Below are 48,777 nucleotides of genomic sequence, written 5' to 3'. Positions count from 1 at the left end.
TCAGTTTATAAAAATGCTGATTTTATGGGATTTGTTTTAGGACAAATATTATAGTATATAATTTTTGTCCTGTCTTCTAGCTTTTAACGATTTTTTGTTCAAAACAAATAAAAAAATGGATATTTAGTTCTATTTGGACAAAGACAGTTTTCACTCTATCCTTTAAAATGGCTATATTAAAGTTTATGTGAAATTAATCACAATATTTAGTTACTTTTAAACTGAAGGGTGGTTCATCAAATGATACATGATTTGGCAATTACAAATGGACTGGCGATTCTTGAAAATGGTGGGAAGCATATAGACATCGCCGTTGATAACGGCGTTATTACGCAACTTGGCCGGCAGTTTAATGCACGGAAAGTCATTGATGCCACGGGCTTAATTGTCAGTCCTGGGATGGTAGATGCTCATGTTCACCTTACGGGAATTGGAGGCGGCCTTCGAGATAACTTTGAAGGATACCAAACGGGAACAAGTGCTGGCGCAAAAGGTGGTGTGACAACGTTGATTGAAATGCCTATGAATCAATTACCTGCAACCATTAACGGGAGAACATTGCTTCAAAAGTACAATGCCGGTCAAAATAATCTGAAGGTTGATGTGGCCTCTCTTGGCGGTATCGTACCAGGAAATCTTAATGGTGAAATCCAGGAGATGAATTGTCAAGGCGTTTGTGGTTACTTTATCGCAACCTGTGGGCATCGTTGCATGAAAGCTGATTTTACGAATTCAGATGATCATACGTTACTTGAAGCAATGAAGCAGGTTAAAAAAACGGGCAAGGTTTTAACGATTCATGCTGAAAATGAGGCGATTACTCAAATGCTAGCCGAAAGATCGGAAGCAAGCGGTCAACTATCAATGGCTGATTTTGTTGCAAGCCGACCTGTATTTGCCGAAGTTGAGGAAATTCGTCGGGTGCTCTCCATGGCTAAAGAAACTGGATGTCGAATCAGCATCACCCATGTTTCAAGTATCGAAGGGGTTGACGAAATTACGAAAGCAAAAGCTGATGGGATTGATGTAACGTGCGAAGTATGTGTCCATTACCTATATTTTTCTAAAGAAGAAGCCGACAGAATAGGGCCGCTGTTAAAATGTGCACCGCCAATTCGTGAAAAGAGACAACAAACAGGTCTTTGGCAGCGACTTAGGGATGGCAAAATTGATTATGTTGCATCGGATCATTCAACCTGTCCGCCTCGGCTTAAAGCAGTAAAAAACGTCTTTCAAGCCTGGGGTGCGTTGCCGGACTCCAAAATAACGTTGATATCATGTTTGATGAGGCCGTTCAGAAACGGAAAATGACTTTAAAACAATTTGCGCGTTTGGTTGCCAGTAATCCCGCCGATCGTTTCGGTCTTTCAAAGAAGGGACGTATCAGTGTTGGCAAAGATGCTGATTTTGTTTTAATTAAACCAAATACGTCCTATATTTTAAAAGCAGACCAACTTGAGTATCGAAATAAGATTAGTCCCTATGTTGGTAGATCAATCGGTGCAAAAATCACCCAAACGATTCTTCGCGGACGTACTGTCTATAGTGAACAAGGTGGCGTAACGACGGCGTTTCAAGGACAATTCGTCAAGAAGTTTAATCAAAATCATCATAATTGGACTTTCAAACAATTATGTGACAAACGGGATACCATTTTTGGCCAAAGTAAACAATGATGTCTGCTTTGAAAGCGCATACAATATACTTGTAGCAAAATAAAGGGAGGCTTAATCATGGAACTCGAGAAGACAATGAGTCTGGAGAATACATTTGACCAACGACTTAAAGAATTATCATCAATCGGAAGTGATCCAACAGGCGGGATGACCAGGCTGCTTTATACTGATTCTTGGAAACAAGCACAGGAATATGTAAAGAAGCAAATGGAATCCATGGGGATGACAACTCAATTTGATAAGGTTGGTAATTTATTCGGACGTGTTGAAGGTACTGAATTACCAAATGAAACAATTATGTCTGGTTCTCATATTGATACTGTTGTTAATGGAGGAACATTGGATGGTCAATTTGGTGTGGTTGCGGCTTTAACTGCCAGTCAGCTGTTACTTGAAAAATATGGTAAACCTCGTCGTTCTTTAGAAGTGATTTCAATGGCCGAAGAAGAAGGTAGCCGCTTCCCAACAGTATTCTGGGGAAGTAAAAACTTTGTTGGAATTGCTGATAACGATGAAATTAAAGACATTGAAGATGCTGAAGGGTATAAGTTCGTCGATGAAATGCACCGTCAAGGGTTTGATACTAATGAAAAGCAAATTAAACGTGATGATATTAAAGCATTTGTTGAAGGACATATCGAGCAAGGTAGCATCCTCGAAACTGAGCATGAGCAGATTGGAATTGTTAATAGTATTGCCGGGCAGCGTCGCTATAACATTACATTAAAAGGCGAAGCAAACCATGCTGGAACGACGCCATTAAACTATCGACACGATGCGGTTTATGGAATGTCCAAAATGATCTCCAAAGCACTTGACCGGGCACACGAAATCGGTGATCCGCTTGTTCTGACCTTTGGTAAGGTTGTTCCAAAACCTAATACAGTGAATGTGGTTCCTGGAGAAGTGCTATTTACGATGGATTGTCGTCATACAGACAAGAACTTCTTATCAAAATTCACTAAAGAAGTTGAAGATATGATGCGGCAAATTGCTAAGGAAATGGGTCTGGGTATCGATATCGACCTTTGGATGGATGAAGCACCCGTTCCAATGGATGATCACATTGTTAAGATAATTGAAAAGAAAGCAAAAGAAGGTAAATACAATTATCGAATCATGCACAGCGGTGCGGGACACGATTCACAAATAATTGCACCAAACTTCCCAACAGCAATGATTTTTGTGCCAAGCATTAAAGGGATTAGTCATAATCCTGCTGAGAGTACTAAACTTAAGGATCTTGTAGAAGGCGTTAAATTACTTGCTGACACACTTTATGAATTGGCATACAAATAAAAATAAGCAAATGAAAAGTTAGGAGACTTTAAAATGGGCTACAAAAATAATCGAATGGGTTACCAAAAACAATTATTAGGATCACGTTCTGTCGTTAAAAAGGATAATTTTGCGATTATTCCTCATGACGGATTGGTTAAAAATACGATTCCCGGATTTGAAAATGTCGATGTTTCGATTTTAGGAACACCAAGATTAGGTGCACACTTCGTTGATTATATTGCATCATTCCAAAAGGGCGGCAAACATACCGGTTTCGGCGGTGAAGGTATTGAAACGGTTGCTTATGTTGTCAGCGGCAAACTTAAAGTCAGTGATGGTAAAGAAGACAACATTTTAGAAACCGGCGGCTATGCTTATTTCCCAGCCAGCGTCAAAATGGTTATGGAGAATGCACAAGATGATCCTACCGAAGTATACCTCTACAAGAAACGTTATGAACCATTAGAAGGATATGAAGCACGAAAAATCATTGGTAATACCAAAGATCAGACACCTGAAGAATATGAAGGTATGAAAGATGTTCTATTATGGGACTTTTTACCAAAAGAACTCGGCTTTGATATGAATGTCCACATTTTATCATTTGAACCAGGCGCAAGTCATGCCTACATTGAAACTCATTTCCAGGAACATGGTGCTTACCTGATTAGTGGTCAAGGAATGTATGTTTTGGATAACGACTGGTATCCAGTTGAAAAAGGCGATTACCTGTTTATGGCATCATACGTACCACAAGCTGCTTATGCGGTTGGCCGTGGCGAACCATTGGCTTATGTCTATTCAAAAGATGCAAATCGTGATCCCGAGATTTAATCGATCATTCCAAACGAGGAGGATTAATTATGCAAGAAGTAGGAACCACTCTGGTAGACGCAACTGAATTACAGGATTTAATGAAACAAAAATTGATGAAGGCCGGTTTAAAAGAGGAACACGCAGAAGAGACTGCCCGTCATTTGACATACGCAGACGCTTGCGGCATTCATTCTCACGGGACTGTGCGAATGGCCTATTATGCAGAGCGAGTAGCAAAAGGCGGTGTTAACAGAGACCCACAAATTAGTTTTGAAGAAACAAGTGCGTCAACGGGCATTGTACATTGTGATAATGGAATGGGACAGTATGTTTGTAACATTGCTTTGGACTATGCAATCGGAATGGCTAAGAAATCGGGAGTTGCCGTAGTTGGTGCAGAAAAGACCGGTCATAGCGGTATGCTTTCTTATTATGTTAAAAAGGCTGCAGAAAACAATCTAATTGCTATTGCAATGTGCCAATCTGATCCAATGGTAGTGCCATTTGGTGGTAGTGAGAATTATTTTGGTACTAACCCATTAGCATTCTCGGCACCAAAAGCAGACGGCGAACCTTTAGTGTTTGACATGGCAACAACCGTTCAGGCTTGGGGAAAAGTATTGGATGCCCGATCAAAGCACCGTTCAATTCCTGATACTTGGGCAGTGGATGGTGAAGGAAATCCAACTACAAACCCGAGTGACGTTCGTGGATTACTACCAATTGCCGGTCCTAAGGGATATGGCTTAATGATGATGATTGATGTGTTATCCGGAACTTTAATGGGCTTGCCCTTTGGAAAACATGTGTCATCGATGTACGCTGATCTAACCAAGAAACGAAATTTGGGTCAACTTTATATCTTGATTGATCCTAAGAAGTTTACGCAGCTGGATGCATTCAAAAATCAAATTTCTCAAATGGTTGAGGAATTACATGAAATGCCACCCGCAAAAGGATTTGATCAAGTGTATTTGCCTGGTGAACGTAGTCAGCTTAGATATAAAGAAGCAATGAAAAATGGCATCGAAGTTGCTAGTGATATTTATGATTACTTAAAAAGTGACACAGTTCATTTTGATAAATATAACGGCAAGGATGCTTTCGCAGAATAATAATTGAAAGTGAGTTGGTAACTATATGCTGCACACAATAATTGAAAAAAATAGTTATCAGGATTCCATCGTACTAATGCTGTTGACCAATTATCTGAAAACATTAGATGGTGTTAATAACGTTCAAGTGATGATGGGAACCCCTGCTAACAAAGATATCTTTAGAACTGGTGGCTTAGCTACCGACGAATTGGATGAGGCCAAACCAAGTGATATGGTTATTGTCATTGACACTGAGAGTGACAATTTAATTGATGAAGTTGTGAAAAAAGCCAAGGACTACCTGGATGCCCAGGGTAAGGCAAGCAATGATAATGAAGCCACTGATGAACGGGTAAAAACATGGGATAAAGCACTAGAATTGGGAAAGAATGCATCAGTTGCTTTAATTTCGGTGCCTGGTGTTTACGCAGCAGTAGAAGTCGAAAGGGCATTGGATGCTGGGAAAAATGTCTTTTGTTTTAGCGATAACGTTTCAATGGAAGATGAAGCCAGACTAAAACAGATGGCCCATGAAAAAGGGTTGGTATTAATGGGCCCAGATTGTGGGACTGGTATTGCTAATGGTATTCCTTTAGCCTTTGCTAATCGAGTTCGTAAAGGAAGCATTGGAATGGTTGGGGCTTCTGGTACTGGTATTCAAGAAGTTTCAACTATCATTCATAAACTGGGTGCAGGTGTCACAAATGCAATTGGTACAGGCGGACGTGATTTGAAAGCTGACATTCAGGGGACAACCTTCAAAGATAGTATTGCCCTATTAGATCAAGATCCTGACGTTAAAGTAATTGTTGCGATTTCAAAGCCTCCGGCACCTGAAGTTCGTGATGATGTCCTGTCACTACTTCGTGCAACAAATAAACCAGTTGTCGCAATTTTCTTGGGTGAAAAGCCGACATCCCATGAAGAAGGTTTATATCGTGCCTATACTTTGGAAGAAACTGCACGAATTGCAGTAGACCTTTTAAACGGAAAGACACCTGGTTCATACGATGATGAATTGGCGATTCCTGATATTCAACTGGAGCCCCAACAAAAATATATTAAAGGTTATTATTCCGGTGGTACATTAGCTTATGAAGCTGCCACTTTGATGAATGATGCGCTGAATTTGAACGCTAAGGATGCCGGTGATGGCTTTATTCTTCAAAAGGAAGGCTATGAAGTTATTGATTTAGGCGATGATGTTTATACTCAAGGACGGCCACATCCAATGATTGATGCTACCAAACGGAAAGAAATGATGGTTGAAGCTGGAAATGATCCCGAAACAGCAGCTATTTTAATTGATATTGTTTTAGGCTATGGCGCACATGACAATATGGCTGGTGAATTGGCACCTACGATTAAAAAAGTGATTGCTGATGCGAAAAATCAAGGAAGAAATCTCCCAGTTATTGGAACAATAGTTGGTACCGATCTTGATCCACAAAATTATGCTAAGCAAAAAGAAATTTTGGAAGAGGCTGGTGTGATACTTTGCCAAAGTAATGCACAGGCGGTTAAAACTGCTTTAGCGTTAGTTGGGAAACCAATTTTTAGTGAGCCAAAACCGATTCGTCCTAAGACGTCATCAGTGGCTGTAATGCCGAAAGTTTCAGAAGAGTCACGTCAAATGCTGGTGGCAACAAAATTTATTAATGTCGGCTTGGAAAGCTTTTCCAAAGCAATTAATGAAAATGGCGGCGATGCTGTTCAATTTGATTGGCACCCAGTTGCCGGTGGGGATGTTACCTTACAAAAGGCGCTGAACTACTTGAATAAAGTATCTTTGAAGGTGGTGGTTTAATTATGGTTTATGCAAATATTGAAGAAGCAAATAACGCAGTTGTATCAAAAATCATTGCTGGATCACCATTTTTGCTTGATGTGGTTCCAGCTAAAGAAGTGATTGATGAATTGAACCATGGGAAAGTATTGCTGCACGCGGGTCCTCCAATCACTTATGATAAGATGATCGATCCAGTTCAGGGAGCTTGCATTGGAGCAGCTTTATTCGAAGGCTGGGCAGATAACGAAGATGATGCCCGCGCATTAATGGAAAGTGGCGAGGTTGACTTAATTCCTTGTCATCACGTTGATGCTGTTGGGCCAATGGGCGGTATTACATCGGCTCACATGCCAGTATTTATTGTAGAAAACAGAACTGACGGGAATCGTACTTATTGCACGATGAACGAAGGAATTGGCGCTGTGTTGCGCTTTGGTGCCAATGGCCCGGAGGTTATCAATAGATTACGGTGGATGAGAGATGTTTTAGGACCAACATTGAGTCTGGCACTTCAAATCAGAGAGCCACTAAATGTAAACGTTTTAGTTGCAAAGGCCATTGCGATGGGGGATGAATTTCATCAACGAAATATTGCTGCATCGTTGGTCTTTTTGAAGGAAATGGCACCCAGTATTGTTAAGCTTGATATTGATCCTAAAGACAAAGAGGATGTCATTCAATTTCTTGCCGATACTGATCAGTTCTTCTTAAATATTATGATGGCATCTGCAAAATCGGTAATGGATGGGGCTCGGCAAATTCATGAAGGAACAATTGTCACCGCAATGTGCCGAAATGGGTATGAATTTGGTATTCGAATTGCTGGAATGGGTGACGAATGGTTTACCGGCCCTGTTAATATTCCAAAGGGACTCTATTTTTCAGGATTTTCCGAAGAAGATGCTTCCCCTGATATGGGAGACAGTGCCATTACTGAGACCTTTGGTGTGGGTGGCTTTGCATGATTGCTGCTCCAGCAGTAACACGATTTGTTGGGACTGGTGGTTTCTACGATGCATTAAACATCAGTAATGATATGACCGAAATTACGACAGATTCCAATCCTAATTTTCCAATCCCAACATGGGATTTCCAAGGAATTTCAATTGGAATCGATGCTAGAAAAGTTGTCGAAACTGGTATTTTGCCGGTTATTAATACTGGTATTGCTAATAAAAAGGCAGGCCTTGGTCAAATTGGTGCTGGAACTGTGACGCCACCAATGGCATGCTTTGAGAAAGCAGTCTTGGCCTATGCAAAAAAATTAGGGTTTCAGGAATATGCGTAAAATACAAGTTAAAGCCGAGCGAACGCTTTTTGGTCTCCCCAATGGGCAATGGTACGTTCATAGCATTTTTAAACACACTTTTAACATGACGGATCGTAAACATATTTCCTTAATCTTGATCGCAACAGATCAAAAAAAATTACTTCCTGGTGGCGTTTACCTTCCGGAAAAAGATTTTTACGACTTGTTGGCTCAAATTAAAGATACTAAAGAGATCACTTATTTAGATCAATCTATTTTTATCGAAACGACTTTTGAAAGATGGCAACTTGTTTTGAGTAAGGCCTACGATATCAGATTATTGAAATCAGGTATCACCGATCGACGAGTCGCATTGTTCCTGGATGCCTGTCAAAAGTTGGATAAATTGACCGGCTTGGACATTCAATTCCATGATTTATTATCCAAAAACCACTCACCGCTAAAAGATCAAATTTTTCAATTAATGAACCCAAGTACTGCTCAAGAGGCAGTTCGATACTTTATTGGAAGAGGCAGGGGATTAACACCCTCCGGAGATGATTTTCTAATTGGTTGGTTGCTGATCAACTGGTTAACGAGTCAAGAAGATTATTTAAATGATCTTATTCGGCCAAAAATTATTGATGATAATTTTACAACAGATATTAGCCGACACTATTTGAATCATGCGATCCATAAGCGCTTTAGTAGTGCACTTTTGGATATTTGCGGGTTATTTGGATGGGCAAGGAGCTGATAAGGATATCGATAACTTTTTACAGAATGCAATTGATTATGGCAATACTTCCGGAATTGATACTATTTCCGGTGTGGTGTCAGCGTTGATTTTTAATCACGTAACGGATCAAGCAGAAGTATAATAGTAAATTTTCTTGGATATAGAACATGAATACTTTTGGAAGGGAGGGTATCAAATGGCTAAAAGAGTTGTTGTGGCAATGGGTGGTAGTGCCATTTTGAAACGTAATCAAAAGCCAGAATTTGATGTTCAAATGGAGAATGTTAAACGGAATGCTGAAGAGATCGCTAAAATCGAAGCGATGGATTATGAAGTTGTTTTGACCCATGGTAATGTCCCACAAGTTGGCAATATTTTAAGGCAGAACGAGATCGCCAAAGATGTTGTCCCAGCTTCTCCATTAGATGCTTGCAATGGAGAGTCACAAGGATATATTGGCTACATGCTTGAGCAAAGCTTGAAAAATGTATTAAAGAAGAATCGCTCTTCGGCTAATGTTGTGACATTACTCACTGAGGTTGAAGTTGATTTGGAAGATCCGGCTTTTGAAAATCCCAGTAAGCCGATTGGTATCTTCTATTCCGAAGAACAGGCGAAATATTTACGAGCAAAAAAGAATTGGCTGATGGTAGAAAATAAAGAGCACGGATATAGGAGAGTTGTGCCATCCCCTAATCCGTCAATGATTCACGGGGTGGATTCAGTTATCCATCTCTTAGAGCAAAATAATATTGTTATTGCTGCTGGTGGCGGTGGTATCCCTGTCTATCAGACTGAAGATGGATTTTTAGCTGGTGTAGAAGCCGTTATTGATAAGGACCTAACGGGGAGAAAGCTGGCGGAACAGGTTGGCGCCGATATCTTTATGATTTTAACCGATGAAAGTACAGTTTCAGTAAAGGACAACAGAAATCGTGAAAAATCATTGCGGGATGTTTCCGTCGATGAAGCTCAAGCGTATCTTCAATCTGGTCAAATTACCAGTGAACGGATGAAATCGAAAGTTGCTGCAGGAATTGAATTTGCCAAAATTGGCGGGACATCAATTATTTGTGCATTAGATGAAGCCGGATTGGCACTTGAAGGCAAAGTCGGTACGCATATCAATTGCACATAAGAAGCACAGTAGTAAAAACAACAAATAGATTTACTGGAGGTAGATAATATGGGTCATCGGTTAGATGGAAAAGTAGCAATTGTAACAGGTGGGACATTAGGCATTGGCTTAGCGATTGCTGATAAATATGTTGAAGAAGGCGCAAAAGTAGTGATTACTGGCCGACATGCAGATGTTGGTGAAGAAGCTGCAAAATCAATTGGGGGTCCGGACGTTATTCGTTTTATGAAACATGATGCATCTGACGAGGACGGTTGGGTCGAAGTATGGGATAAAACCGAGGAAGCATTTGGACCTGTAACAACAGTTGTTAATAATGCTGGAATTGCAGTTAGCAAGAGTGTTGAAAATACGACAACTGAAGAATGGCGTAAGGTGCTTGCTGTCAATTTGGATGGGGTTTTCTTTGGTACCCGTCTTGGTATTCAACGTATGAAGAATAAAAATCTGGGCGCTTCGATTATTAACATGTCTTCAATTGAAGGCTTTGTAGGCGATCCTACTCTGGGTGCCTATAATGCATCCAAAGGAGCCGTTCGGATTATGTCAAAGTCAGCAGCTGTTGACTGTGCCTTAAAGGATTATGGTGTGCGTGTGAATACCGTTCATCCTGGCTATATCAAGACGCCTTTGGTTGATAATTTGGAAGGTGCAGAAGAAGCAATGTCACAACGAACAAAGACCCCAATGGGACACATTGGTGAGCCTAATGATATTGCGTGGATTTGCGTTTATCTTGCTTCTGATGAATCTAAGTTTGCAACAGGATCGGAATTTGTAGTTGATGGTGGGTATACTGCTCAATAAAAAATAATGGCCGCGACAATTAATTTTGTTAGCGACCATTATTTTTTATTGGACTATCTGTTCATCTTCGAATTCTGACAGTTCCAGCGCAAGTCTTAAATTTAAGCTATTTTGGGGATTCTTAACCGACAATCCTAATATCTTTTCGCATTGCTTAATTCGATATTTGATTGTATTACGGTGTAAATACAATGCATTAGCTGTTTTGGTGATTTCGCAATTGTAATCCAGATAGACTTTCAACGTTTTCTTTAAATCTTTGACGCTAGCCTCTTCTGGATAAGCAAGGTCCTTTAAAATTTTTTCACAGAAGTAATGAATGCTTTCTTCATTGGTATCTTCAAATAGTCCGACAAGTCCTTTTGGATGGTAATGATTGACAATATCAGGATCATATAGCTGCTTGGCTTCATCTAGCGTTGATTTTGCTTCAATAAAGGAGCTAGAGATGTTTTCAATTGATTTGTAAGGGTTACCAAATGCAAACGTCAGATTGATACCCAGTTCATCTTTCAAACTTTGGGAGATATCTTGAAGGATGTCTTTGATATTGGGCTCATCGGATTGAAACAGAATGGCGGTTTCGTTACTATTTTTAACTTTAAAAATGGCAACATCTTTTATTTTGATTGGTAATTGTTCTTGAAGCCATAGTTTGGCAATTTCGGCTTCTTCTTTGCGATAAATTATTTGTGCTTTTGATCGTTTATTTGGCATGCAATATGCTAAAGCAACTTGATAATAGTTACTCTTAATAAGTCCGTAATTTCTACCTAGGTCAATCCAATTACGATTATCATTTGATTGATCGGTTTTGGATTTTACTAGCTGTTCTAAGAAGTCACTTTTTAAAATATCAAAAAATTCTTGGACCTTATGATTTTTATAAAGCATAAATGTTAGTACTAACACTGCCTGTTCAATAGCAAATTCAGAAATTGGGTAGGGGATTTGCTCAGGTTTTAAAATGATTAGATGAAAGGGGAAATAACTGCCAACTTTAACCGGATACCCAATCATCTGTACTTTTTCACCTTTTAAATTATTGATTAGGAAAGCTGTCTTTTCTTTGTTGATTTTATTAAAATCATTTTCGCTTAATTGTTCCGCGTAAAATGAAGCTGGATGGTCAGAGCCAGAAAAATAATTCGAGTGACTGATAACTTTATGCCACGGGCTTAAAAGAATAGCAGGTGCGTTAATAATGTTTCCTAATTCTGCAATAAATCGACTAATGGTTACGTCGTTCATAAGTAAATTTGAAAATCGTTTTTGGATATCCAAAGCATATGATAGTTGTTCAGTCTTTGAATCCCATACATAGCTTAACATCTGATATAGCAAACGGCCGAGTGGTTGGGTACTCGGAATTTTAATAATTGGCAGATTAACCTCAGAAGCATATTTAATGATTTCCGGATCGATCTCATCAATAAACCGACCAACTTTAATGCCGAGGGCAGCGACATCTTTAGTCAGAAGCGATCTAATAAATGGCTTAAGCATTTCTTGTTTGCCATCAAAAGCCATTGCTGTTGTGAGGATGATCGCATATTTGGGAATATAATCGGCAATATCCGGAGTCTCGGTTATTTCGACACTTTCTACTTGTCTGTTAAGGTCTTTGTGGGTTGAAACTATTTCGAGATCTGAAAACCTTGGTAATTCCAATAATTCTTTTAGCATAGTCAAATTATTCACCCTCCTGATATTGTTAGCGCTTACACATCTTTAATTAAAACATATTTGGCCACTTTAAACAATCACTAACCAAATATAGTTCAAAGCGTGTAATGATATTTTAAGTGTAATACTTATAATTAATATTGTAAGCGCTTTCCAAACAACTTATTAACATGGAGGTCATCGAAAATGAATAATGGAAAAGAACACCCTGGCGGGTTGGAGTATTGGAAAAAAATAGTTATTTTGCTTTGTGTTGGATGGGTAACGATTTGGATTTATAGGTCTGCTTTAGCACCGGTATATCCACAAATTAGGCAATCACTTGGTGGAAGTGTTTCAGACACCGCACTGGGCTCAATCTCAAGCTTTTACTTTTTAGGGTATGTTGTAATGCAAATTCCCGCAGGTTTTTTGGTAGATAAAATTGGTAAAAAGATGGTTTTGATCCCGGGATTCGTGATGTTTGCAATTGCTGCATTTATTGTTGCTCGAGCTGGTTCCATTCAAATGATTTATTTTGGTAGTTTGCTTGCTGGCCTCGGATGTGGTTCATTTTATGGTTCAGCATATAGTTTAACTGCCCAAAACATTCCAGCTAATAAAAAGAGTTTTTCGACAGCAATTGTTAATAGTGGTTCCGCGGTGGGATCCGGATTCGGAATGATTCTTTCAAGTTTCTTAGTTGCTCAACAGGGATTACCATGGCAAATCATGATGTATATTTCGGTTATTATGATTGCATTTATTGTTGTTGCCTTTTATGCCATTATTCGAAGTAATAAAGATGATATTGCTTCTCAAGAAGCCTATATTGAAAATAAATCAGATTATAAAAAAAATATCAGCAATGAGAAAGTTTCATTTAGGACATTGTTAGCGCCTAAAATGCTTTTTACTTACATTTTATATTTTGCGACTTGCTACGCTTATTACATGATTGTGACGTGGCTGCCAAATTTTCTTGCAACTGAACGGGGGTTTAAAGGAACAGCAATTGGTTTTTCATCATCACTAGTGGCTTTTGCTCTATCCCAGGTGCATTGTTTTTTAGTAAGTTGGCAGATAAGTTTATGGATCATAAAATTCAGTTTATTGTTATTTTGGAAATTTCAGCCGCAGCAATGTTATTAATGACAGTTCAAGCTACAAACGCAACCTTCCTGTTAACATCTTTAATTTTGTATGGCTTTTTAGGGAAGCTGGCTGTTGAGCCAATTATTATTTCGTGGTTAGGAGAAAATGCGCCTCAGGTTGGAATTGGAACTACCCTTGGCGTGTTTAATTTCTTTGGAATGATGTCCTCGATCGTTGCTCCAGCTTTAACAGGGAATATATCAGACATTACTGGATCAAAGATTTTAGGCTTCTATATCGCCATTGTGCTCTTGGTTATTGGAACGTTGCTTTTCTTGGCAGCAAATATTCATAAAAAAACACCAGAAGTAAGCTCAGACTTAACCTAATAATATATAAAATTGGAGGAGATTATATGTCAAAAATTGTCGTCGCCCTTGGCGGAAATGCGATCCTTTCCAAGGATGCATCTGCACAGGCTCAAATGAAAGCAGTTAAGGAAACAGCAAAGGAACTGGTTAATTTTATCAAGAATGGGGACCAGCTGATTATTACCCATGGAAATGGACCACAAGTAGGAAACCTACTACTTCAGCAAAGTGCTGCAGACAGTGATGAGAATCCAGCGATGCCACTTGATACCTGTGGTGCAATGACCCAGGGAAGTATTGGCTATTGGTTTCAAAATGCTATGAAAGCGGAATTGCTGGACAGTGGCATTGATAAAGACGTGATGGCAATTGTGACCCAAACAATTGTGGATGAAGATGACCCGGCTTTTCAAAATCCATCCAAACCAATTGGACCATTTTATAAAGAAACAGAGGTTGAAAATTTAAAGGCCCTTCACCCGGATTGGCAAATCATTGAAGATGCGGGTCGAGGCTATCGACGAGTGGTACCTTCACCTAAACCGTTGGAAATAAATGAGTATCGAGCTATTAAAAAAGTTGTTGACGCCGGTATCATTCCAATCGTTTCTGGTGGCGGCGGTATCCCAGTTGTTCGAAAAGCAAATCGGTTGGTTGGCACTGAAGCCGTTATTGATAAAGATTTTAGTGCTTCCAAAATTGCACAATTAGTTGATGCTGACAAGCTGATTATTTTAACATCTGCTGGAGGTGTTTATTATAACTATGGTAAGCCCAACCAACTTGAGTTAAAAGAAGTTGGGGTTGATGAAATCCAGAAGCATATTGATGCAAACGAATTTGCCAAGGGTAGCATGATGCCCAAAGTTAAGGCAGCAGTCAGCTTTGTTCGAAATACTGGTAATCCGGCTGTAATTGGCGATTTGGAAGATGTTAAGGAAATCATTAGAGGTGAAAAAGGAACCACAATTGTAAGTGAAGGGGTTACAGCGACTGTAAAATAATAACATCGCCTTCTAAAAATAACGCAAAGCATTAGAATAAATCTTACTTTCTCTTGAAAAATCCATTTAACATGGTATGATTGAACATAAATTAAATCGATTTGTTTTGTTATGAAGAGAAGAGTAGCGATAACCATTCCTAATCAGAGAGCCGGGCTGATGGAAACCGGTAGGCATGGTGATTGCGAAGATGAGCTCTGAACAATGACGCGTGTTCACGCACCAGTCACGGCAGGATCCGTTACCATCCCAGACATAATTTGTGTCGTTGAGGCAATTCATGTAAGTGAGTTGTAAATCAGGGTGGTAACGCGAAGCTTTCGTCCCTTGGCTGTTTTTGGCAGCTTGGGGATGAAAGCTTTTTTCTTTTCTTCATAACATCACAATCATTAAAGGGGAGGAGCATTAAGCAGGAGCGTTGTAGTTTGTCGTGATTAAGATTGATTTTTAAGCAGTTGCAATTATTCAGTATCAATGCAATATCAAAAATAGAGGGGCGTTTATAACATGAAAAAAAGTACAAAATGGATCATTGGCATTGTTGTTATTCTTGTAATCATTGTGGCAGGTTATTTTAGTTTTGGAAATAAGAAATCGGCCAGCAGCCAGACGGTGACGGTCGGCATTATGTCCGGTACCAGCAAAGATGACAAAATTTGGAATGAGGTTGCCAAAATTGCCAAGGATAAGTACAAACTTGACGTAAAGTACAAAAAGTTTACTGATTATACCCAACCTAATAAAGCAGTTGCTAATGGTGATGTTGATATCGATGCCTTTCAACATTATGACTTTTTGGCTGACTGGAATAAGAGCAACAAGGGAAGCATCGTCCCAATCGGTAAGACATTTATCACCCCAATTCGGGTTTACTCCAAGAAAGTTAAGAGTATCAATGATTTAAAGACTGGCGCGACGATTGCTGTTCCAAATGATGCGACCAACGAATCGCGGGCACTGTTTGTTTTGAAAAATGCCGGGTTAATTACCTTTAAGCCGGGAACCAAACAAGCTACTTTGAGTTCAATTGCCAAAAATCCAAAGAAAATTAAGATTAAGGAATTGGATGCCAGCCAAACGGCCCGGGCACTTTCAGACGTTGACGCTGCTGTTATCAACACCAACTTTGCCCAAACGGCCGGTTTAAACTACAAGTCAGCTATTTATGTTGAACCGATTAACAAAGATTCCAAGAAATGGATCAATATTGTTGCTGCTCAAAAGAAAGACAAGAACAAGAAAGCTTATCAAGAATATGTAAAAGCCTTCCAGACCAAGAAGATCAAGAACCTGATCAATAAAGAATACGGTCAGGCTGAAATTGCTGCCTGGGATCTAAAGATTAAATAATTCGAAATTTGAAGAACAAAGGGGTGTTTTGATGGCTGACAGTGTCATTGACTTAGAAAATATTAGCGTCCTTTTTGAACAGGAGGGCCAAACGATCAAAGCGGTTAATGACGTGACCATCCACGTCAATAAAGGCGATATTTACGGCGTCGTTGGTTATTCAGGCGCCGGCAAATCGACACTGGTCCGCGTCATTAACCTGTTGCAAAAGCCGACAAGTGGCAAAGTTGTTGTCAATGGGGAAACTTTATTTGAAAAAAATGGGCAGCAAAGTGCCACGGAGATTGATACAAAGCAACTAAGAGCCAAGCGCCGCGGTATTGGCATGATTTTTCAACATTTTAATTTGTTGGAAGAGCGAACGGTTAGCCAAAATATAGAATTTGCTCTAAAGCACAGTGGCCAAAAAGAAAAAGCCATTCAGGCCAGAGCACAAAAGTTGCTTGAGTTGGTTGGTTTGGGAGATCGTGGCAAAGCTTTTCCGGCCCAACTTTCCGGTGGTCAACAGCAACGGGTGGCGATTGCCCGGGCATTGGCCAACGATCCGGAAATCCTAATTTCCGATGAAGCTACTTCTGCCCTGGATCCCAAGAATACCATTCAGATTTTGGATCTGTTGAAACGGGTCAATCAGGAACTTGGTTTAACCGTGGTCTTAATTACTCACGAAATGGACGCTGTTAAGCGGATTGCTAATAAGGTTGCGGTGATGAGTGACGGTCAGATTGTTGAGCGTGGCAGTATCGTTGATGTCTTCACCAATCCAAAGTATCCATTAACTAAAGAACTAATTGGAACTGCCGGTGAATCTGAAAAGGCCCGGCGAATTTTAGCCACCCATCCGGTTCAAGCCGCGGCTGATCAGTGGGAGCTACTTCATTTAACCTATACCGGGCCATCAGTAATTGATCCGGTGGTCACCGAACTTTACCAAAAATTTGACGTTGAGGTCAGCATTATTTTTGGTAACGTTGACGAATTGCAGGGCATTCCGGTCGGCACACTGTTTGTGACGATGACCGGCGCGCCGGAAAAGCGCCAACAGGCCATTTCATACCTGCATGAGGAAAAAATCGGTGTTTCAAAAATTGAAAAGGAGGCGGCTGAATAATGGCATGGTTTGCAAAGTATTTTCCAAACGTGATCACTCTCGGCTGGGGTGGCGAGGATGGCTGGCTGACAGCGATCGGCCAGACCATTTACATGACTTTTTGGTCCGCCTTGTTTGGCGGGATTCTCGGCTTAATCTTTGGTGTTGGGCTGGTGTTGTTTGATAAGGGCGGCATCAAGGAAAATCGGCTGTGGTTCAACATTTTTGATAAAGTGGTTTCGTTTTTCCGGGCGATTCCCTTCATTATTTTGTTGGCCTTTATTGCACCGGTGACGCAAAAAATTGTCGGAACACAAATTGGAACAACGGCGGCTTTGGTACCATTGTCGCTGGGAATGTTTCCATTCTATGCCCGTCAAATTCAAGTTGCCCTGGAAAGTGTCGATCACGGCAAAATTGAAGCTGCCCAGTCAGTCGGGGCCACCTTCTCAGACCTAATTTTTTCTGTTTATTTACAGGAAGCTCGTTCAGAGATCGCTCGGGTGACAACCGTAACCTTAATCAGTCTGATTGGTTTAACTGCCATGGCTGGCGCGATTGGTGCCGGTGGCCTTGGAAATACGGCAATTGCTTATGGGTATAATCGCTTTGATAATGATGTCACGCTGGTTGCTACTTTCCTGGTGTTGATTTTTGTGCTGATTGTGCAATTGGTCGGCGACTTTTTGGCCAAACGGCTGAGTCATAAGAGCGCGTAGTTAAAACAATTACCGGCTAATGTTGGTAATATTTCGAGGTGGCTTTAACAAGTCTGGTCTGTTTTCGCAAAGATAATGATGTTGGAAAGGTCCGTTGAATTAGTATGCAAAAAGATGAACAGTTACAGATTCTTAAAGATTTGATTCAAATTCAAACGCCCAACGGCAATGAGTTGGCAGTATCCGAGTATATCGGAAAATTATTTGATCGCTATCATATCGATTACCGGATCGATCGATTTGGCAACAACCGGGCAAATCTGATTGCCGAAATCGGTGCGGGGGAAACTGATCGCATTTTGGCGTTCGAGGGTCATCAGGACACGGTAGCTGTGTCGGATCCCGATAAATGGACGCATGATCCCTTTCAACCAGTGATTACCAATGACGGTAAATTGTATGGCCGTGGTTCAGCTGATATGAAGAGTGGGTTGGCCGCCGAAGTTATTTCACTGATCGAATTGGCAACGGCGAAGGTGCCGATTAGTGGTAAAGTTCGTTTAATTGCCACCGCCGGCGAAGAATACGGGACGCCCGGGGCTAATCGACTGGCAGCGGATAACGTTGCTGGTGATGTTGATGCAATGGTGGTCGGGGAACCGACTTCCGGACAGGTCATTTATGCGCATTCCGGTAGTTTGAATTATCAAATCAAGAGTTATGGTAAGGCTGTTCACAGTTCGATTCCGGATAAAGGAATTAATGCGATTGTTGGTTTGACAAAGTATATTGATGCAGAAGCAGGTTTGTTTGATAAAGCCGCTACCGACCCATTCCTGGGAACGGTTAAACACAGTGTTACTTTGATTGAGGGCGGTGAACAGGTCAATATTATTCCCGGGTATGCTGACCTGTATGGAAATGTTCGCCCGACTTTGAGCTTTGACAATGATCATGTGATCCAAGCGATCGAGACAGCTGTGGATAAAATCAATCAGGAGACGGATTATCATTTGGAATTTTCATTGATTCATAATTTTCATCCAGTTGAGACCAACCCCAAGAATCCATTTATCCAGTTGGTAGATCAGGCAGCCCACGATAGTTATTCGGATCGAGAGGTTAAAGCGGATATTATCAATGGGGCAACCGATGCTAGCGTCTTCATTAAAAACAATCCTAAAATGGCCGTGGTTGTTTTGGGGCCGGATGCTTGGAAAATGGCACATCAAGTTAATGAATATACCACACTGACCAGCTTTTATGAGACAATTCAAGCTTATCAAAAGATTGCCGAGCGATATTTTAAATAGTTGCGCTTGAATATTTTCGAATTTATGCTGCACAGGTTCGAATCCTGCTTGGGGCACTTAAGCGAATCATGCATAAAGATGATAGAAAGTTTTATCGATTAACGTAAAACATTAACGGTAAAGCTTTTTATTACAGCTTCATTTAAAAAGTTATCGACGGTTTATGCGCTGCATGATAAAATTGAACAGTATCTTAGTAATGCAAACTGATTAAAAACGGCAAATTATGAATTTTGGAATGCCGGTATGTCAAGGATCCTTTAGTGTATTCCCCACGCATGTGGGGGTGATCCCATCGTCTACAGGTGATTCCAAGCTGGTTAAGGGTATTCCCCACGCATGTGGGGGTGATCCTACGGCCCATGTCACTCTTAACTTTGTCACCATGTATTCCCCACGCATGTGGGGGTGATCCTAGATTTCAATCGATTCTTATCAATGACGTCATGTATTCCCCACGCATGTGGGGGTGATCCCACCAAAGTGTTAACCTATGGCAAAGGATCGTTGTATTCCCTACGCATGTGGGGGTGATCCTACCAGCTACACGAAGACAACCGTGGCTGGCGAGTATTCCCCACGCATGTGGGGGTGATCCTACATAGGAAAGCAGTGATCGCTGTGCTAAATAGTATTCCCCACGCATGTAGGGACGATTTTTGAAACAATGATTATAAAAAACAAGGACCTATGAAAGGGGAGTGTCTTCCATTTCTGGTCCTTGTTTTTATTAAGCAGACAATATTTTTTAGAAAGCGGGCAATTTGTAAATGGTTGTTACGGTTGTCATATTTTAAAAGCTTTATTAAATTTATTAAGGTTAAACAATTGTAGTGAGGGAGACTTGACCTCACTATATCAACGGATAAGCATTTGCCTTAATCATTTTAACGATATATACTATAACTATAAAATAATTAAGATAATATGTTATTTATTGAAAGGAACGTTGCCTATGATTGACCCTAACGATGAAAAAATCCTCAATCTGATTCAGTCTGATGGTCGTTTATCTGTCAAACGGATTGCTCAAGCGTTATCCTTGAGTGGTCCAGCGGTGTCTCAACGACTAACTAACCTAAAGAATAAAGGCATTATCCGAGGTTATCGTGCTGAAATTGACCTGAATAAATTGGACCTCAGTGTTCGTGCTTTTGTTCAAGTAGACGTCAGTCCCAATCAAAAGAATCAATTTTATTCTTTTATCAAGCACATCCCAAATATTTTGGAGTGCAATGTTGTCACGGGTGCGTATGCGATGTTGCTGAAAGTTGCCTATCAGGTCCCTGAAGAATTGGATGATTTGGTGAATAAGTTGCAACGGTTTGGCAAGACCAACACGATGATGGTCTTTTCAACACCAGTTCGACCACGGGGCTTCTTCTTTGAGATTCAGTAGTTTACGAACAGCTGCTTGAACAAGTAATCTATATGGGGGGAATCATACAATGGCTGAAACACAAGCATATGTAGATAAGTATCAATTTACCCCCGCAGAAAATAAACGTTTTGCCAGGTCAAACTTTACAAAGTTGGTGTATACGAATGCACGCTTTGAGGGGGTTAACACTACGCTGCCTCAAACGCAAACGATTATGGACGGCATGAGTGTTGCAGGAGTACCCATCGCAGACATTTTAACCATCGTTAACTTGAAGCGTGGTTGGCAGTATGTGACGGTCCAAAAAGAACCGCTAACGCTGGCAATGGAAAAACAAATTAATAAAATTGTGGCGGCAGAAGACGCTTTAGTACCTGGCGAATTACGTCAAGGAAAGGGTGGCGTTGATTTGGGCAGTGAAGAATTTTTTGAACCGCCGTTAATTGATGAAGCACATGAGCAGGAATTTTTACAAAAAACGTTAGCTAACCCGCAAATGACGACAACTAATAAAGCATTGACAGTAATGTATCATAATATGCGCCAGCAGATTTTTTGGGACGGGAATAAGAGAACTTCGGTTTTGAGTGCCAATAAAATTATGATTGATGGCGGTGCTGGTTTGATTAATGTCCCATTAGATAGGTGGGATAAATGGAACAAGTTGATTGCCGAGTATTATCGGACCAATGACATGGAAAAAATTAAAGGTTGGACCTATCAAAATGGTATTCAAGGGTTAGCAGTTCGGGTAAATAAAAAATCCAAGTAATAATGGACTGAGGGTCTGTCTCAAAATATGGTATTTGAGGTTAAATGTCATGTTCTAAGGCAGACTCTTGTTAGTATTTTATTGCCGACACATGTATTTAATAATATAAATCTGGAATTATCTCCAAAAAATGGACTAAAACCAAATCGATAAAGGGAATTGATTGATCCAAATGAAATGTATTCAAAAAGGTCTACTGTTAATGATTGGTTTGGCAGGAATTCTAATTCTAGCGGTGATTAGTACCAATCATTTTGGTAATCGACAGCCGCAGCATGCCACGGTAACGAAACCTGTTTCGAAAAAGAACCGGTTAGTGCCACTCACGCTGACTGATTTTAACCGGCATCCCAAATTAGCCTATGGTGGGATTATTTACTATGCGGTAAAGCACGGCAAAATCCAACGTTGGCAAGAGGTGTCCGACTTTAACCTTGGGTGGCAGATTGAGGTTCACCGGACACAGATGGGAAAGCGTTATTTCGTTTGGCCGGATAATCACATCAAAAATGCCGAGAAACGCTTGGAACCCAACTGGTTTGCTTTTAAATCGAGGAATCGGGTGGTCTACCACAGCTTTGTGGTCCATTCATTTCGCAAAAATTTAACGCAGACAACCACGCGGTCCCACATCGTAAAGCAAATCAATGCTGACGGGGCAGAAACTAAAGTTCGTGAAATGGTTGAGCGAATGGCAGTGATTACTGATAATTGAAATCTACAGGCTGATGATGTATAAAAATAACTGGATCAAAAATTAATAACGAGGCGGTATTGCAATGAAAAAGACACTTCACATTTCAAACGAACGGCCGGGCTTATGGCAGGACACCAACGTTACATACGCACAGGTTCCCGGCTGGCTTGGGCACACGACTTTGGATTTACAACTGACAGTCCTGCGCCAGTTCGAAGATCAATCACGGCCGTTACCGGTAATCTTCTGGTTTGGTGGTGGCGGCTGGATGACGGTTGACCACAATGTTCACTTACCGAACCTGGTTGATTTTGTTCGAGCCGGTTTCGTGGTGGTCAGCGTTCAGTATCGAAACAGTAATCAAGCAGTTTGGCCGGCTCAGCTTGAAGACGCCAAAGCGGCCATTCGATACATCAAGGCCAGAGCCGATGATTACCAAATCGATCCGAAAAGTGTAGTCGTGATGGGGGAATCTGCCGGTGGTCATTTGGCCAGCATGGTAGCAGTTACCAACGGCCAAAAACAATTCGATGTTGGTGATCATTTGGATCAATCCAGCGCTGTTCAAGCAGCGATTCCCTGGTATGGGGTCGTTAACCCACTTTCAGCCAAGCAGAACAGCGAAACTTCGGATTTTGATTTCGTTTATCGTAATTTATTGGGTGGTGAACCCGAGGATCATCCGGAGTTGGTTTCTCAAGCGGATCCCCATACCTTTATCAGCGATGCAACGGTGCCGTTCCTATTGCTTCACGGAACGGCGGACGAAGTAGTACCGGTTGCCGACAGCCGATCCCTATATGACGATTTAATCAGGCATGGTGTCGATGCTGATCTCTATGAGTTGACTGGCGCCCATCACATGGATGAAGCGTTTATGCAGCCGGAAATTGTTAAGATTATTGTGGCATTTCTGAACAAGCATTTAAATAATTAAAAAGTGTTTCGGAACAATTGATAGCGTTTGGAAAATACAAATATTAGTAGCAGCAGGTCTTTAATTGGGATGCGTAAAGCTTATGTCAATTGAAGGCCTATTTTGGGTTGCTTTATGACTATAACTAACATTAAAATTTGATTTATTATGCTTATATAATTATATTAATTAGTCGTTTTGTTAGTAAATAGCTTATTGCGGATTAAAACGGCTAGTCGATATTTTATGTAAATCGGATTTGAGAATCAGCTGGATTCTTGATACGATAAGAATATTATTAAACTATTTTAAGTTGATAGAGGGAGGTGCTTTAATGTGCGATACGATCCAAAGCGCATGAGTAAAAAGCAAAGAAAGGCTCAGGATTTGGCCGATCAGCATCACGATCGGGTCCTGGCGGCTTTTAAGAAAAAACAGGAGAAGTTGGCTAAGGAGACAGTTAAGCTTAACGAACAGGCTGATAATGCCAAAAGCAAGCCCAAGCAACCCAGAGCTGTTTCCAAACTGGATAAACAAACTAAGAAAATTAAAAAAGATAATCATCGTTTAAAAACAAAGCTTAAGCAGCGCCAAGATGAATATCGCAAACAGGTTGCCAAATTGCGGCGGTATAAGAAGAAGGTGGATGAAGCAAATGCCGAAAGTGCTGCACTGCAAGCAAAACTTACCGAAGTTCAAGGCCAACTAGCGGCTGCCAGGCAATATACCCGGGAACTTTCCGAAGAACGGGATTATCTGGAACGGGATAATCAGGCCCAGAGTAAGCGAATTAAATCACTGACCAATATGAACCGGCGAACCAATCAACGTTATCAAGAATTATTTCATAGTACTGAAGGACAGGAACTTTTTTCTTTAAGGCGTGAGAACCTTTCCCTGACCAGATCTCGGGAAGATTTAAAAAAAGAAATCAAGCCATTGCAGCAAAAACTGCTTGCGGCAAAGAAACCGCCTAAAGCAACAGAAGTAATTGGTCAGCTGTCGATTAACCAGTTGATTGATGAACTTTTTAGTCGGCTGGCGGAATCTAATACCATGAAGTTTTTACCAATCCTGCCTTTGTATAATCGGGTGAATTACTTGCTGCAGCAAAATATGCGACAAACAGAAAAACATCGTGCCAATCGGGCTGCGCTACATAATCTTCAACAACTTTACGGCTATGTTAAAAATATTGACGACCAATTGGCGTTTGTTTCATTGGACGGGTCGGTTTTTCCGAACCCGCAAGTCAAAAATAACCAATTTCCACTGGTTGAAGATGACGTGTACCGGGGCAATTATTTAATGGCAACCGATCAGTTTATGATCGACAAACATTATCCGGCACTTTCGGCTGATTATGCTACCCAGTTAACTCGTCAGCGAAAAGCCCAGCGGCCCCAGTCTGTGTCCAAGGATGCCTTTCTTAATCAATTCATTTTGGCCCATCCTGACGCTAAACAGATTTTAGGCAGCAAAGATATTAAGATCGTCACTTGGTTTAAGCAAATCAGCTATAAACGGCTGTTTCAACCCTTTGACACCGTACTGGAGATTCTGGATCCCAGTGAGCGCAGTGGTGATTACATTTACAACCGAATTGAAAACGTTGATACCGACCTGGCATTTATCCTGATTGAAGGGTCTCACCACGTTAACAGCCGGATTTATAAGGACCGGCCGGCTGCGCATCCGGAAAAGATCCGCATTTTAGACAATGCCTCACCCAAAGAGTTGCTGCAAATGACATATGATCACTTTAAATCATTGGCAACTCGGCAGCATTCCCATTAAATAAAACGAGACCATCAAAGGCGGATTAACTGCTTTGATGGTCTTTTACCATTTAACATGTTTCAATTTATTGACCCTTCAATACTGAATTCCAAAATAATCGGTTTCTAACGGTTGACTTTGAACTGTCTGGACGATTACTGGTTCTCTTAAAGATCCGATTCAACAAACTCTTAAATGCTTTCATTAGGCGATTCCTCCTTAACAAATGGGATTTAATGGTAACGGTCATGATTAACGGTTATCATTTCTTTCCTTCTGTCTATAGTATAAGCCAACAACCATTCGATGAGTCTATAATTTGCTCAACTTTTTTTAACATAAATAACTTATATAAATGGTTACGCTTACACCCTTGATACCTCCACCCAAATGAATTTAAGTGATTCTTGAATGACTTTTAAGAAAAGGCCAATGAAGTCAATACCAAGATGATTACAACGATAACCAGCAGCCAGCACACACGATCTTTATACCAAGCCTTTATATGCCGACGTTTCTTTTCAGGAATGTTCTTATCCATTTAATCACCTCATTATAATGACGATAGGCTACTTGGCGCCACTTGCAGCTGCTGCCATTGCCTGGACCCGATCCAACTTAGCCAGCAGTTCTTTATCACTCAGCTTACCAACTACTCGTTTAACCGGTTTTTCTCGCGCCTGAATCAGCTGAGAAATTAACTGAGACTGCCAACAGAACTGTACATATAGCCAAAGTCACTGTGGATTGTCTCTTCCAGAATATAATTGACCAAAATTTCCTCTAAATGCTTTCGGGATTTTCGGTTTAGTTTACTCATATTTTCGCACCCCCTAAAAATATTATTACACAGATCCAAGTAAAAAGCACAACTTATTTGAAAATAAACAATGATTGGTGGTAGATTCATTAATTGGTATCCCAATTTAAAAACTTAAAAGCCATTTGTTTTTGAAAATGCGCTAGACTAATTGTATAAACGACTATTAAAAAGGAGTGATTGAATGCAGCGCTATCAGCAATTGGAATTACTTTCAGACTGGCTTGTAACCGATGATATTCGTCGACTTTTTTTAAAAATGTAAGGGCTGCCGGCAAACAACCGGCCGAATTGTCCAAGCAGGAAACGGCGCAATTTATTTTTGGCTTGCGGAATCGGTATACCTTGGCCGAAATTTTAAAAGCCTTGGCGTTTCCAAAGGCAACCTATATGTATTGGCAGAAGCGAGCTTTCAAAGCTGATCGGGACAGTCAATTGGAAAAGCAAATTTTGATGATCCATCAAACATATCCTGATTATGGTTATCGACGGGTAACCGCGGTACTTCGCCAACAGCGGATTTTAGTTAATAAGAAGCGGGTGCAGCGCTTAATGCGAATCATGCGGCTGCATGTTCAAGGCGCTGACAAAGAGATTCCGGCACCGCCCAGTACATATCATTCTTACGAAGGTACGGTAGGCCTGATCTGTCGGAATCGGATTCGGCGGCGGTTTGCAACTAACATCTGCCATCAAAAAATCACAACGGATACAACGGAATTAAAATACTTTATCGGCCGTCCCGGTCAGGCGGTCACAGTTCGGTCTTTATACTTAACGGTGTTTTTGGATATGTATAACAGCGAAATCATTGTTTATCGGATATCCGAAATTCCCAGTCAGCAGCTTGTGCTTTCGGGGTTGCATCAAGCCATTCAACTTACGGCGGACTGCCGTTTTCGCAGAACGTTTCATTCGGATCGCGGCTGGGTTTATCAGATGCCGGCTTATCATCGGATACTAAAGAAAAATCGTATTTTCCAAAGTATGTCCAGAAAGGGGACTTGTTTGGATAATGCGATTATGGAAAACTTCTTTAGTATTTTAAAGCGGGAAATGTACTATGGCAAAATTTATCGAAGCGCTACTGCTTTAAAGCAGGCTGTTGACCAGTATTTGGATTACTATAATCATCGCCGGATTAAGGAAAAACTGAATTGGCAGAGTCCGGTCGACTATCGGCTTAAGGCAAGCGGTAAGCATTAGCCTATAGAGCTATGAAATTGGGCCATGGTTTTACGTCACAATTTTAATAACTTTATTTTTGATGTTAGGATTGTTTCTATTTTAAAAGCGTGCTAAAGTAAAGTTATTAAATTGTACACAACCATTGTATTAAATAAACTTGCGGTAAATCCCTGCTAGGATTATTATTTTGTTTAATTACTTGAATTTGAAAAGACAATGAATAGATATCTAAAAATATATTTCGCTTGGATTATTATTGTGGTACGATGTGAATATATTAAGCTCATTAAAACTGTTTAGTTGCCATCTTCGTTAGGAGGAGATGCTTTTTGATAAATTTATTAGTTGCGCCAAGTAGTACATCAAGTCGTAAGGCGCGCCAATGGTTAACCGAGCACGATCTTACATTTAGGGAACGTGATATTTACCGTCGGCCGCTTCGGCCTGGTGAAATTAAACAAATTCTTCGCCTAAGTGAAAATGGCTGTGAAGATATTGTGGCTACCCGATCCAATGCCTATAAGCAAAATAAAGATCGTTTGGATTCACTACCGCTGTCCCAATTTATTGAGGTACTTGCCAAACATCCTGAAATGCTGAAGCGGCCAATCATTTTTAACGATGAGAAATTGTTGGTTGGTTTTAATGATGAAGAAATCCGAAACTTTTTGCCGAGGTCATTACGGAAACATAATTTGGAAATTCTGTTAAAGAAGGTCGCTAATTAGCGGCAATTTAATAGTTTTTGTGGCTCCTTTTGGTTTGGCATTTCACTGATTTTATCGGCAAATGCGCGATTAATACAGTTTTTTTACATTGGCTTTACGGATAATTTACGCTGACTTGATAATATCAAGCTGTACCAAAAAATGGTTAGGGGAGAGTTATCAAAGATGAAAAAATCTATTTTGTCCGTGATGATTGCACTCACGTTAAGTTCGACCGGGGTCGCAATTGCGTCACCAATTGCTGGGCAGGCGTCACCTGCAGCGATTGCGGCCACAACAAAGTCCGACTATGGTGCCGGTTCACAAATTAAACTTAGCGGTGCGGTTAACGTCCGGGACCTTGGTGGTTATCGGACCCAATCAGGCTTGAAAATCAAGCCGAACTTATTAATTCGTTCAGCTAAGTTAAATACATTAACCAGGCATGATCAGCAGATTTTGGTAAACCAACATCATTTGGGAATCGATGTCGATTTGCGGACACCCGCTGAAATGAAGTCGGCACCCGATGTGAAGATTAGTGGTGTTAAATACATTGCCGACTCGGTTGTTTCCAACAAAGAAAGTCAAGCCAACAATAAGATCTTTGTCAAGAATGGTGAACAAGCCATGATTGACTACTACAATTACTTTGTAGATTCAGCGCAGGGTCGGGCAGCTTATAAAAAGCTTTTAACGCGTTGCTGACAGCACCAAAGAATAAAGCAGTCTTATGGCACTGCAGCGCGGGCAAAGATCGGGCAGGCTTTGGAACTGCTTTGGTTCTAACTGCTTTGGGCGTTGATAAAAAGACTATTTATAAAGATTTCCTGCTCTCAAATAAATATCGTAAGCAGACTAATGACGCGGCTTTGGCAGCTTTAAAGAAAAAAGGCGCCAGCAAGACCGAGTTGAAGAATAATTATTATGGCCTGATTGTTGAAAAGCAGTATTTGGATCAGGCTTATAATGATGCTTCAAAGCATTATGGGTCGATGTCGGGATTCTTGCATAAAGGACTCGGATTGACCAGCTCAGATATTAACAGGCTCAGGACTAAGTATTTGGAAAAGTGAGCAATTGACGATATTGTTGAACAGAAGATTGAATTAAAAATACATCCTTCAGAAGCTCTTTGGTGGTTAATACGTTAACCGCCGAGGAGCTTTTTTAAGTCGTAAATTATAGAATGTTGGATAGCGTTACCATTTGTGTTGAAAAAGGGATTGATTTAGTAAAAGAAAGCGCTTACTATTATGGATATAAAAATGAATTTATTATTAATAATTTGTCGGCACAAATCAGTCATGCCATGGTTAATATTTTTATTTATTGGAAAATATTTTAGAAAATAAATTTATCAGATCAATATTGATATTTCTTTATACCAAATTTAACTAAAAAAGAGGAGATTAAAATGGATCCAAAACAAATTAACAATTTACCAGATGATCACGAAAAGCTAACTACGGAAGATTTGCTCAAATATCGTTACGAAACTAAGGGGGAATTAATTAACGCGCAAATGGACGGTCAGTCAATTATCAACCCCAAGGATGATCCGACAAGAATTCCCGATAGTGGCGAGTATACCGGCATTGTTAAAATCGCTGATCAGGAGCGGATTACGCCGGTTACGGTTAAAAATTCGAGTAAAACGAAAGCCAGCGCTGTGATTTATTTGAATTTACATGGATTTACCAAATTACCACATTATAGTCCGATTCCTGTTTCAATTAAATGGATTAAACGGCGATAAGGCTTCATCATCGCTAAATTGGAAAGTGATGAGAACGATAGTGATTGTGATTTGCAATTCACCATTTTTGAGGCGGTATTTTTGTAGGTACTCACAAAATTGCGATGATTTGCCTGATAAGTGAAACAAATATGTTAGGATTGATTTTGGCAGGTATCCATCAGTAATCATGAGAACACCTTCTTAAATTTGGATTACTGGTTAATTCTGGATATACTTAATTCGCGTATGCCTTGAAAGTGGATTCCTGCTTTGAAGGGGGCTGAGACAAAGGTAATTTTGTCCGGTCCTGTTTTGTTTAATCACGATTATTATGAACTGAAAGCATGCGCCAAAAGGTGATTTTTTGCACGTTCTTTCTGTGATTGATGATATCAAATAAAAAGCATCGCAATTCACTTGGTAACAAGTAAACTGCGATGCTTTTTAGAATTTATAGACAGTTGCTAAACGCTAATTTGAATTACTTAAGCGGGGTGAATGAAACATAATCCAGTTCTGCAGAATGAGCGACAGCCTGCAGCTTTATGGTATTGGTCCCTTTCTTTAAATTAACGGTGCCGTACTGGATAACTTTTCGGGTGCCGTTAACGTTTGGAACGGCAGTCATCCAACCGGTTGTATTTGGAAAGGCAATGGTCCCATTTGCATGATGATTAATTGTAACGGCGTTTGTGGCAACTTCGCCGCCGTTGGCATAGCCAATATTAACCATATAACGACCGGCTTTAGGCGCGTTAAACGTCATGGTATCAGCACTGCCTTCACTTGTTTGATGATTCTTTGATCCGACAAACAGATTGTTGGAAGCGTAACTGCCCAGTATTGTACTGTAAGAACCAGTCAAATTCCCATTCTCTGCTTCAACTCTGATTGGTTGATCGGCAGGCGTTTTTGCATAGGAAAGTGATGATTTGGCTGATGTTGTATCAGCTGGTGTGATTGACAGGCGATAACCTGATGAAGCTTGGAGATGCTTGACCGGGACAGTCAGCTGGCCGTTTTTAACTCGTAACGTCCCCGAAGCAATGGTTGTTGGGGATGCTTGGGTGTCAACGCCATACCAAGGCGTTTCCTCAAGTTTAACCTGAGCTGTACCGTTATATTGGCTTGGGTCCAATTGATTAACATTAATAGTAACCTGACCATCGGTGCCACCAAACAGAACCGAAGTTTGGGCTTTGTTCGCAGTCGTATTGGCAACACTGGCTAACAGTCCATTACTTTGGAAAGTACTGGTTTGATCCATTTGACCAGTCATATCGCCATACCATTTATAAAGCCAGTAACCGCCATTTGGTTTTTGACCATCGGTAAGCAGGTTGTCCATTCGACCATAGTTAAACCAAAAAGCCAGACAAGCAGAATCGACGGCCGGAACGTTTTCAAAGTTTTGAATATAATGGAGCATTTGACCGGGAACTGCCAGTTCTTGTTGGTCGCCATATTCATTAATACTGATTGGGCGTGGTTTGATTCCTAAGCGCTGTTCCATATTTTCAAAGGCTTTGGCTTGTTCTGGGAAAGTTGCCGCACCCCATTGATGCCAACTGATGATATCGGGTAATGTATTCGAATCCCGTGCCATTGTTAGGAAGTTTTCCATGTAAGTAGGCTGCCAGCTGTTTAAGCTTGGGCCGATAATTTTAGCATTCGGCATAATTGAATGGACTTCTTTGTAAGTGTCCCGCCATGTTTGATAGAAGTCACCCCAACCACTATCATGGCCGTTACCGTTAACGCCCTGCCAGGTACCATTTGGTTCGTTCCAAAGCTCAAAGGCATAAACTGTATCAGCATTGCCGGAATCTTTAACCTGAGTTACCATGGTCTTTACTCGGTTGAGCCAATCTTTTTCGTTACTATAGTTGTATGGCCATTTTGGGTAAATATCCGGTAGGCGAACAATTACCTTTGCGCCAATTTGTTTGGCTGTTGGGGCAACTTTTAGAAAGTCACCACCGGGTCCGGGCTCGCCATTTGGAATTTGACCGCCAAACGGTGGTGCTTGGGTGAAGACTCGTGGTTTTAATGGTGCCAATAACGAAGCGTTTGGTGTGTTTTGATCATACATCCCGTATAATCCACCAGAAGCCACGTGTTGGGCGCTGCTTCGAATTGCAGTGCCCGTATTGACGGTGATTTGTTGGCCGGTGTCCGCATGGCCGGTTTTTCCCGACAAACCGATTGCCAAGGCTGCAAGGGCAGCTGTAGCGAGGACAACGGCTATTCGATGCCTATTCCAATTCATAAAACATCCTTCTTTCCCCTCAGATAAATACATGTGTAATAGCATATAGTTTTATGCATACGCTTACAATATATAGAATAGCGCTTGAAAGCGCTCAAATAAATCCCTATAATCTGTGAAATAGTTACGAAAACCGACAAACCCGGCTGTAATTAGAACGGTTGCTTAAACGATGGAGGCAATTTACTTAAGAAGACTGATAAAAAGTAAGAAAATTATGCTAAACTTAATAACTTTCACCAATTTTTGTTAATTACTCCTATAATAAGAAGTAGAAGGAGGAATAATACAGATGAAATTATCAGACTTGATTCTCCAACTTCAGTTATCTTTTGAGGATTATAACCAGGCGGCCAAAAAACAAAATGCGGATGCATATTATGTGGAGGATTTAAATGGCATGGCAACGGTTTACACTAGCCGAAGCAAGCTATATTTTGAAATCCCCCACGATTTGCCAAGATTAATGGCTCATTTAAAGAAGAGTGCCCAGACAAATGAATGCACTATGGGGACTTTGGCAGACTTGGAAAAACTTGAGAAGCGGTTTGTGGCGGGCCAATCCAATTGATTGGCTTTCACGGAAGTGGATTGAATTTAGTTCGGAGCCTTATTAAAGTGGAGTTGCTGGAGTACCAGTAGTACATTGTTTGTTATCAATAAAAAACGTCCTTAAACAGGTAGTGACTTGACGTGTTTAAGGACATTTATTTTTTTAATTTCGAGCTGGCGCTGTTTGACTGGCTTTTTTGGTTTCAATCGTTGGTAACTTTTTTAAACCAATACCGGTAAAACCGCTCAAAAGCGAGAAGACCGGGCAGAGGAGACTGAAGAAAACAAACGGCAGGTAGGTGATCGTCGGTACGCCCAGTGTGTTGGCAATGAAAACGCCGCCGACACCCCAAGGTACCAAGTAGTTCAAAACAGTGCCGCCGTCTTCGAGGACCCGTCCCAGCGCGGCACTTGCCAAGCCACCCTGATTAAAGGTTTGTTTGAAAGCCCGGCCTGGTAAAATAATGGAAAGAAATTGCTCGCCGACAAAAATATTAACGCCGATGCAGGCTCCCAAGGCAGCCGAAACTAATTTGGCAGAGCTGTTTAATTTGGTTGAAAGTGGTGCCATGACGGCGTTGATTAATCCAAAGTGAACCAGTAGACCACCTAATGATAAGGTTAAGACAATTAAGGCCACTGTTGGCATCATGCTGACAATTCCGCCGCGGGAGAGCAGCAGGTTAACTTCGTGATTGGACGTCTTGGCAACGTAGCCGTTGGTAACAATATTGCTGGCCTTGGTCATGTTTAGGTTAGCGTTATTCATGAACATCATGGCTGCCGAAACAAAAATATTCAGCAGCATGGTTGGAATTGCCGCCATTTTAAAGGCCGCACAAACAAAGACCAACACGATTGGGATTAGGGCAATGATTGAAATATGAAAATCATTATTCAAAGCGGCTACGGTTGTGTTGATTTTAGCCATGTCCGCGTGGTTGTGTCCCATTCCCAAAAGGGCGAAAACAATTGTGGAAATGGTTGCGGCGGGTAGGGTTGACCAAAGAATGGTTTTCATATGGTTAAATAAATCGGTATCGACAACCGCAGCAGCCAGATTGTTAGTTTCGGATAATGGTGAAAGTTTGTCACCAAAAGTGCCGCCGGCGATAATTGCACCGGCAACCAGAGCCGGATTGAAGTTCATGGTTACACCGATACCAAAGAAAGCAATACCGACAGTTGAAACAACGGTAAAGCAACTGCCGACAGCCGCCCCGACTAATGAGCAGACCAGAAAGACCGTTGGCAGAAACCATTGGGCACTGATAGCTTTAAAACCGATAACCATTAAGGTTGGAATCGTACCGGCAGCGATCCAGGTACTGATCATGGCACCGATTAAAATAAAAATTACAATCGGAATAATGCCTTTATCGATACCGTCCTTAATCCCGGCATTAATGTCCTGCCAGTCAAAGCCCCGAACTTTGGCCCAAAAGATAGCCACAGTAATGGCCAGTAAAACCGGTACCTGGGGTGACAGACCGAAACCGATAACACCGCTACCCATAATTGCCAGAATAATTAATAAAACAATTGCTGCTTCACTGATACTTAATTTGTCTTGTGTCATATTGATAACCTCGTTTTGATTTTATAGTATTGCGGATAAGATAAAGTGTGGTTAATCAATATCGTGCCAAGCCCCCGTTAGTTGATCGTTTCATTATCAACATTCCTTTCTCAAAATAAAAGATCGTCCCTATTACATCAACGTGTAATAGGGACGATCAGTTTTACCGTGGTACCACCCAACTTGTGTACACCAAAAGTGTCCACCGCTCACTAGAAGATAATGGATTCTAGTTATTGACCATTGTCGATGATATTACGGTATTTCGAGTACCTTATCCTGATTGGTTCGCAGCAGCCACCAACTTCCTGACACCCAGATAAGGACCTACTTCATGTAATTCGACTTTAAATATTGTAAACAGTATAGGACGGAAGGGGAAAAAAAGCAAGTGTGCGGAACAAAACGGTTAGCACCCGGCGCATAAGGCGTCAAAGCGGGAAATCCCGGGCTTGGATTTTTCGATTTGATCCCTTATGTGGAGCGGTGCTGTTTTGTGTAGCAGTCCTAAGCAAGTGTGCGGAGCTGACCCGGGATAAGCCGACGCATAAGGCGTCGATTTGAGCTGTGATCCTATTCCCCAATTCGCTCCGTTAAAGAGCTTCCTTCACCCACCAAAACTTTAACGACCTCCTGGGCAACTGTTTCCCGAGGGATAAAACGTAGTCGTTTAAAGTAGGTACTTAGCGTCGCTGCTTGGGTAAGTACCTTTAGTAATCGGGTGAGCGGCTTGTGTTTGTCGGTAATCACCCCCGGGTAGATGGCGATTGACTTATTAGGCAGCAGGTTGGCCATGTCCTTTTCAACCTCCAACTTGGCCCTTATGTAGGCGGCCATGAAAAATGGTGCGTAATTAGCGGAAATAAATAAAAACCGGGTATCGGTTGAATGATTTGGTACCAAATTTTGCCGGTGAATCAGGTTGATAAGGGATTCTGCCGGTAGAATGCTGTTTTGCCAGTAACTGGTTTTGGCCAGCGGATTTGGGAACAGAATGCCGACACAGTCAATGACCCAGTCGCTTTTGGCAATGGCGGCCTGCCAGTCACCGGGTTGGGTAACATCGCCTTTGACCCAATGAACGTCAGCCAAGGCATCGTGGTTGATCGGTGCGCCGCTTCGGGAAATACTGAACAATTCAAAATTATCGAATTGGCTTAATTCTAAAAGAATGCCGCTGCCGACAAAACCGGTTCCGCCCACAACAGTAATAATCATTAGTCGTCAATCCAATCTTTTAAGTTTAATTGGGTTTGATTGTTAATAGTGTCAACAAAGCAAACCACGTCCCACTATTCTACACCCCTCATGTTGAAATTTCATCCTTGGCGGAATTTCTGAATGATAAAAATTAAATTCGGTGTTTATTTTAGCCAATTAAGTAGTGTACAATGGTAAATGGTTGGATTCACTTATTAAAAGATATTGACTAAAAAGTTAATAAAGGGGCGTTTCTAAAATGGATCAAAAATTTTGGATGTTATGAAGCATGAAGGCGTCGTAACAATTGTGACAATTAATGCGCAACCGGCACACGTGTAAATACGTGGGCATCGTATGTCAAAGTAACGGATAAAAAGCTATTGATACCTGCGGCCGGGATGCATAGTATCGAACAGGATTTTGCGGCTGATAACCATGTAACCGTTGCGGTCGGCAGTAAAGAAGTTGAAGGTACCCAAGGACCCGGAGCCGGTTTTCACGTTCATGGCACCGGTAAGTTCGTTGATGCCGGCGATGACTTTGACGAGATGAAAGCAAAGTTTCCTTGGCTCAGCAGAGTATTGGAAATTGAAATTGATGATATTGAACAACGAATTTAAGTTAGAAACCGGCCAGGGCGGTGTTTTGCCTTGGCTTTTTTGGTATCAGAATGCAATAAAAGACGCCGGAAACGTCCCCGGGCGTCTTTTAACGTTTGCGGCTGGTTGCCGTGATTATTTATTTGACTGGTGGGCCTGTTTAGCCGCCAAAAAATTTAGAATGCTTTGGCCGTTTAGATAGCCGATTGTTTTCTGGTTTTGCTGAACGGCCAATTGTCGGTTTTGGGCAAGAATGTGATAACAGTTACCCAGTATCTGATCACCGGCAACCAATTCAATTGGCAAATCTTTAAAGGGTGTTGGCTGACCATAGCCCGCTAAAATAAGCCGCCGAATGTAGATGTTTTCAATTTTTCGGGCCTCACTGCCGCTAAACAGGGTTCGAACATACGGGGTAGCAGGGTGGCGGACAATGTTATCCGGGGTATCCAATTGGAGAATTTGGCCGTCTTTAACCACACCGATTCGTTGGCCCATCTTAAGTGCCTCGTTCATATCGTGGGTGATAAACAGAATTGTGTTATTGAATTTTTGATGAATCGCCAGCGTAAGGTCCTGCAGCTGATCACGGGAAACCGGATCAAGGGCGCTGAACGGCTCGTCCATCAAGATAAGTGCCGGCCGGGTTCCAAATGCCCGTAAAATGCCGACCCGTTGCTGTTCACCGCCGGAAAGCTCGTTGGGGTATTTGGTCAGGTAATCCATTGGTAGTTTGGCGGCTGCCATTAATGAGCGGATCGTTTGATTGGTCAGCGTTTTGGACTGGTGTTTAATTTCGGGCAGTAGTGTTAGATTTTGTTTAATTGTCATATTGGGAAAAAGAGAAATCTGTTGGAGGACGTAGCCCATGTTCAACCGGATTTGACGCAGATTTCGGGCGTTTAGCGGTAGTCCGTTGACTGTTATATGCCCGCTGGCAGGAGTCACCAAGCCACTGATACTTCTTAAGATGGTGGTTTTACCACCGCCGGATTCGCCGACAAGCACGACAATTTCGTGAGGGTACACCGATAATGACAGATTATTGATGGCTGTTTGGTGATCATAGGCTACCGAAAGATTTGAAAGTTGAATGATTGGTGAATTTGACATTGGGAAGTCACTTCCTTAACAGATGATGGTGCTGCAGATACGCCTTGGCGACTTTAGCGGCACTCATATTTTTGACATTGACCTGATAGTTCATTTCCCGCATTTGATTGGCAGTTATTTTTCCGGCCAGCCGGTTCAGCTGCTTGGTGATGGTGGGGTGCTGCCGGGCAAATTTGGCTGTCATGAGTGGGGCACCTTGATAAGTTGGAAACAGGTGTTGATCGTCCTTAAGCGCTACCAGATGATATTGCCGAATCTGAGAATCAGTGGCATAACCATCAATGATTTGAACTTGACCTCGTCGGATAGCCTGATAGCGGAGGTCCGGGTCCAGATCGGTATTTCTGAACCGAAGTCCATATTTTTTCACCAGACCCTTGTAGCCATCGTTTCGGCTCATAAATTCCAGGTCGAATCCACTGTGAAGTCGGCCGGATAATTTTTTAAGATCACTGATGGTTTGCAATTGATGTTGCCGGGCAAAGGTACGGGTTGTCACGATGGTGTAGGTATTGTTATAGTTTAGCGGGGCCAAATAGCGCAGATTGTATTTGGCGGCCAGTTCGGTTTTTGCCTGTTGGTAAATTTGGTTAGCCGATTTATTTTGGAGCTGCCGGTGAGAATTGGGAATGAGATCTTCCAGGACGGTTCCGGTAAATTCCGGATAGATGTCAATCTGGCGGCTTTTTAAAGCTGAAAACAAGAAACTAGTCTTACCAAAATTAGGCTTTAGGCTGATTGCGACGTTGCTGTTATCAGCTTTAATCAGATCCTTATACATATTAATGAGAATATCCGGTTCAGACCCCAGTTTACCGGCAATCACAATTTTTTCGGGTTGGGTCGCGGTATAAACTTTAGGCCCGACCGTACCGATCAGCAGCAGTAACAGGATGCCACCGCCGACAGCCAGCATTGATTTTGCTTTTAAGCGGCCAAACCGGGTGATCAGCCAACTAAACCCAACTGCCAACAGGGCCGAACCGACAGCGCCGGTTAAGGTTAGGACACTGTTACTGCGATCAATTCCCAGTAAAATGAAAGTGCCAAGGCCCCCGGCACCAATCAGAGCGGCCAAAGTTGCCGTTCCAATAATCAGGACGGTTGCTGTTTTGATACCGGTTAGGATATTATCCTTTGCCAATGGCAGTTCGATGCGCAATAGGCGTTGGCGCTTGGTTAACCCAAAGACCTCGGCGGCTTCTGTGAGGTTGGGATCGATGGTTGTTAGTGCCGTATATGTATTACTGTAGATTGGTAGGATACCGTACAGTACCAAGCGATAATTGCCGGTTTGCTGCCGATTCCAACGATTGGAATTAAAATTCCCAGAATCGCCAGCGACGGGATAGTCTGCATAATTGAAGTAAAGCCGAGAATCAGATTGGCAAAACGTGGATGATTGCGACCATAAATGGCCAATGGAATGGCAATCATAATCGCAATGGCCAACGAAATAATTGTCAGGTAAACATGTTCGAGCAAAGCATTTAAAAATTTGGTGTTTGACGTAAAAAAGTTGCTGATAAACGAAATTGACACAGGGGACACCTCCAAAAAATTACTTGGATATTCATTATAGCATTGTGCACAATTCAAATGTTATTGTGATTTCCCATAACGGTTTGAAAGATTGAAATGTCAGCCGATTCCCAACCGTTTATTTGTAAATCGACTACAATTAAAGTATAAAGTTATTTTAAAAGGAGATGTGTCACATGAAAACCCATTATGATGTGCTTATTTTTGGTGCTGGCCCCGCTGGAACGGCGGTCGCTTACGGCTTGGCCGGTAAGAAATCTGTGTTGGTAATTGAAGACGATCTGTTTGGTGGGACCTGTCCCAACCGGGGATGTGATCCAAAGAAGATGCTGTATTCAGCGGTTCAGACAAGGGATCGGGTGTCACGAATGCAGGGCAGCGGTCTGAAAAACGTGCCACAGATTGATTGGCCGGACTTGATGGCCTTTAAGCGGGCTTATACGTCCCAAATTCCGGCGGGAACCAGAAAAGGCCTGGTTAGTGCAGGCGTTGAGACATACCACGGTCGGGCTAAACTGGTCGATCAACACCAAGTTCAATTAGCTGATCATACAACGATTTCGGCCGACAACGTGGTTCTGGCAACCGGTCGGCAGCCACAACTGCCGGACATCCCGGGAAGGTCATTACTGAAAACCAGCAATGACTTTTTGGATCTGGACGCGTTACCAAAACATATTACCTTCATTGGTGCCGGGCTGGTTGCTATGGAGTTGGCAAATATTGCCAGCCAGGCTGGTGCCGATGTTGATATTATCCACCATAATGATCAACCGCTCAAGGCATTTCCCAAACCATTGGTAGATTTGCTGGTTCAGGAAATGATTGATGATGGGATTACTTTTCATTTCGACCAAAACGTTGCCGCCGTTTCTCAAAGTGGTGCCGATTATGAAATAACGACCGATAAGGAGACGCTGACTTCCGATTACGTTGTGGCGGCAATCGGTCGGACTGCCAACGTGGCCGACCTGCAGTTGACCAAGGCCGGTGTTAAAACCGACAGGCAGGGGATCTTGGTTGACGATTATTTGCGGACCAGTGTCGATGGGATTTATGCGGTCGGCGATGTTGTTGCCAAACCGCAACCCAAATTAACACCGGTTGCTTCCTTTGAAGGTCGCTACGTTGCCGACTCAATAATGGGAAGGGTGACACAACCGATTCAATATCCAGTGATACCACATATTTTGTTTGGCACAACCGAAATTGGTCAGGCCGGCGTATCGTATCAGGAAGCTTTGGCTCATCCTGATCAGTACCGTATCAGTTCGCTGGATTTGACACATTGGTACACTTACAATCGGGTGAAGGATAACGCGGCCAGGGCAATTCTGATTCGGAGTACTAAGTCAGGCCGGCTGGTTGGCTTTGCCGGGTTATCGGCAATCGGCGAACAGCTGTTAAATCTGCTGACAACGGTCCTGAATCTGAAATTGACCAACAATCAAATTCAACATATGATTTTTGCTTATCCATCCGTTGCCAGTGATCTTCAATATTTAGTTTGAATTAAGATGGCGTGATTTGCAAAATATAATATTGTTAAAAAGGCTGATTTGAAATCAGGCTTTTATAATTTTATATGTCAAAAATGCTGACATATAAAATTATAAAAATAAAAAAATCGCTTAATACAAGGGTAAAAAGCGCTCCCAAAATAAAAGCACGTAAAAAAACCTAACACAAAAGTAAAAATCGTGGTAGAATGATGATATTCAAATTAGAAATTTTATCATTTGTATCTTACTGTGCTCTTATTTTAGGAGGATTGTTTATGAAATCAAAAATTGTTGAGAATCAGGATGGCACCATGCGGGCTTTGAGTAACCGTCATGTACAGATGATTGCGATTGGCGGCACGATTGGAACGGGGCTGTTTTTGGGGTCTGGCAGTACGATTAGTAAAACCGGACCATCGGTAATGCTGGTCTATATCGTATTGGGACTGTTCTTTTTCTTTATGATGCGAGCCATCGGCGAAATGTTTTATTCCGATCCATCGCAGCATACGTTTGTTTCGTTTATTTCCCGGTATTTGGGGCCGACGGTCGGTCACTTTACGGGTTGGACTTATTGGATCGGGTTGGTATTTGTTTGTATGGCTGAGTTAACGGCGACGGCCACCTATGTCCAATATTGGTTCCCCAACATCCCGTCATGGATTGTTGAATTGGTCTTTCTGGGAATCCTAGCCAGTGTAAATTTGATTGCTGCCCGGCTGTTTGGCGAAGCTGAATTTTGGTTCGCAATGATTAAAATTGTGGCGATTGTGGCTATGATTGTCACTGGAATTTTTATGATGAGTAGTCATGCGGTAACACCGTTAGGCCATGCGTCACTGACTAATGTTTTTCATAACTACACACTGTTTCCACACGGTGTATTTAATTTTATTTCTGCTTTTCCAATGGTTTTCTTTGCTTTTCAAGGAATTGAATTTGTCAGTATCACCATTGGTGAGGCCAAGTCGCCTCACACGGTTATCAAAAAAGCCGTTAATGAAACCTTGATTCGAATTTTGCTTTTCTACATCGGCGCCTTAATTGTCATCATGGGTATTATTCCTTGGACTTCTTTATCTGCTAATAGTAGTCCGTTTGTTCAGGTATTTAAGTTGGCCGGTTTTCCAGCAGCAGCGGCAACAATTAATTTTGTGGTGTTGACATCGGCGGCTTCTTCGCTAAACAGCTGTATTTTTTCAGCCGGCCGTCATTTCTATCAATTGGCTACCGAGGTACCGGAAAATAGTTGGATGCACAAGACATTTGCTAAAATTTCCAAGAACGGTGTTCCGGCTGCTGCCATTATTTTCTCAGCGGCCCTGGTTTTAATTACACCGTTGATGAGTTTAACAACCGCTATTTCATCGGTTTTCACGATTGTTACCGGCGTTTCCAGTGATATGTATATTATCGTTTATACGCTGGCTATGCTGGCTCATCGAAAATACCGTGCATCCAGTGACTTTCTTCCCAATGGATTCGTGATGCCGTGGTATCGGGTTACCAGCCCCTTAACCATTATGTTCTTCGCGGTTATCTTTATCAGCTTATTCTTCATTCCAGAAGATGTTATTGGTGCGATCGGCGCGATTGTTTGGACGATTGCCTTTGGCGGCATCGAGTACTTCCGTCAGCGTAAACTGGTCCCAGCCGAATAGGCTCCTTGAATTAGATTAGGTGTTTTAGCCGAATAGCGTGAGTTGTCGGCGTCATTAAAACCGGCGATTGATTGGAGATCACATGTCATGATTTTCAATTGATCGCCGGTTTTGTCGTTAACAATCAGGGTTGCCCCGGTTTTTAGAGGGGAATTATTGACCGCTGCCGGGTTCTTAGTGTACGATGTGATTGATTTATTAAGACTTGAGGAAGGGCTGGTCACATGCGGACACCATCAGCGTTAAAAGAGCGAATCATTGCTGAAAGCCGAAAAATCGGCATTGACAAAATTGGCTTTACGACTGCCGATGATTTTGAATCGTTGAGAAGTAGTCTTGAAGCCCAGAAAGCTGCCGGCCACACCAGCGGGTTTGAACATCCCAACCTTGATGAGCGGCTGAATCCAAAATTGATTTTAAAGGATGCCAAGACAATCATTGCAATTGCGTTGGCTTACCCCAGCAAGTTAAAGAGACAACCGCCCCGAACCGGACTGAAGCGGGGACAGTTTGCCCGGGCCTCGTGGGGTGATGATTATCATGACATTTTACGTGAAAAGATGGCCCTTTTGACAGAGCGGATCCAGGAGCTGACCGATGAGTCGGTCAGCTTTGAACCTATGGTGGATACTGGCCAGCTGATCGATGTGGCGGTTGCCAATCGGGCCGGGTTGGGATTTATTGGGAAGAACGGCTTGCTGATTACCGAAGAATTCGGATCATTTGTTTATTTGGGCGAGATCGTAACCAACCTGGTATTGGCACCGGATCAACCAATTCCCTGCCAATGTGGGGACTGTACTCGCTGTCTGGATGCCTGCCCGGTTCAGGCACTGCTCGGAGACGGCAGAATGAACGCGCAACGCTGCCTGTCGTATCAGACCCAGACTAAAGGGTGATGGCGGATGAATTTCGGCCAAAAATTCGCAACGTGATTTATGGGTGCGACATTTGCCAGGTAGCCTGTCCGTTTAATCGGGGCAAGGATTTTCATCGACATGCCAGAATGGAACCGGAGACAACAAAAGTCCGCCCAGAACTGCTGCCAATGTTGACGTTATCAAATCGCCAGTTTAAGGACCAATTTGGCAACATGGCCGGCGCGTGGCGGGGTAAAAAGCCGCTTCAGCGAAATGCAATGATTGCCTTGGCAAATCTTGGAGATGCCAGTGCGGTACCTGATTTATTGGCCGTGATGAGCCGGGATCCGCGGCCAATGATTCGGGCCACCGCGGCTTATGCCGTGGGTCGACTTGTCCGAAAATTTGATGAACCGGTCCGACAAGCAATTGCAGCTCAATATCAAAAAGCACGCCAAGCAAATGAAGCGCCAGAATTTCTGACAGAGTATCATCGCGCGCTGTTGAAAATAGATGCCCTAATCAGATAAGCGTAGTCGGGAAAGTCGGTTATGCGCTGGAAGTTGCCTTTCGGCGCACATTTTCTCGGTAATAATCGTCATTAAACAAAAGCGGGATTGAGACAAAATTATCTTTGCCTCAGTCCCGTCTTGTATTTTAATGTATTATCGGGTTTCCAGTTGATGGCCATGCTTGAATGCCATTCCTGGATTCATCATTTTATCCAACATTGGATTGTACTTGGGCGCATTTGATGACATGTTATAGTGCTTTCCCCAAAGAAAGTTGGTGAGTGCGCGGTCAACTGCCAGATTATGATTATGCATCTCACTGTGTTGGGCTTCGGGGCCCGTTGTTTTAAATGTCTGGTAGTAATTGACCCGCCCCTTAACTAAATAACCCAATGACAAGGCAGATTCGGTTGTGACGACACCATCGGAGTTTGAACCGTCGTTTAGATCGCCGTAAATGTTTAAAATTCGTATCTGTCGGGGAATCCGCTTCTTTAGTTGATTCAACATCTGATACTCTGGATGAATGATTTCAGGCCGGCCATTTTTTAAGAGCCGGTTTGAATTAGGCTGATCATCCCAAAGTTTGGCTAATGGCCCGGTTAACGGCTGATTCTGCTTGCCGTTGTTGATAATCCCGTTGTAAGGGCCGGCCAACAGGCACAGCTTATTGGCTCGGGGAGATCTTTGCGGTTACCGTTTAGCATATTATAGTAAACCGTTGCGTAAGATCCCATCGAATGGCCAACAAAGTTTAATCGGGTGATATGGTATTTGGATTTTAATAATTTACAGACCTTTGTCAGCCAGCGAGCATATTGAAATTCACCAGCCCGATTGTTATCCATTCTTAAAAAGATAATTGGATTTCGCATCCATTTTTTTATAGTACCCGTGACGGCAATTTTACCGTTTGGGCGCACCCGGATGACCATTCGTCGTTGAGCAGCGCCGCTGGCTTCAGCGTCCGAAGCCATTTTACGTTCCGAACGCAGCGTTCCGGACCAGCCGTGAATGAACAGGGTGGGAATATTTGAATTAATATAATTCTTCTTGGCAAACCGGACTTGGTCCTCGTGATCACGCCAGATGAATAGGCCAATTACTATAAAAATAAGGCCGCCGAGGATAAAATAGCCGATTCGCCAGAACTTACTATGCCGATTAATCACTATGGGTTATTCCTTTACTCATTATATTGTTGGATTATTTAAAAAACTATACAAGTAAAATTGTACCATGTAAAAATTAGGTTTCACACTGTCAAAATGATTAATAATGACTTCTTTTTCTTCCTTTTCAGCAAAATAACCGTTAATTCCGGGTGGCGGCAATCAGTCTGCCGATATTTTCGGCGGTTTGGGCAATGTCGCTTGGCGCGGACTGCAACGCCTGGCTAAGCGTTTTAGCGCCGGCAACACTTGAAAAAATCGCGTCAATCGCATTTTCTGAGTACAAGCTTTCAACACCGCGACCGATATTGCCGGCAATAGCGATAACCGGTGCCCCGGGTGAAACGGCTTTAGTCGCCAGCGCGACGCCATAGGGTGTCTTGCCGAATTTAGTTTGAAAATCAATTCCACCTTCACCCGTAAAAACAAAATCAGCATGGCGGGCCTTTTGTTTTAACCCGCTGTATTGGATTACCAAATCAATTCCCTTGGTCATCTTGGCATTTGTAAAGGCCAGCAAACCGGCACCCAAGCCGCCAGCAGCGCCGGCACCGGGATAGTTAGCCAAGTCTTTTCCCAAGGCCTGTTTGATTAAAGCAGCGTAGTGGATGAGGTTCTCATCAAGGGTTTTAACCATCTCGGCAGTGGCACCTTTTTGGGGCCCAAAGACAGTCGAAGCACCGTTTTTACCAACCAGTGGATTGGTAACGTCGGAGGCAATTGAAATTTTTAATTGACGAAGCCGAGGGTCCATATGACTCGTGTCAATCCGCGTTAATTGGCTAAGCGCACCACCGCCAAAACCAATGGCCCGATTGTGACGGTCGAGCAAACGAACACCGAGTGCCTGCGCCATGCCGGCACCACCGTCGTTGGTGGCACTGCCGCCAATACCGAGAATCAGGTGGGTAACGTCGTGATCCAAAGCTTTAAGGATCAATTCGCCGGTACCATACGTGGTTGTCTTTAATGGATTGGCCGTTTTGGCGGTCACAAATTGAAGTCCGCTGGCCTGCGCCATTTCAACCACCCCGGTCGTACCATTTCCTAAAAGGCCAAAGCGGGCGGCTACCGGTTGGCCGAGGGGACCGGTAACCGTTTCGGTAATCAATTGTCCCTTGGTGGCATCAACCAGGGATTGGACGGTCCCCTCACCGCCATCAGCCATTGGAACGAGTATGTAATCAGCTTCGGGAAATACCCGTTTAAGACCGCGCGCAATTACTTTTGCAGCTTCTTTGGCGGTAAGGCCGCCTTTAAATGAATCCGGTGCAATGACAAATTTCATGTTTTCCTCCCCAAATTATTTTTGGCTAACAAAAAATGCCCGGTAAGTCTGGGCACTTTTAAGATTGTTCAATTGTTTTAATCCCTAACCAATCACTAATTACCCGCTTGACATCTTGTGGATTATTATAATCAGTTGGATGTTGATAAACCAAGGCATCGACAATCCCCGGCGAATATTTTTTAACAATTATTTTAGTTGCGTTAACGTCATTCATCATGAGTCTCGTCAGTTCGGCGGCGATGTTAAAGCAGGCTAAACTGTGATTGGCCGGAATTGACTCAGCCGGTTGTGGTGTTGAACTGATTGATGCAATGGGTCGCGCTGTTTTTATCACCCGCATTGATAAGTTACGAATGGCGCTGGACTCATTATGGCTCATGATATCAATCAGATCGTTGATAATACTTTGTTTTGTTGCATTCATTCATAAGCTCCTTAGTGATTCTTAACAAAACTTATGAATATCCCCTTCACTATATAGTGATATTATAGGTAATTCCGGCTATCGGCGCAAGGGGTTGCAGGTAACAACTTGATGACAATTTAGCGTTTTGAGATCAGTATTCCAATTCGGCAATTCCCAGCCAAACGTCGACAACGTTTTTAACATTTCTGGGATTTTCGTAATCAACGACATGCTGCTTAATGAGTTCGTTGATGATACCAGGTTGGTATTGGCCGACAATGGTTTCGACGGTAACGTCTGCGTTTAGAATCCGTTTGGCCAGCTCCGAGGCAACGTTGAATTTAGCTAAATTGGGATCCGAAGGAATGGGGCCGTTTGCCAAATTCGGGTGATAGGAATCAAGATCACCAGGTCTTACCAGTTTAACACCGGTAAGGGCTTTGTCCCTAGTGGCGTCCATTAGGGAAATCAGGTCGTTAAGAACGGTTTGTTTCGTGTTTTTCAAGTTAAAAAAACTCCTTTTAATTGTTATCCGATTTGTGAATTCGATTTATTGATGACATTAATTGTAGGGGATAATCGTGAAGAATTTGTGAAGAAATTTAGGGGAAAGTTTGAGGAAATTGTGAAGATTGACGAAGTCGGACGTCATCTTTTTTATTTTTTGGCAATAATTTTAAAAAAATAAAAAAGAATGCTGGTTTTTTAACGTATTTAACTCTTATAGACCCAAAAAGAAAAAACAGCAGTTAACAAAATGGCAGATTTAAAAACTAGTAACGCATTAATGGTTTTTCGTGTGGTTATATTTACATAACATTTACATTGAATTCATTAAATGTTTACACACCATCGCTACAATAAAAAAGTGATTACGGGATATTCAAACGAAAGAAGGAAAAATGATGATTCGAGCTGTTATCTTTGATTTAGCCGGCACAACGATTGACTATGGTAATCAAGCACCGGCATTGGCAATTCGAAAGGCCTTTAAACAATTTGGCGTTGAAGTTTCACTCAAAGAACTGCAGTGTAACGCTGAATGGGAGCCATTGGTTCAAATTAAACGCATTATGGCCGAACCGGACGTTCAAAAACGTTGGTACATAAAGCATCCCGATGTTTCGTTGGAAGAAGGGATTTCACAGATTACCAAATGGTTTAATCGAAATATTTTGGAAATTCTGCCACAAATCGCCAAGGTAAAGTCCGGACTACCAACACTGATTTCATACTTTAGAACTCAAGGAATCCGCTTTGCGACAACCACTCGGTATACTAATGAGATGTTGGCAAAGATTTTGCCACTGGTCAGTGAGCAGGGATTTGATCCGCAAATTAACATTACAGCCGCTGACTTTGAAGATTCAGCTGATGTAGGTCCGGAAATGGTTCGCCAAGCGATGACCAAACTGCGGATTCGAAATGCACAATCAGTGATTAAAGTAGGCGATACCCCACGTGATATCTATGAAGGAAAAGCTGCCGGAGTCATCACCATCGGCATGATTGAAGGCAGCAGTTTAATTGGATTATCTCAATCGGAATTTAGTGTTTTGCCCTTTGCACATCGAACTCGTTGAAGAATCGGGTCGCTGCGGAATTAGAAAAAGCCGGAGCAGACTACGTATCGAAAATACCAAGGATTTAATGCGACTAATCAAGGAATTGGACGCGGAAAAAGTGATCTCTTAGAAATGTTCAGCTAAGCTTACGACTGCAAATAAATAAACCGCCCCTTTAACGCTAACCTTATGAATCAACGTAAAAGGGGACGGTTTATTTAATGTTTATAAATGATGATGGTTAATCAGAATTATTCAACCTTACTGCCGGTCATTGAAGAAACGGTGTCTTCAAAGCGGGTTCTGATATAATCAGCTGATGTTTGAAGCTTTTGCTTTTCATCATCCGTCAAGTCAAGTTTTAATTGTTCAATAATCCCACTTCGGCCAACAATTGCCGGGTAGGAAAGGTAGGTGCCGTATTCCTCATGAAAGTTGGAAACCGGGATTTCGGTGCGGGCATCACTGATAATGATGTTAGCTAATCGGACGGCTGCTGAGGCAATCCCGTAATTGGTGTAACGCTTGCCATGAAAGACAGTATAGCCACCGGCCCGGGCAACTTCATCAAGTTTAGCCAGATCAATGTTGCGTTCAGCGGCCACTTTGGTAATTGGCTGACCGAGGACCCGAACCGTTGACCATGCGGTAAACTGTGAATTACCATGTTCACCAAGGTTATAACCGCCAACTGAGCGTGGATCAATGCCCAACTCGGATGAAACTGCACGCCGCATTCTTGAGGAATCCAGCAGGGTTCCGGTACCGATGACCCGGTTCTTTGGAAAACCGGTAAAATGTTGGTACATCATGGTAATAACGTCACAGGGTTGGTAATATCTACTAATACCCCGCTGAAACCGGAAGCTTTTAATTTTTGACTAACGGATCTGACTGCTTCTTTAGTAAATGGCAGTTCGATAAATCGGTCATGTTCCTTGTTATCTTTTTGAAGGCCGATATTACCAACTGCTGAAATCACGACATCTGCGTCTTTTAGCGCGTCGTAATCATTAACCGTTAGATTTGTATGGGCCGGTAGGTTGGCCATCGCATCTTCGAAGTCGGTTGCATCGGCATTAACCTTTTTTTCATTTGTATCAATCAAAACCAATTCGTCTGCGAAGCCTTCCGCAACAATGTAATGGGCAACTGTTGAACCAACGTGTCCCATACCAATAACCCCAATTTTTCTTGTCATATGTATGCACCTCTTAAATTTATTTACTGTAACTATTGTGTAAGTATAACACTAAAACTCATTTTTTTAAAAGGCTAATTTAATTAAATGAGAGAAAGACTAGCTTATTTTGACAATTTGGGTGATGAAACAATACTTTAAAAGGTGAAAATGCTTTCCATTCCGCCCGTAGTATGATTATAATTAAGTGATAGGCTACATAACGAAGGGACTGTAAGGCAATGGATAATTTATTTGATGTGCTGAAAATGGTTAGTTTTAATCACTTGGGGTTTGATTCTTCACAGGTTGTGATTACGGACGTTGCTGGAAAACCGAACAGCTTACTAACGGACCTGTTCAGAGACGTTGTTAATAAGATTAATCTGTTTATTGACCTGAGTGAGGCACATGACGCCGGGGATGTTTTGGCTTCTCTTCAAAACCATACCCCATTGCCTGATGATGTGCTGGACGAATACGGTAAGATTTTAAGGGAGCCGTTGGTTGGCATTAACTTTGCGCCGCAGAAGGGGCAGATGGAGTTATTGGTTAATGGTTAGGTTCGGCTTTCGAAGATAACCGGTAAAAAATGATCATTAAAAAACGGGACCGCGACAAAAAAATTTTG

The 48,777-nt window shown here is 42.1% G+C and carries 36 protein-coding genes, 10 pseudogenes and 1 CRISPR repeat array; of the genes and pseudogenes, 32 read left to right on the top strand and 14 right to left on the bottom strand.

The window, feature by feature from the left end:
- Nucleotides 1-240: 240 nt before the first annotated feature.
- The 10 genes and pseudogenes from allB to JCM14108_RS07425 all read left to right on the top strand — a co-directional run bounded on the left by allB (nt 241) and on the right by JCM14108_RS07425 (nt 10,592).
- Nucleotides 241-1,676 (top strand): annotated as a pseudogene (gene allB / locus JCM14108_RS07465) (allantoinase AllB).
- 75 nt (nt 1,677-1,751) lie between these two features.
- Entirely contained in the window at nt 1,752-2,975 is a 1,224-nt protein-coding gene (allC, locus tag JCM14108_RS07460) for an allantoate deiminase (protein ID WP_035179799.1), read from the top strand.
- Nucleotides 2,976-3,008: 33 nt separating this feature from the next.
- Complete coding sequence (gene allE, locus JCM14108_RS07455) at nt 3,009-3,791, top strand: (S)-ureidoglycine aminohydrolase (RefSeq protein WP_003557097.1); 783 nt, start codon at nt 3,009-3,011, stop codon at nt 3,789-3,791.
- A 29-nt stretch (nt 3,792-3,820) separates the two neighbouring features.
- Nucleotides 3,821-4,888: an ureidoglycolate dehydrogenase gene (gene allD / locus JCM14108_RS07450; protein ID WP_035179783.1), complete on the top strand. Its 1,068-nt coding sequence runs from the start codon at nt 3,821-3,823 to the stop codon at nt 4,886-4,888.
- Nucleotides 4,889-4,913: 25 nt separating this feature from the next.
- On the top strand, nt 4,914-6,677 hold the full coding sequence (gene fdrA, locus JCM14108_RS07445; RefSeq protein WP_035179782.1) for an acyl-CoA synthetase FdrA: 1,764 nt from the start codon (nt 4,914-4,916) through the stop codon (nt 6,675-6,677).
- 2 nt (nt 6,678-6,679) lie between these two features.
- A pseudogene (locus JCM14108_RS07440) lies at nt 6,680-7,947 on the top strand (YlbE family protein).
- Entirely contained in the window at nt 7,940-8,665 is a 726-nt protein-coding gene (locus tag JCM14108_RS14080; RefSeq protein ID WP_051996077.1) for an oxamate carbamoyltransferase subunit AllH family protein, read from the top strand. The pseudogene JCM14108_RS07440 and the gene JCM14108_RS14080 overlap by 8 nt, the downstream one beginning before the upstream one ends.
- The gene (locus JCM14108_RS14675) at nt 8,646-8,789 is read left to right on the top strand and encodes a hypothetical protein (protein ID WP_191978542.1); all 144 of its coding nucleotides are present in this window, start codon (nt 8,646-8,648) and stop codon (nt 8,787-8,789) included. The genes JCM14108_RS14080 and JCM14108_RS14675 overlap by 20 nt, the downstream gene beginning before the upstream one ends.
- A 54-nt stretch (nt 8,790-8,843) precedes the next feature.
- On the top strand, nt 8,844-9,785 hold the full coding sequence (locus JCM14108_RS07430; RefSeq protein WP_035179779.1) for a carbamate kinase: 942 nt from the start codon (nt 8,844-8,846) through the stop codon (nt 9,783-9,785).
- 48 nt (nt 9,786-9,833) lie between these two features.
- The gene (locus tag JCM14108_RS07425; RefSeq protein ID WP_035179776.1) at nt 9,834-10,592 is read left to right on the top strand and encodes an NADP-dependent (R)-specific alcohol dehydrogenase; all 759 of its coding nucleotides are present in this window, start codon (nt 9,834-9,836) and stop codon (nt 10,590-10,592) included.
- 45 nt (nt 10,593-10,637) lie between these two features.
- On the opposite strand, the gene JCM14108_RS07420 is transcribed toward JCM14108_RS07425, so the two are convergent.
- Entirely contained in the window at nt 10,638-12,284 is a 1,647-nt protein-coding gene (locus JCM14108_RS07420; RefSeq protein ID WP_035179774.1) for a PucR family transcriptional regulator, read from the bottom strand.
- A gap of 180 nt (nt 12,285-12,464) precedes the next feature.
- Between JCM14108_RS07420 and JCM14108_RS07415 the strand changes: the two are divergent.
- The 11 genes and pseudogenes from JCM14108_RS07415 to JCM14108_RS07365 all read left to right on the top strand — a co-directional run bounded on the left by JCM14108_RS07415 (nt 12,465) and on the right by JCM14108_RS07365 (nt 24,702).
- Nucleotides 12,465-13,741 (top strand): annotated as a pseudogene (locus JCM14108_RS07415) (MFS transporter).
- A gap of 26 nt (nt 13,742-13,767) precedes the next feature.
- Nucleotides 13,768-14,727: a carbamate kinase gene (gene arcC, locus JCM14108_RS07410; RefSeq protein WP_035179773.1), complete on the top strand. Its 960-nt coding sequence runs from the start codon at nt 13,768-13,770 to the stop codon at nt 14,725-14,727.
- Between the two features lie 507 nt (nt 14,728-15,234).
- Nucleotides 15,235-16,077: a MetQ/NlpA family ABC transporter substrate-binding protein gene (locus tag JCM14108_RS07405; RefSeq protein WP_035179771.1), complete on the top strand. Its 843-nt coding sequence runs from the start codon at nt 15,235-15,237 to the stop codon at nt 16,075-16,077.
- Between the two features lie 31 nt (nt 16,078-16,108).
- Nucleotides 16,109-17,188 carry a methionine ABC transporter ATP-binding protein gene (locus JCM14108_RS07400; protein ID WP_035179770.1) on the top strand — a complete coding sequence of 360 codons (1,080 nt, stop codon included), beginning with the start codon at nt 16,109-16,111 and terminating at the stop codon, nt 17,186-17,188.
- The gene (locus tag JCM14108_RS07395; RefSeq protein ID WP_035179769.1) at nt 17,185-17,886 is read left to right on the top strand and encodes a methionine ABC transporter permease; all 702 of its coding nucleotides are present in this window, start codon (nt 17,185-17,187) and stop codon (nt 17,884-17,886) included. The genes JCM14108_RS07400 and JCM14108_RS07395 overlap by 4 nt, the downstream gene beginning before the upstream one ends.
- A 104-nt stretch (nt 17,887-17,990) precedes the next feature.
- Complete coding sequence (locus tag JCM14108_RS07390) at nt 17,991-19,139, top strand: ArgE/DapE family deacylase (RefSeq protein ID WP_035179768.1); 1,149 nt, start codon at nt 17,991-17,993, stop codon at nt 19,137-19,139.
- Between the two features lie 265 nt (nt 19,140-19,404).
- A CRISPR array of direct repeats spans nt 19,405-19,798; the repeat unit is 28 nt; unit sequence GTATTCCCCACGCATGTGGGGGTGATCC.
- A 296-nt stretch (nt 19,799-20,094) separates the two neighbouring features.
- Nucleotides 20,095-20,538: an Lrp/AsnC family transcriptional regulator gene (locus JCM14108_RS07385; protein WP_035179767.1), complete on the top strand. Its 444-nt coding sequence runs from the start codon at nt 20,095-20,097 to the stop codon at nt 20,536-20,538.
- A 49-nt stretch (nt 20,539-20,587) separates the two neighbouring features.
- Entirely contained in the window at nt 20,588-21,292 is a 705-nt protein-coding gene (locus tag JCM14108_RS07380; protein ID WP_035179766.1) for a Fic family protein, read from the top strand.
- A gap of 172 nt (nt 21,293-21,464) precedes the next feature.
- Nucleotides 21,465-22,007, top strand: coding sequence for a hypothetical protein (locus JCM14108_RS07375; protein WP_152536919.1), 543 nt, complete (start codon nt 21,465-21,467; stop codon nt 22,005-22,007).
- 64 nt (nt 22,008-22,071) lie between these two features.
- Entirely contained in the window at nt 22,072-22,926 is an 855-nt protein-coding gene (locus JCM14108_RS07370) for an alpha/beta hydrolase (protein WP_035179765.1), read from the top strand.
- 315 nt (nt 22,927-23,241) lie between these two features.
- On the top strand, nt 23,242-24,702 hold the full coding sequence (locus JCM14108_RS07365; RefSeq protein WP_235807130.1) for a coiled-coil domain-containing protein: 1,461 nt from the start codon (nt 23,242-23,244) through the stop codon (nt 24,700-24,702).
- 400 nt (nt 24,703-25,102) lie between these two features.
- Here JCM14108_RS07365 and JCM14108_RS15870 read toward each other — a convergent pair whose 3' ends face one another.
- Together JCM14108_RS15870 and JCM14108_RS15865 are read right to left on the bottom strand one after the other, a co-directional pair.
- A complete protein-coding gene (locus tag JCM14108_RS15870) occupies nt 25,103-25,225 on the bottom strand; it encodes a hypothetical protein (RefSeq protein ID WP_268872154.1) in 123 nt (40 codons plus the stop codon).
- A gap of 156 nt (nt 25,226-25,381) precedes the next feature.
- Nucleotides 25,382-25,504 (bottom strand): hypothetical protein, encoded by a 123-nt coding sequence (locus tag JCM14108_RS15865; protein ID WP_272944524.1) that lies wholly within the window; start codon nt 25,502-25,504, stop codon nt 25,382-25,384.
- A 264-nt stretch (nt 25,505-25,768) separates the two neighbouring features.
- Here JCM14108_RS15865 and JCM14108_RS07350 point away from each other — a divergent pair.
- The 4 genes and pseudogenes from JCM14108_RS07350 to JCM14108_RS07335 all read left to right on the top strand — a co-directional run.
- Nucleotides 25,769-26,710, top strand: a pseudogene (locus tag JCM14108_RS07350) (IS3 family transposase); the annotation flags it as partial.
- 311 nt (nt 26,711-27,021) lie between these two features.
- Complete coding sequence (locus JCM14108_RS07345) at nt 27,022-27,420, top strand: Spx/MgsR family RNA polymerase-binding regulatory protein (RefSeq protein ID WP_035179763.1); 399 nt, start codon at nt 27,022-27,024, stop codon at nt 27,418-27,420.
- Nucleotides 27,421-27,561: 141 nt separating this feature from the next.
- Nucleotides 27,562-28,475: pseudogene (locus JCM14108_RS16100) on the top strand (tyrosine-protein phosphatase).
- Nucleotides 28,476-28,816: 341 nt separating this feature from the next.
- Entirely contained in the window at nt 28,817-29,158 is a 342-nt protein-coding gene (locus JCM14108_RS07335) for a hypothetical protein (protein WP_035179762.1), read from the top strand.
- Between the two features lie 463 nt (nt 29,159-29,621).
- Here JCM14108_RS07335 and JCM14108_RS07330 read toward each other — a convergent pair whose 3' ends face one another.
- On the bottom strand, nt 29,622-31,409 hold the full coding sequence (locus JCM14108_RS07330) for a hypothetical protein (protein ID WP_051996075.1): 1,788 nt from the start codon (nt 31,407-31,409) through the stop codon (nt 29,622-29,624).
- 292 nt (nt 31,410-31,701) lie between these two features.
- Between JCM14108_RS07330 and JCM14108_RS07325 the strand changes: the two genes are divergently transcribed.
- Entirely contained in the window at nt 31,702-31,980 is a 279-nt protein-coding gene (locus JCM14108_RS07325; RefSeq protein WP_035179761.1) for a hypothetical protein, read from the top strand.
- 144 nt (nt 31,981-32,124) lie between these two features.
- On the opposite strand, the gene nhaC is transcribed toward JCM14108_RS07325, so the two are convergent.
- Nucleotides 32,125-33,540 carry a Na+/H+ antiporter NhaC gene (gene nhaC / locus JCM14108_RS07320; protein ID WP_035179760.1) on the bottom strand — a complete coding sequence of 472 codons (1,416 nt, stop codon included), beginning with the start codon at nt 33,538-33,540 and terminating at the stop codon, nt 32,125-32,127.
- A 573-nt stretch (nt 33,541-34,113) separates the two neighbouring features.
- Nucleotides 34,114-34,758 (bottom strand): NAD-dependent epimerase/dehydratase family protein, encoded by a 645-nt coding sequence (locus tag JCM14108_RS07315; RefSeq protein WP_035179759.1) that lies wholly within the window; start codon nt 34,756-34,758, stop codon nt 34,114-34,116.
- A gap of 264 nt (nt 34,759-35,022) precedes the next feature.
- Between JCM14108_RS07315 and JCM14108_RS07310 the strand changes: the two are divergent.
- Nucleotides 35,023-35,363 (top strand): annotated as a pseudogene (locus tag JCM14108_RS07310) (hypothetical protein).
- A 114-nt stretch (nt 35,364-35,477) separates the two neighbouring features.
- On the opposite strand, the gene JCM14108_RS07305 reads toward JCM14108_RS07310, so the two are convergent.
- Together JCM14108_RS07305 and JCM14108_RS07300 are read right to left on the bottom strand one after the other, a co-directional pair.
- A complete protein-coding gene (locus JCM14108_RS07305; RefSeq protein WP_035179758.1) occupies nt 35,478-36,455 on the bottom strand; it encodes an ATP-binding cassette domain-containing protein in 978 nt (325 codons plus the stop codon).
- Nucleotides 36,456-36,462: 7 nt separating this feature from the next.
- Nucleotides 36,463-37,997: pseudogene (locus JCM14108_RS07300) on the bottom strand (ABC transporter permease/substrate-binding protein).
- A gap of 176 nt (nt 37,998-38,173) precedes the next feature.
- Between JCM14108_RS07300 and JCM14108_RS07295 the strand changes: the two are divergent.
- Nucleotides 38,174-39,508: a dihydrolipoyl dehydrogenase family protein gene (locus JCM14108_RS07295; RefSeq protein WP_035179755.1), complete on the top strand. Its 1,335-nt coding sequence runs from the start codon at nt 38,174-38,176 to the stop codon at nt 39,506-39,508.
- A 266-nt stretch (nt 39,509-39,774) separates the two neighbouring features.
- Nucleotides 39,775-41,160 (top strand): amino acid permease, encoded by a 1,386-nt coding sequence (locus tag JCM14108_RS07290; protein WP_035179753.1) that lies wholly within the window; start codon nt 39,775-39,777, stop codon nt 41,158-41,160.
- Here JCM14108_RS07290 and JCM14108_RS07285 read toward each other — a convergent pair.
- A complete protein-coding gene (locus JCM14108_RS07285; RefSeq protein ID WP_035179750.1) occupies nt 41,133-41,384 on the bottom strand; it encodes a hypothetical protein in 252 nt (83 codons plus the stop codon). The two genes, JCM14108_RS07290 and JCM14108_RS07285, sit on opposite strands and share 28 nt — an antisense overlap.
- Here JCM14108_RS07285 and queG point away from each other — a divergent pair.
- Nucleotides 41,385-42,550, top strand: a pseudogene (gene queG, locus JCM14108_RS07280) (tRNA epoxyqueuosine(34) reductase QueG).
- 135 nt (nt 42,551-42,685) lie between these two features.
- Here queG and JCM14108_RS07275 read toward each other — a convergent pair.
- The 4 genes and pseudogenes from JCM14108_RS07275 to JCM14108_RS14545 form a co-directional block, all read right to left on the bottom strand.
- Nucleotides 42,686-43,704, bottom strand: a pseudogene (locus JCM14108_RS07275) (alpha/beta hydrolase).
- A 142-nt stretch (nt 43,705-43,846) separates the two neighbouring features.
- Entirely contained in the window at nt 43,847-44,992 is a 1,146-nt protein-coding gene (locus tag JCM14108_RS07270) for a glycerate kinase family protein (RefSeq protein WP_035179745.1), read from the bottom strand.
- A gap of 58 nt (nt 44,993-45,050) precedes the next feature.
- Entirely contained in the window at nt 45,051-45,419 is a 369-nt protein-coding gene (locus JCM14108_RS07265; RefSeq protein WP_035179742.1) for a hypothetical protein, read from the bottom strand.
- A gap of 133 nt (nt 45,420-45,552) precedes the next feature.
- Nucleotides 45,553-45,906: a hypothetical protein gene (locus tag JCM14108_RS14545; protein WP_035179740.1), complete on the bottom strand. Its 354-nt coding sequence runs from the start codon at nt 45,904-45,906 to the stop codon at nt 45,553-45,555.
- Nucleotides 45,907-46,303: 397 nt separating this feature from the next.
- On the opposite strand from JCM14108_RS14545, the gene JCM14108_RS07250 reads away from it, so the two are divergent.
- Nucleotides 46,304-46,984 (top strand): HAD family hydrolase, encoded by a 681-nt coding sequence (locus JCM14108_RS07250; RefSeq protein WP_237745752.1) that lies wholly within the window; start codon nt 46,304-46,306, stop codon nt 46,982-46,984.
- A 233-nt stretch (nt 46,985-47,217) separates the two neighbouring features.
- On the opposite strand, the pseudogene JCM14108_RS07245 reads toward JCM14108_RS07250, so the two are convergent.
- Nucleotides 47,218-48,167: pseudogene (locus JCM14108_RS07245) on the bottom strand (L-lactate dehydrogenase).
- A gap of 221 nt (nt 48,168-48,388) precedes the next feature.
- Between JCM14108_RS07245 and JCM14108_RS07240 the strand changes: the two are divergent.
- Nucleotides 48,389-48,709, top strand: coding sequence for a hypothetical protein (locus JCM14108_RS07240; RefSeq protein ID WP_035179735.1), 321 nt, complete (start codon nt 48,389-48,391; stop codon nt 48,707-48,709).
- Nucleotides 48,710-48,777: the final 68 nt, after the last annotated feature.

The sequence above is a fragment of the Lentilactobacillus farraginis DSM 18382 = JCM 14108 genome, from assembly GCF_000583655.1.
Classification (GTDB): domain Bacteria; phylum Bacillota; class Bacilli; order Lactobacillales; family Lactobacillaceae; genus Lentilactobacillus; species Lentilactobacillus farraginis.
This window is presented reverse-complemented; position numbering and strand designations above follow the sequence as displayed.

What these genes read in the sequence shown, in the direction of transcription:
- JCM14108_RS07375 (WP_152536919.1), top strand. Translation starts at nt 21,465, where the DNA reads ATGAAATGTATTCAAAAAGGTCTACTGTTAATGATTGGTTTGGCAGGA.
- allC (WP_035179799.1), top strand. Translation starts at nt 1,752, where the DNA reads ATGAGTCTGGAGAATACATTTGACCAACGACTTAAAGAATTATCATCA.
- JCM14108_RS07425 (WP_035179776.1), top strand. Translation starts at nt 9,834, where the DNA reads ATGGGTCATCGGTTAGATGGAAAAGTAGCAATTGTAACAGGTGGGACA.
- JCM14108_RS07390 (WP_035179768.1), top strand. Translation starts at nt 17,991, where the DNA reads ATGCAAAAAGATGAACAGTTACAGATTCTTAAAGATTTGATTCAAATT.
- JCM14108_RS07370 (WP_035179765.1), top strand. Translation starts at nt 22,072, where the DNA reads ATGAAAAAGACACTTCACATTTCAAACGAACGGCCGGGCTTATGGCAG.
- JCM14108_RS07335 (WP_035179762.1), top strand. Translation starts at nt 28,817, where the DNA reads ATGGATCCAAAACAAATTAACAATTTACCAGATGATCACGAAAAGCTA.
- JCM14108_RS07330 (WP_051996075.1), bottom strand. Translation starts at nt 31,409, where the DNA reads ATGAATTGGAATAGGCATCGAATAGCCGTTGTCCTCGCTACAGCTGCC.
- JCM14108_RS07315 (WP_035179759.1), bottom strand. Translation starts at nt 34,758, where the DNA reads ATGATTATTACTGTTGTGGGCGGAACCGGTTTTGTCGGCAGCGGCATT.
- nhaC (WP_035179760.1), bottom strand. Translation starts at nt 33,540, where the DNA reads ATGACACAAGACAAATTAAGTATCAGTGAAGCAGCAATTGTTTTATTA.
- JCM14108_RS15865 (WP_272944524.1), bottom strand. Translation starts at nt 25,504, where the DNA reads ATGAGTAAACTAAACCGAAAATCCCGAAAGCATTTAGAGGAAATTTTG.
- allE (WP_003557097.1), top strand. Translation starts at nt 3,009, where the DNA reads ATGGGCTACAAAAATAATCGAATGGGTTACCAAAAACAATTATTAGGA.
- JCM14108_RS07265 (WP_035179742.1), bottom strand. Translation starts at nt 45,419, where the DNA reads ATGAATGCAACAAAACAAAGTATTATCAACGATCTGATTGATATCATG.
- JCM14108_RS15870 (WP_268872154.1), bottom strand. Translation starts at nt 25,225, where the DNA reads ATGGATAAGAACATTCCTGAAAAGAAACGTCGGCATATAAAGGCTTGG.
- JCM14108_RS07405 (WP_035179771.1), top strand. Translation starts at nt 15,235, where the DNA reads ATGAAAAAAAGTACAAAATGGATCATTGGCATTGTTGTTATTCTTGTA.
- JCM14108_RS07430 (WP_035179779.1), top strand. Translation starts at nt 8,844, where the DNA reads ATGGCTAAAAGAGTTGTTGTGGCAATGGGTGGTAGTGCCATTTTGAAA.
- JCM14108_RS07250 (WP_237745752.1), top strand. Translation starts at nt 46,304, where the DNA reads ATGATGATTCGAGCTGTTATCTTTGATTTAGCCGGCACAACGATTGAC.
- JCM14108_RS07385 (WP_035179767.1), top strand. Translation starts at nt 20,095, where the DNA reads ATGATTGACCCTAACGATGAAAAAATCCTCAATCTGATTCAGTCTGAT.
- allD (WP_035179783.1), top strand. Translation starts at nt 3,821, where the DNA reads ATGCAAGAAGTAGGAACCACTCTGGTAGACGCAACTGAATTACAGGAT.
- JCM14108_RS07295 (WP_035179755.1), top strand. Translation starts at nt 38,174, where the DNA reads ATGAAAACCCATTATGATGTGCTTATTTTTGGTGCTGGCCCCGCTGGA.
- JCM14108_RS07380 (WP_035179766.1), top strand. Translation starts at nt 20,588, where the DNA reads ATGGCTGAAACACAAGCATATGTAGATAAGTATCAATTTACCCCCGCA.
- arcC (WP_035179773.1), top strand. Translation starts at nt 13,768, where the DNA reads ATGTCAAAAATTGTCGTCGCCCTTGGCGGAAATGCGATCCTTTCCAAG.
- JCM14108_RS07305 (WP_035179758.1), bottom strand. Translation starts at nt 36,455, where the DNA reads ATGTCAAATTCACCAATCATTCAACTTTCAAATCTTTCGGTAGCCTAT.
- JCM14108_RS07240 (WP_035179735.1), top strand. Translation starts at nt 48,389, where the DNA reads ATGGATAATTTATTTGATGTGCTGAAAATGGTTAGTTTTAATCACTTG.
- JCM14108_RS07325 (WP_035179761.1), top strand. Translation starts at nt 31,702, where the DNA reads ATGAAATTATCAGACTTGATTCTCCAACTTCAGTTATCTTTTGAGGAT.
- JCM14108_RS14080 (WP_051996077.1), top strand. Translation starts at nt 7,940, where the DNA reads ATGCGTAAAATACAAGTTAAAGCCGAGCGAACGCTTTTTGGTCTCCCC.
- JCM14108_RS07270 (WP_035179745.1), bottom strand. Translation starts at nt 44,992, where the DNA reads ATGAAATTTGTCATTGCACCGGATTCATTTAAAGGCGGCCTTACCGCC.
- JCM14108_RS07290 (WP_035179753.1), top strand. Translation starts at nt 39,775, where the DNA reads ATGAAATCAAAAATTGTTGAGAATCAGGATGGCACCATGCGGGCTTTG.
- fdrA (WP_035179782.1), top strand. Translation starts at nt 4,914, where the DNA reads ATGCTGCACACAATAATTGAAAAAAATAGTTATCAGGATTCCATCGTA.
- JCM14108_RS07400 (WP_035179770.1), top strand. Translation starts at nt 16,109, where the DNA reads ATGGCTGACAGTGTCATTGACTTAGAAAATATTAGCGTCCTTTTTGAA.